General features: G+C 63.1%; 52 protein-coding genes and 1 riboswitch (1 of these 53 cut by a window edge). Of the genes, 17 read left to right on the top strand and 35 right to left on the bottom strand.

Annotated elements, in window-relative coordinates; all coding sequences use genetic code 11:
- On the bottom strand, positions 1–75 hold the beginning of the coding sequence (locus tag KHP60_RS14960) for a MarR family winged helix-turn-helix transcriptional regulator (RefSeq protein WP_249688803.1). The gene continues 360 nt to the left of window position 1, outside the view; 75 of the gene's 435 nt are visible here — the first part of the coding sequence; the start codon lies at positions 73–75; the stop codon falls past the left edge of the window.
- Between the two features lie 224 nt (positions 76–299).
- Between KHP60_RS14960 and KHP60_RS14955 the strand changes: the two genes are divergently transcribed.
- The 3 genes from KHP60_RS14955 to KHP60_RS14945 are packed head-to-tail and all read left to right on the top strand — an operon-like array spanning position 300 to position 3,168.
- The gene (locus KHP60_RS14955) at positions 300–1,469 is read left to right on the top strand and encodes an ABC transporter ATP-binding protein (RefSeq protein WP_249688802.1); all 1,170 of its coding nucleotides are present in this window, start codon (positions 300–302) and stop codon (positions 1,467–1,469) included.
- Between the two features lie 2 nt (positions 1,470–1,471).
- On the top strand, positions 1,472–2,377 hold the full coding sequence (locus tag KHP60_RS14950) for an ABC transporter permease subunit (RefSeq protein WP_249688801.1): 906 nt from the start codon (positions 1,472–1,474) through the stop codon (positions 2,375–2,377).
- On the top strand, positions 2,374–3,168 hold the full coding sequence (locus KHP60_RS14945; RefSeq protein ID WP_213565121.1) for an ABC transporter permease: 795 nt from the start codon (positions 2,374–2,376) through the stop codon (positions 3,166–3,168). Before KHP60_RS14950 ends, KHP60_RS14945 begins: the two co-directional genes overlap by 4 nt.
- Before the next feature lie 131 nt (positions 3,169–3,299).
- Here KHP60_RS14945 and KHP60_RS14940 read toward each other — a convergent pair whose 3' ends face one another.
- Positions 3,300–5,111, bottom strand: a complete 1,812-nt coding sequence (locus KHP60_RS14940; protein ID WP_213565120.1) for an AsmA family protein — start codon at positions 5,109–5,111, stop codon at positions 3,300–3,302.
- A gap of 357 nt (positions 5,112–5,468) precedes the next feature.
- On the opposite strand from KHP60_RS14940, the gene KHP60_RS14935 reads away from it, so the two are divergent.
- Together KHP60_RS14935 and KHP60_RS14930 are read left to right on the top strand one after the other, a co-directional pair.
- A complete protein-coding gene (locus KHP60_RS14935; RefSeq protein WP_213565119.1) occupies positions 5,469–6,203 on the top strand; it encodes a CoA transferase subunit A in 735 nt (244 codons plus the stop codon).
- Complete coding sequence (locus KHP60_RS14930; protein ID WP_213565118.1) at positions 6,203–6,883, top strand: 3-oxoacid CoA-transferase subunit B; 681 nt, start codon at positions 6,203–6,205, stop codon at positions 6,881–6,883. Before KHP60_RS14935 ends, KHP60_RS14930 begins: the two co-directional genes overlap by 1 nt.
- A 90-nt stretch (positions 6,884–6,973) precedes the next feature.
- On the opposite strand, the gene KHP60_RS14925 is transcribed toward KHP60_RS14930, so the two are convergent.
- The 5 genes from KHP60_RS14925 to KHP60_RS14905 all read right to left on the bottom strand — a co-directional run bounded on the left by KHP60_RS14925 (position 6,974) and on the right by KHP60_RS14905 (position 13,871).
- Complete coding sequence (locus KHP60_RS14925; protein ID WP_213565117.1) at positions 6,974–8,110, bottom strand: DJ-1/PfpI family protein; 1,137 nt, start codon at positions 8,108–8,110, stop codon at positions 6,974–6,976.
- Positions 8,111–8,322: 212 nt separating this feature from the next.
- Positions 8,323–10,023, bottom strand: a complete 1,701-nt coding sequence (locus KHP60_RS25675; protein ID WP_213565116.1) for a methyl-accepting chemotaxis protein — start codon at positions 10,021–10,023, stop codon at positions 8,323–8,325.
- A 196-nt stretch (positions 10,024–10,219) separates the two neighbouring features.
- A complete protein-coding gene (locus KHP60_RS14915) occupies positions 10,220–11,857 on the bottom strand; it encodes an iron ABC transporter permease (RefSeq protein ID WP_213565115.1) in 1,638 nt (545 codons plus the stop codon).
- A gap of 162 nt (positions 11,858–12,019) precedes the next feature.
- Entirely contained in the window at positions 12,020–13,057 is a 1,038-nt protein-coding gene (locus KHP60_RS14910; RefSeq protein WP_213565114.1) for a Fe(3+) ABC transporter substrate-binding protein, read from the bottom strand.
- A 151-nt stretch (positions 13,058–13,208) separates the two neighbouring features.
- The gene (locus KHP60_RS14905; RefSeq protein ID WP_213565113.1) at positions 13,209–13,871 is read right to left on the bottom strand and encodes a Crp/Fnr family transcriptional regulator; all 663 of its coding nucleotides are present in this window, start codon (positions 13,869–13,871) and stop codon (positions 13,209–13,211) included.
- A gap of 602 nt (positions 13,872–14,473) precedes the next feature.
- Here KHP60_RS14905 and KHP60_RS14900 point away from each other — a divergent pair.
- The 3 genes from KHP60_RS14900 to KHP60_RS14890 all read left to right on the top strand — a co-directional run bounded on the left by KHP60_RS14900 (position 14,474) and on the right by KHP60_RS14890 (position 17,035).
- A complete protein-coding gene (locus KHP60_RS14900) occupies positions 14,474–15,229 on the top strand; it encodes a pentapeptide repeat-containing protein (protein ID WP_213565112.1) in 756 nt (251 codons plus the stop codon).
- Between the two features lie 154 nt (positions 15,230–15,383).
- The gene (locus KHP60_RS14895; RefSeq protein ID WP_213565111.1) at positions 15,384–15,833 is read left to right on the top strand and encodes an RNA polymerase subunit sigma-70; all 450 of its coding nucleotides are present in this window, start codon (positions 15,384–15,386) and stop codon (positions 15,831–15,833) included.
- Between the two features lie 473 nt (positions 15,834–16,306).
- Entirely contained in the window at positions 16,307–17,035 is a 729-nt protein-coding gene (locus tag KHP60_RS14890) for an outer membrane beta-barrel protein (RefSeq protein ID WP_311925036.1), read from the top strand.
- Between the two features lie 532 nt (positions 17,036–17,567).
- On the opposite strand, the gene KHP60_RS14885 is transcribed toward KHP60_RS14890, so the two are convergent.
- From KHP60_RS14885 to cobA, 12 genes are all read right to left on the bottom strand, one after another.
- Positions 17,568–18,800: a phenylacetate--CoA ligase family protein gene (locus tag KHP60_RS14885; RefSeq protein WP_213565109.1), complete on the bottom strand. Its 1,233-nt coding sequence runs from the start codon at positions 18,798–18,800 to the stop codon at positions 17,568–17,570.
- Positions 18,801–18,900: 100 nt separating this feature from the next.
- Positions 18,901–19,290 carry a DUF805 domain-containing protein gene (locus tag KHP60_RS14880; protein ID WP_213565108.1) on the bottom strand — a complete coding sequence of 130 codons (390 nt, stop codon included), beginning with the start codon at positions 19,288–19,290 and terminating at the stop codon, positions 18,901–18,903.
- A 104-nt stretch (positions 19,291–19,394) separates the two neighbouring features.
- The gene (locus KHP60_RS14875) at positions 19,395–20,228 is read right to left on the bottom strand and encodes an ABC transporter ATP-binding protein (protein ID WP_213565107.1); all 834 of its coding nucleotides are present in this window, start codon (positions 20,226–20,228) and stop codon (positions 19,395–19,397) included.
- 143 nt (positions 20,229–20,371) lie between these two features.
- A complete protein-coding gene (locus tag KHP60_RS14870) occupies positions 20,372–21,694 on the bottom strand; it encodes an ABC transporter substrate-binding protein (protein WP_213565106.1) in 1,323 nt (440 codons plus the stop codon).
- A gap of 75 nt (positions 21,695–21,769) precedes the next feature.
- Entirely contained in the window at positions 21,770–22,855 is a 1,086-nt protein-coding gene (locus KHP60_RS14865; RefSeq protein WP_213565105.1) for a branched-chain amino acid ABC transporter permease, read from the bottom strand.
- A gap of 12 nt (positions 22,856–22,867) precedes the next feature.
- Positions 22,868–23,824 carry a branched-chain amino acid ABC transporter permease gene (locus KHP60_RS14860; RefSeq protein ID WP_213565104.1) on the bottom strand — a complete coding sequence of 319 codons (957 nt, stop codon included), beginning with the start codon at positions 23,822–23,824 and terminating at the stop codon, positions 22,868–22,870.
- An 11-nt stretch (positions 23,825–23,835) separates the two neighbouring features.
- Complete coding sequence (locus tag KHP60_RS14855) at positions 23,836–24,636, bottom strand: ABC transporter ATP-binding protein (protein WP_213565103.1); 801 nt, start codon at positions 24,634–24,636, stop codon at positions 23,836–23,838.
- Positions 24,633–26,684 (bottom strand): long-chain fatty acid--CoA ligase, encoded by a 2,052-nt coding sequence (locus KHP60_RS14850; RefSeq protein WP_249688799.1) that lies wholly within the window; start codon positions 26,682–26,684, stop codon positions 24,633–24,635. Before KHP60_RS14850 ends, KHP60_RS14855 begins: the two co-directional genes overlap by 4 nt.
- 183 nt (positions 26,685–26,867) lie before the next feature.
- Positions 26,868–27,071 carry a hypothetical protein gene (locus KHP60_RS14845; protein WP_213565102.1) on the bottom strand — a complete coding sequence of 68 codons (204 nt, stop codon included), beginning with the start codon at positions 27,069–27,071 and terminating at the stop codon, positions 26,868–26,870.
- A 325-nt stretch (positions 27,072–27,396) separates the two neighbouring features.
- A complete protein-coding gene (locus KHP60_RS14840; RefSeq protein ID WP_213565101.1) occupies positions 27,397–27,558 on the bottom strand; it encodes a hypothetical protein in 162 nt (53 codons plus the stop codon).
- Between the two features lie 87 nt (positions 27,559–27,645).
- A complete protein-coding gene (locus tag KHP60_RS14835; protein ID WP_213565100.1) occupies positions 27,646–28,968 on the bottom strand; it encodes a cobyrinate a,c-diamide synthase in 1,323 nt (440 codons plus the stop codon).
- On the bottom strand, positions 28,965–29,759 hold the full coding sequence (cobA, locus tag KHP60_RS14830) for a uroporphyrinogen-III C-methyltransferase (protein WP_213565099.1): 795 nt from the start codon (positions 29,757–29,759) through the stop codon (positions 28,965–28,967). Before cobA ends, KHP60_RS14835 begins: the two co-directional genes overlap by 4 nt.
- A 71-nt stretch (positions 29,760–29,830) precedes the next feature.
- On the opposite strand from cobA, the gene KHP60_RS14825 reads away from it, so the two are divergent.
- Positions 29,831–30,934 (top strand): cobalt-precorrin-5B (C(1))-methyltransferase, encoded by a 1,104-nt coding sequence (locus KHP60_RS14825; protein ID WP_213565098.1) that lies wholly within the window; start codon positions 29,831–29,833, stop codon positions 30,932–30,934.
- An 11-nt stretch (positions 30,935–30,945) separates the two neighbouring features.
- Here KHP60_RS14825 and cobM read toward each other — a convergent pair whose 3' ends face one another.
- The 3 genes from cobM to cbiE are packed head-to-tail and all read right to left on the bottom strand — an operon-like array spanning position 30,946 to position 33,313.
- Positions 30,946–31,719, bottom strand: coding sequence for a precorrin-4 C(11)-methyltransferase (cobM, locus tag KHP60_RS14820; protein WP_213565097.1), 774 nt, complete (start codon positions 31,717–31,719; stop codon positions 30,946–30,948).
- On the bottom strand, positions 31,716–32,102 hold the full coding sequence (locus KHP60_RS14815) for a cobalamin biosynthesis protein (protein WP_249688798.1): 387 nt from the start codon (positions 32,100–32,102) through the stop codon (positions 31,716–31,718). The genes cobM and KHP60_RS14815 overlap by 4 nt, the downstream gene beginning before the upstream one ends.
- Positions 32,099–33,313, bottom strand: a complete 1,215-nt coding sequence (gene cbiE, locus KHP60_RS14810) for a precorrin-6y C5,15-methyltransferase (decarboxylating) subunit CbiE (protein ID WP_213565095.1) — start codon at positions 33,311–33,313, stop codon at positions 32,099–32,101. The genes KHP60_RS14815 and cbiE overlap by 4 nt, the downstream gene beginning before the upstream one ends.
- A gap of 37 nt (positions 33,314–33,350) precedes the next feature.
- Between cbiE and KHP60_RS14805 the strand changes: the two genes are divergently transcribed.
- Positions 33,351–34,103 carry a cobalt-precorrin-6A reductase gene (locus tag KHP60_RS14805; protein WP_213565094.1) on the top strand — a complete coding sequence of 251 codons (753 nt, stop codon included), beginning with the start codon at positions 33,351–33,353 and terminating at the stop codon, positions 34,101–34,103.
- Here KHP60_RS14805 and cobJ read toward each other — a convergent pair.
- From cobJ to KHP60_RS14765, 8 genes are read right to left on the bottom strand one after another with little or no spacing between them, the layout of a single operon-like run.
- Entirely contained in the window at positions 34,085–34,849 is a 765-nt protein-coding gene (gene cobJ, locus KHP60_RS14800; protein ID WP_213565093.1) for a precorrin-3B C(17)-methyltransferase, read from the bottom strand. The two genes, KHP60_RS14805 and cobJ, sit on opposite strands and share 19 nt — an antisense overlap.
- On the bottom strand, positions 34,846–35,589 hold the full coding sequence (locus KHP60_RS14795) for a precorrin-2 C(20)-methyltransferase (RefSeq protein WP_213565092.1): 744 nt from the start codon (positions 35,587–35,589) through the stop codon (positions 34,846–34,848). Before KHP60_RS14795 ends, cobJ begins: the two co-directional genes overlap by 4 nt.
- Before the next feature lie 4 nt (positions 35,590–35,593).
- On the bottom strand, positions 35,594–36,226 hold the full coding sequence (locus tag KHP60_RS14790; RefSeq protein ID WP_213565091.1) for a precorrin-8X methylmutase: 633 nt from the start codon (positions 36,224–36,226) through the stop codon (positions 35,594–35,596).
- On the bottom strand, positions 36,223–37,521 hold the full coding sequence (gene cobG / locus KHP60_RS14785; protein WP_283770712.1) for a precorrin-3B synthase: 1,299 nt from the start codon (positions 37,519–37,521) through the stop codon (positions 36,223–36,225). Before cobG ends, KHP60_RS14790 begins: the two co-directional genes overlap by 4 nt.
- A complete protein-coding gene (gene cobN / locus KHP60_RS14780; RefSeq protein ID WP_213565089.1) occupies positions 37,518–41,057 on the bottom strand; it encodes a cobaltochelatase subunit CobN in 3,540 nt (1,179 codons plus the stop codon). The genes cobG and cobN overlap by 4 nt, the downstream gene beginning before the upstream one ends.
- 1 nt (position 41,058) lies before the next feature.
- Positions 41,059–42,096 carry a cobalamin biosynthesis protein CobW gene (cobW, locus tag KHP60_RS14775; protein ID WP_213565088.1) on the bottom strand — a complete coding sequence of 346 codons (1,038 nt, stop codon included), beginning with the start codon at positions 42,094–42,096 and terminating at the stop codon, positions 41,059–41,061.
- Between the two features lie 27 nt (positions 42,097–42,123).
- Positions 42,124–42,519: a DUF1636 domain-containing protein gene (locus tag KHP60_RS14770; protein WP_213565087.1), complete on the bottom strand. Its 396-nt coding sequence runs from the start codon at positions 42,517–42,519 to the stop codon at positions 42,124–42,126.
- Positions 42,520–42,537: 18 nt separating this feature from the next.
- Complete coding sequence (locus tag KHP60_RS14765; RefSeq protein WP_213565086.1) at positions 42,538–43,179, bottom strand: HupE/UreJ family protein; 642 nt, start codon at positions 43,177–43,179, stop codon at positions 42,538–42,540.
- A 118-nt stretch (positions 43,180–43,297) separates the two neighbouring features.
- A riboswitch (cobalamin riboswitch) is annotated at positions 43,298–43,488 on the bottom strand.
- A 105-nt stretch (positions 43,489–43,593) separates the two neighbouring features.
- Between KHP60_RS14765 and cobO the strand changes: the two genes are divergently transcribed.
- Entirely contained in the window at positions 43,594–44,199 is a 606-nt protein-coding gene (gene cobO, locus KHP60_RS14760; RefSeq protein ID WP_213565085.1) for a cob(I)yrinic acid a,c-diamide adenosyltransferase, read from the top strand.
- An 11-nt stretch (positions 44,200–44,210) separates the two neighbouring features.
- Positions 44,211–45,656 (top strand): cobyric acid synthase, encoded by a 1,446-nt coding sequence (locus KHP60_RS14755; protein ID WP_213565161.1) that lies wholly within the window; start codon positions 44,211–44,213, stop codon positions 45,654–45,656.
- Here the strand turns inward: KHP60_RS14755 and cbiB are convergent.
- Positions 45,643–46,629: an adenosylcobinamide-phosphate synthase CbiB gene (cbiB, locus tag KHP60_RS14750; RefSeq protein WP_213565084.1), complete on the bottom strand. Its 987-nt coding sequence runs from the start codon at positions 46,627–46,629 to the stop codon at positions 45,643–45,645. The two genes, KHP60_RS14755 and cbiB, sit on opposite strands and share 14 nt — an antisense overlap.
- A gap of 11 nt (positions 46,630–46,640) precedes the next feature.
- On the opposite strand from cbiB, the gene cobD reads away from it, so the two are divergent.
- Complete coding sequence (gene cobD, locus KHP60_RS14745; RefSeq protein ID WP_213565083.1) at positions 46,641–47,642, top strand: threonine-phosphate decarboxylase CobD; 1,002 nt, start codon at positions 46,641–46,643, stop codon at positions 47,640–47,642.
- Between the two features lie 449 nt (positions 47,643–48,091).
- On the top strand, positions 48,092–48,343 hold the full coding sequence (locus tag KHP60_RS14740; protein ID WP_213565082.1) for a hypothetical protein: 252 nt from the start codon (positions 48,092–48,094) through the stop codon (positions 48,341–48,343).
- Positions 48,344–48,552: 209 nt separating this feature from the next.
- On the opposite strand, the gene KHP60_RS14735 is transcribed toward KHP60_RS14740, so the two are convergent.
- Positions 48,553–48,807 carry a hypothetical protein gene (locus KHP60_RS14735; protein ID WP_213565081.1) on the bottom strand — a complete coding sequence of 85 codons (255 nt, stop codon included), beginning with the start codon at positions 48,805–48,807 and terminating at the stop codon, positions 48,553–48,555.
- Positions 48,808–49,052: 245 nt separating this feature from the next.
- On the opposite strand from KHP60_RS14735, the gene KHP60_RS14730 reads away from it, so the two are divergent.
- On the top strand, positions 49,053–49,280 hold the full coding sequence (locus KHP60_RS14730; RefSeq protein ID WP_213565080.1) for a DUF6894 family protein: 228 nt from the start codon (positions 49,053–49,055) through the stop codon (positions 49,278–49,280).
- A 771-nt stretch (positions 49,281–50,051) separates the two neighbouring features.
- Here KHP60_RS14730 and KHP60_RS14725 read toward each other — a convergent pair.
- The 3 genes from KHP60_RS14725 to KHP60_RS14715 form a co-directional block, all read right to left on the bottom strand.
- Positions 50,052–50,777, bottom strand: a complete 726-nt coding sequence (locus tag KHP60_RS14725) for a Crp/Fnr family transcriptional regulator (RefSeq protein WP_213565079.1) — start codon at positions 50,775–50,777, stop codon at positions 50,052–50,054.
- Positions 50,778–50,967: 190 nt separating this feature from the next.
- Positions 50,968–51,948: an ABC transporter substrate-binding protein gene (locus tag KHP60_RS14720; protein ID WP_213565078.1), complete on the bottom strand. Its 981-nt coding sequence runs from the start codon at positions 51,946–51,948 to the stop codon at positions 50,968–50,970.
- Positions 51,949–52,193: 245 nt separating this feature from the next.
- Positions 52,194–53,936, bottom strand: coding sequence for a cache domain-containing protein (locus KHP60_RS14715; RefSeq protein WP_213565077.1), 1,743 nt, complete (start codon positions 53,934–53,936; stop codon positions 52,194–52,196).
- 822 nt (positions 53,937–54,758) lie between these two features.
- Here KHP60_RS14715 and KHP60_RS14710 point away from each other — a divergent pair.
- Both KHP60_RS14710 and KHP60_RS14705 read left to right on the top strand, forming a co-directional pair.
- Entirely contained in the window at positions 54,759–55,490 is a 732-nt protein-coding gene (locus KHP60_RS14710; protein ID WP_213565076.1) for a LuxR family transcriptional regulator, read from the top strand.
- A gap of 72 nt (positions 55,491–55,562) precedes the next feature.
- Entirely contained in the window at positions 55,563–56,195 is a 633-nt protein-coding gene (locus KHP60_RS14705; RefSeq protein WP_213565075.1) for an acyl-homoserine-lactone synthase, read from the top strand.
- Positions 56,196–56,368: the final 173 nt, after the last annotated feature.

Genomic DNA, 56,368 nt, shown 5'->3' with positions numbered 1-56,368 from the left:
ATCGAACAGGGTGCGCATTTTCCGGCTGGTCTTCCAGAGTTCCTCGGAAAAGGCCGATTTGGAGGGAGTGGTCATGACCATCATAGGGGGCAAATTATTAGGGTCCTAACGATATGAGGGCCTGTTGCCGGGATTCCAAGGGAGCTTCAAGACCTGTGCGGCTCAAATCCGACAGGGCAGGGTTGCGTCAGATGCCGTTCTCAGGCCGGTGAACCGGGGCGTTTAAGTTGTTGTTCTTGGAGGCCGAACATCCTAGCTTGCCGGCTGGTTTTCTCATCCAAGGTCAAAGTCAAAACATCTTGCCTCCTCCGTTCCGCAAATCTGCCTCCGTTGGCGCCGTGCGCCGCGCCTTCGCGCCCTGGTCCGATCCCAATGCCAAGCCGCTCATCCGCTTCGATAACGTCACGAAGCGCTTCGGTGATGCGGTGGCGGTGGATCATCTCTCCCTGAACATCTTCGAAGGCGAGTTCTTCTGCCTGCTGGGCCCGTCCGGCTGCGGCAAGACCACCCTCATGCGCATGCTTGCGGGTTTCGAGACGCCGAGCGAGGGCAGCATCACCTTGGGCGACCAGAACCTCGCCGGCGTGCCGCCCTATCGCCGGCCGGTGAACATGATGTTCCAATCCTATGCGCTCTTCCCCCACATGAGCGTGGAGAAGAACATCGCCTTCGGCCTGAAGCAGGACGGCATGCCGAAGGACCAGATCGCGGAGCGCGTCGGCGAGATGCTGCGCCTCGTCCAGCTCGAAAAGCTCGCCCGCCGCTATCCGAGCCAGCTCTCCGGCGGCCAGCGCCAGCGCGTGGCGCTCGCCCGCGCGCTGGCCAAGAAGCCGAAGGTGCTGCTGCTCGACGAGCCTCTCGGGGCCCTCGACAAGAAGCTGCGCGAGGAGACCCAGTTCGAGCTGATGGACATTCAGCACGACCTCCACATGACCTTCGTGGTCGTCACCCATGACCAGGAGGAGGCCATGACCATGGCCGACAGGATCGCGGTGATGGACCATGGCCGGATTGTGCAGGTGGCGACGCCGGGCGAGATCTACGAGCAGCCCAGGACTCGCTTCATCGCCGAGTTCGTGGGCGACGTGAACATTCTGGAAGGCCATGTGCAGGGCCAGGAGAATGGCCTGTGGCGCGTGAAGACGCCGTCGGCGCAAGTGCCGCTCACCATCGACGATCCGGACGAGGTGCTGCATTCCGGACAGGCGGTGGCGATTGCGGTGCGGCCCGAGAAGATGGTGATCCAGCGTGACCCGCCGGGGCCCACCGCCATCAATGTGCTCACCGGCGAGGTGTGGGATATCGGCTATCTCGGCGACTGGACGGTCTATCGCGTCAGGCTCGCCACCGGCGAGATCCTGCGCGTCACCCGCGCCAACGCCTCGCGCTTCGTCGAGAACCCCATCGACTGGGACGAGCAGGTCTATGTCACCTTCGCGCCGGATGCGGCGGTGATCCTGGCGGAATAGCCATGATGGAACGCACCCTCACGCGACGCCTGACCGCGGGTCTCGTGCCCACCGTGCCTTATCTCTGGCTCGGCGTACTCTTCCTCGTGCCGTTCCTGATCGTTCTCAAGATCAGCCTGTCGGATCCCGCCGTGGCCCAGCCGCCCTACAAGCCGGTCTTCGAGTGGAGTGACATCGCCGGGTTCTTCAGCGGGCTCGATCTCGAGAATTTCGAACTCCTGACGCAGGACGACCTCTATTTCCGCGCGACGCTCTCGTCCGTCCGCATCGCGGCGATCTCCACATTGCTGCTGCTCCTTGTCGGGTTTCCCATTGCGTATGGAATGGCCCGCGCTCCGGAGCGCTCCCGCTCGCTGCTGGTCGCGCTCGTGATCCTGCCCTTCTGGACGAGCTTCCTCATCCGCATCTATGCCTGGGTGGCGATCCTGAAACCCGAAGGCCTGCTGACCCAGGCTCTCATGGAACTGGGCCTCATCTCCGAGCCGCTCGACATCCTCAACACCGAAACGGCAGTCTATATTGGCATCGTGTATGCCTATCTGCCCTTCATGGTGCTGCCGCTCTACGCCACGCTGGAAAAGATGGACGATACGTTGCTGGAAGCGGCCCTCGATCTCGGCTCCACGCCATGGCGCTCGTTCTGGACGATTACCGTGCCGCTCGCCATGCCGGGCATCATCGCCGGCTCGCTCCTGGGTTTCATTCCGGCGGTCGGCGAGTTCGTCATTCCCGACCTGCTCGGCGGTTCGGAGACGCTGATGATCGGCCGCCAGCTCTGGAGTGAGTTCTTCTCCAACCGCGACTGGCCGCTGGCCTCGGCAGTGGCGATCCTGCTGCTCATCGTCCTCGTCATGCCCATCGTGATCTATCGCGATGTCGAGGCGCGGCGCCTGGAGGCCCGGCCATGAACCGGCGCCTCAGCCTCTTCAACGTCACCTCGCTCGTGGTTGGCTTCGCCTTCCTCTACCTGCCGATCCTGCTGCTGGTGGTCTATTCCTTCAATGCGTCCCGCCTCGTCACCGTGTGGGGTGGCTTCTCTACGCAATGGTATGGCGCGCTCTTCCGCAACCAGGCGCTGATGGAGGCGGCCTGGGTGACACTGCGTATCGCGCTTCTGTCGGCCACGCTGGCGACGGTTCTCGGCACCCTCGCGGCGCTCGCGCTCACGCGCTACGGACGCTTCCCGGGCCGGACCCTTTTCACCGGCATGGTCTATGCGCCCATGGTCATGCCTGAGGTCATCACCGGACTGTCGCTGCTGCTCTTCTTCGTGGCCATTGATCTCGATCGCGGATTCTGGACGATCACGCTCGCGCATACGACGCTCACCATGTGCTTCGTGACGGTGGTGGTACAGTCGCGCCTCATGACCTTCGACCGGTCGCTCGAAGAGGCCGCGATGGATCTCGGTGCGCCGCCCCTGCGGACGTTCTTCTCCGTGACGCTGCCGCTGATCGCACCGTCCATCGTGGCGGGATTCTTGCTCGCCTTCACGCTGTCCATGGACGATCTGGTGATCGCGAGCTTCAATGCGGGCCCAGGCGCGACGACCCTGCCCATCAAGATCTACAGCCAGGTACGGCTCGGGCTTTCGCCGGAGGTGAATGCGGCCTCGGCGATCCTGATCGGAATCGTCACGCTGGGCGTGATCTCAGCGACCCTGCTCAGCAAGCACTCGGTGCTGCGCTCGCGCCGCTAGAGCATCGGTCCCAAAGGAGGAATGCATTTTTGGGCCCGATGCTCCTTGCCTGAATTGCGCATCGTTCTTCGCGGAAAACCGTGTCCACATTTCACTGGCCCGGCCCTTCGGGTCCGCACGATGCGCAAAGCTCACTGAGCGGTGACCTGGGGCCGCTGCTGGGTGCCGGGAGCCCGTTGGGAGGGAAAGAGGGGCTTGGCAGCGCCCGAGCGCTCGATAAGGGAGCGGACTTGCGGGGAGACCGCGACGTTGTCCCAATCGCCCGCGACGTTGAAGATAAGGGCGGGCGACTGATCCGCGGGAGCGTCAGCCGGCGAAATCTTCGCAGTCATGCTGAGGGTGCGGTCCACCAGAAGTACTTGGCCCTGAAGGTCGGCCTGAACGGCAGGCCCCCTGAGATGGGCCTCCGCGAACTCACCGACACCATTCTTCACAACCACCTGTGCCTGCGCCTTGTCGAAGGGTGTACGGCCACCCTTCCAGTTGAGCGAGGCGAGCAGCGGGCGCTTCTCCACACGGCGAAGAGCGTCATCGAGGGCGATGCCAACGATCTCCCCATCGGTGACCTCCACGGACGAGCGGCCTTGCGCCTGGCGGATCACGTCGGCTGGATTCTTGCCAAGTCCCTCGAAGCTGAACTGCCCATCGGCCCGGCCGGTAATCCAGCGCGGCTCCCCTATGGCGGCAAGGAAGGGGGCGATCTTCACCCCCGCAAAAGTGCCCTGGCTCTTGAATTCGACCTCGTCGTTCTGCCTCACCAGAGACAGGCGGCCTTTCAGGCTGCCGTCCTGAAAGCCGGCGCGTCCGATGGAGGCTTCGATCCGACCCGGCTGCACGAGCACGCTGGCAGCCATGTCGTCGAGGCTGAGGCGTCCGAGACTGGCACTCGCTGCGGAGAGACGGAGATCGAGGTCGGTGCCGGTGGTCTGCGTCAGGTCGATAGCCTCCTCGCTCCAGGAGCCGGAAGACGTCCGGGCCTGTGAGAAGGGGGCGAACAGGTCAGACAGGTTGAGCGTTTCTGCGGCGAGCGTGCCGGTGATGACGGGCCGGTCCGTATCGAAGCGGACGCCCATGGTGCCTTCAAGCTTGTCGTCTCCCAGCATCACCGAAACGGCGGGCCAGGACAGGCGGCGGCGATCCATGGAGAAATCACCTCCGATGGAGACCGCCCGCAGCAGCGATCCGAAGGGCAGTTCCACGCCGCTCCAGCGGGTGAAATCGCGCACGGACTTGGCCTGAACGGTGCTTTCCCCCGTGATCCGGGGGGGTTCGCCGAGCTGAGCCTCGCCTTCCGCCGTGATGCGTGCGGAATGGGTGGAGAGTGTCAGGGTAAAGGGGCTGATCCGGTCGGATACCAGAAGATCCGGGAAAACGGAGGCCTGTTCGAGGGAGACCACCTCATCCTGCCAGAGGGCGGATCCGGTCATAGACAAAGGCTCGGCGGCGTCGGCCCAGCGGACGACGAGGTTGAGCTGGTCCAGGTTGGCTTCCTTCAGATCGGTCCAGCGCAGGGTGGATTTGCTCACGATGAGACGCCGGGCATAGGTCTCGCTCGACCGGTTCTTGAGGATTTCCGTCCAATTCACTGATTGGAGTGCCTGGAGCGATCCCGTGATGCGCGTTTCGGTCAGGTCGAAATCGGAGAGCTCTATCCGGCCGAAGAGCAGCGGCAGGAGGCGCAGCTCGCCTCTCAAGGTGCCTCCCTCCGCCTTGAGGGCCTGATCCGGGAACTGAAGTACCACGTTCTCGAACTTGACCCGGGGGATAGGCAGGACGGCGAAGATGCTGCGGCCTTTAACTTTCAGGTCCAGCCCATATTTGTCCTTCACATGCTGCGTCAGCTCCGCCGACAGGCCGCCGCCCGGCAGCGTCCAGGGGGACGCCGCCGTTCCGAGAACGGCGAGCGAAATCAGCGCAATAAGAAGGACAACGCGGCGGGACATGGGATGAATGTTGTAAACCTTAAGCCCTGCCTCGCAAGCGGGGGTGAGGGGATATCCTCAGGCACGGCCGAGATCATGAATCGTTTCCATATATCCATATGAAGGGATTGTCTAAATTGAGGCCAAGTTGCAGGGTGGCCGCCATTGGTACCGAGCGGCATGTGGCCAAAACGTCGCAAGCTGCTCCCGAGGTTTTTCCGCGAATGCTCAAGCGCATCGCACGGACGAGGGGATCCGTTTTCCTCCCCGATCGGTGCGTCAGCCAGGATCAGGGCATCGGATCGAGTTCAAAAGTGCCTTCCACTTTTGGGCCCGATGCTCTAGCGAGCATGAATATGCCCATGGGGAGAGGATTTGATGGATAAGGTTTACAGCGACGCGCGGGCCGCGCTGGCCGGGGCGGTCAAGGACGGCATGACCATCATGGCCGGGGGCTTCGGCCTCTGCGGCATTCCGGAGACGCTGATCGAAGCAATCCGTGATTCGGGGGCGAATGACCTGACCTTCATCTCCAACAATGCCGGCGTGGACGGGGTCGGTCTCGGCCGCCTGCTCGAGACCCGCCAGATCCGCAAGATGATCTCCTCCTATGTGGGCGAGAACAAGCTCTTCGCCCAGCAGTACCTCTCCGGCGAACTGGAGCTGGAGTTCAACCCGCAGGGCACCCTGGCCGAGCGTATCCGCGCCGGCGGCGCCGGCATTCCGGCCTTCTACACCAAGACAGGCGTGGGCACCCTCATTGCGGAGGGCAAGGAGGTGCGCGAGTTCAACGGCGAGACCTACGTCATGGAAACCGGCCTTTTCGCGGACATCGCCATCGTCCACGCCTGGAAGGGCGACACGGAGGGCAACCTCGTCTACCGGAAGACCGCCCGCAACTTCAACCCAATGATGGCGACCGCCTCGCGGCTGACCATCGCCGAGGTGGAGCATCTGGTGGAAGCCGGCGAGATCGACCCGGATTGCATCCATACGCCGGGCATCTTCGTGAAGCGCATCGTGCATGTGCAAAACCCGGTCAAACACATCGAGCAACGCACGACCCGCAAGCGCGCCGAGGCCGCGCCTGCCGGAGCAGGGGAGGAAGTCTGATGGCCTGGACCCGTGACCAGATGGCCGAGCGCGCGGCCAAGGAGCTGCGCGACGGCTTCTACGTGAATCTCGGCATCGGCATCCCGACGCTGGTGTCGAACTACATCCCCAAGGGCATGCGCGTGCAGCTCCAGTCGGAGAACGGCATGCTCGGCATGGGGCCGTTTCCCTTCGAGGGCGAGGAGGACCCGGACCTGATCAATGCCGGCAAGCAGACGATCACCGAGCTGCCGACCACGAGCTATTTCTCCAGCTCCGATTCCTTCGGCATGATCCGCGGCGGCCATATCGACCTGTCGATCCTGGGCGCCATGCAGGTGGCCCAGAACGGCGATCTCGCCAACTGGATGATCCCCGGCAAGATGGTGAAGGGCATGGGCGGCGCCATGGATCTCGTGGCGGGCGTCAAGCGCGTGGTCGTGGTCATGGAGCACGTGGCCAAGGCCAAGGACGGCTCCGAGGATCCGAAGCTCCTTAAAAGCTGCAACCTGCCGCTCACCGGAACCGGCGTGGTGGATCTCGTGATCACCGATCTCGGCGTGTTTGCCATCGACAAGAAGGGCGGCACCGGCATGACCCTGATCGAGCTGGCCGACGGCGTCACCGTGGACGAGATTAAGGCCAAGACGGAAGCCGACTTCAAGGTCGCCCTGAACGGCAGCCAGTCCAGCGCCGCATAGCGATCAAGGCTTCGTCGCGCTGATCAAATGCTTCCACATAGGCCTCGGGTCCGCCCGGGGCCTTTTCTTTGCTCCTGAAAGTTGGAAACGCTACCTCGGGTATTCGAGCTGCATAGCGACCAGATCGGCCGTGGGCACTCCGTAGCGGGCTGCGATTCCCTGCAGGGCACGATCCAATGCTTCCGCCGGCCGTTGGCTCCCGATCGCCGGCAGCAGATGCTCCGCGGACCAGCTCGTCGCAACCTTGTCGGGGATGATGCGGATGTGGCTGCGAGTCTCAAGCGGATCTTCTGTCCGCGCGAACGTCACTGCGCGTGACCGGTAGGTCCTCGACCAGGCATCCGCCACGAGGGCAAGGGACACTTCGTCGGCGCCAGGTCGAAGATCGATTCCGAGCTGCTCGCGATTCCAGAAGGCGAGCGTATTGCCGATGGCCGTCAGTGCAAAAGGGCGCGTGAACGTGAACGCATCGCTCTCGTGGCGCGCGTCCCATTGGGGGAGGCCGAGATCTCGGGCGACTGCTTCGGCCCTGTTCCGACCTGCGATGGCTTCGATCAGGGTGAGCGCCATCGGCATGGAGGCCGTGATCCCCGTCGTCGTCGCAACCCCTTGGTCGACCACCAGCCGCCGGTCCGCGACATAGCGGATCGCGGGATGCTCCTTGCGGAGTTCATCGAGATAATACCAGTGCGTCGTCGCCTGCTTGCCGTCCAGCAGCCCGGCCGCGCCGACGACCTTAGCGCCTGCGCAAACCCCGATGACCGTTGCGCCCTTGATGGCCTGGTTCCTGATCCATTGCAGCGCGGCGGGGTCGTCGTCTCGGCTCATGGCGGGAACGATGACATAATCCGCGCCATCCGGATGCCGCGTGTCGAAATCCGCGACCGTCATATCCGGCACGACCTTGAATGCGGGATAGAGTTTCACTGGTCCCGGTTTCGTTGCCAGCGCCACCACATTGGCAACGTCCGCCCGCCGGAGGATGCCATAGGGCATGAGATAATCGGTTGTCTCGGTCGCATCATTGATGCCGACAATTGCGATGAGAGGGCGCCGGCGTTTGGGCGGCTTCAAGGCCGCGATCGTGGCATCGGTCTCTTCCTTTGCGATCGGCGGCGCGGCGCCGCCATCCTGCGTCGGAGGCAGGGAGATGATCCAAACTGTCCCGATTGTCGCGAGGAGTGCGGCGACGCCCAGACCGCTCCACAAGACACGCCGCTTCTTCATGCCACTCATGCTCCGATGAGCCTGCCGTGGGATATCTTAAGTCGTGTCCTCGAGGTGGTCCACTGTATCCCGCTTGGCGGGGTCGCCTCTTCACAGCTCCGTCAGAAACCCGGCCCGTCGCCCGCTACGCGAAAGAAAGGCCCGGTTCGTGAACCGGGCCTTCGTATCGGGATGACGTCTGCCGCCGATGCAGCGCTTTCATGCGCGTGGAACTACGCCGCACGCACCCGCTGGATAAAGTCGGAAACCTGTCGATGCAGAGCCTCCGACTGGTGCGTCAGGTCGTTGGCAGCCCGGACGATCTCGTCCGACGCAGACCTCGTTTCCGAGGCGGCGTACCTGAAGCCTTCCACGTTGGCCTTCACCGTATCGGTGCCGTGCGCCGCCTGAGTGATACTGCGCGCGATTTCGGAGGTCGCCGCCCCCTGCTGGTCGACGGAAAGGGCGATCGCGCTCGAGATGCTGTTGATCTCCTCGATGGTTGCCGTGATGGAGTTGATGGCGCCGACGACTTCCGAGGTCGCGCTCTGGACCTCCTGGATCTGCTTCGAGATATCGTCCGTCGCCTTGGCCGTCTGCGAGGCGAGGGTCTTCACTTCGGAAGCCACCACGGCAAAGCCCTTGCCGGCCTCGCCGGCACGGGCAGCCTCGATAGTCGCGTTGAGGGCAAGCAGGTTCGTCTGGGCGGCGATGTCGTTGATGAGGCTCACCACCTCGCCGATCCGCTGCGCGCTGGAAGCCAGTCCCGATGCGACGTTGGCCGTCAGGGTGGCTTGGCTCGAGGCCTGATTGGCAATTCTGGCGGCGGATTCCACGCGGGACGCGATCTCCTGGATGGAGGCGGACAGCTCCTCTGCAGCGCTTGCCACCGTTCCGACGTTCGAAGCGGCCGACTCGGAGACCACGGCGACCTCGTTCGACTTATGGCTGCTCTCCTCCGCCACCGAACTCATCCGCGATGCGTTCTGCTGCAGCTGAGTTGCGGCGGCGGAAACGACGTGGACGATACCCAGCACTCTGCTCTCGAACTCGTCGGCGAGGCGGCTCATGGTAGCCCGCTTTTCCGCCTCGGTGACGGCTTTCTGCGTCTCCTGCTCGCGTTCGAGATTCTGCATCGCGATCGTGTTCTGCTTGAACACCTCCACGGCGGCAGCCATCTCTCCAACCTCGTCCTTCTGGCCGATGGAAGGCACCTCGACCCGTATGTCTCCTTGTGCCAGCCTCAGCATCACGGATGTGAGCGAGCGGAGGGGCCTGAGGGAGCGCACGTTCCAATAGGCGAAGCCCGCGCCGACGATGACGGCGATCGTGCCGATGACGATCATTAGCAGGGCGAAGCGGCTCACGATGGCTTCGACTTCGGCTCCGATCGTCTTGTTCCGTGCTTCCTGGAAGTCGATGAAGCGGTTGATCGCCTTGAGCCAATCGACGAATGCAGGCCGCGCTTCGTTGAGAAGGATGCTGTGGGCCGTCGTTCCGTCGCCTTTCTGCCGAGCCTCGATGACGCGCGCGACGAGCGGCATCGTGCGTGCCTCGACGGCCTTGATGTCGGTGAGGAGCCGGAGATCCGCCGCACCTGGGTCCGAGCCGGCGAACATCGCATCCATGGGAATGGCGGCCTTGGCGTAGAACTCCTCAAGCTGTTTGATTTCGGCCAGTGTGGCCTCAAGCTCTGCCGGCTTGCTGACGAGGACCACGTCGCGCAGGCTGATTGCCCGGTCATGGACGCTGCCGCGGAAGTTGATGGCAAATCTCTGCTTGACGCTGTTGATCTCGTTCACTTCACGCAGATTTGCATTTACTGTCGATATCTCGTTGATCGCCAGGGACACCGTTCCGACCAACGATACCAAGACGATTGCAAATCCAACAACAAGCCTGCTTACGATTTTTGATTTTCCGGTATTCTTCACTTATTGCCCCCCAGACAGATAACAATGAATAATTCACGCTTCTGGTTAATGAATGAAGAACGATTAACGCAAAGGAATAGGTCTTATTTACCTAGATACTTGATCCGGTATGCTATCGAGGCCCATCCGGCCTGGCCGCGGTGCCGCTTGGAAGTCGGAACGGCACGCGGGTCTGCAGCCGAGCATCCTATGGGCTTCAGGAGCCCGATGCCGAACTGACTGGGCTCACTGCCACTCTCGGCCGGCCTTCGGCGCTACGCACGAGTTGGATCACCGGGAGGAGGCCTACCAGGACGATCACAAGGGCAGCGAGGGATCCGTCTTCGAAGCGGCCGCGGGAAGCATGGGTGTAGACAAGAGTCGAGAGCGTTTCCGTATTAAGGGGCCGCAGCAGCAGGGTCGCCGGCAGTTCCTTGATGCAATCGACGAAGATGAGCAGGGCGGCGCTGGCGAGCGCCGGGCGCATCAGCGGGATCTGGATCGCCCAGACCATTTCCCGCCGTGACGCGCCGAGGGCGCGAGCCGCATCCTCGAGGCTCGACGATACCCGGTCCAGCCCGGCCGACAGGGAGCCGGTCGCAATCGACAGGAAGCGGATCACGTAAGCAATGACGATGCCGCCCGCGGCTCCCATGAGCAGGAGGCCGAGGCGCTCCCCGGTGAGGCTGCGCCAGAGGGTGCCGATCAGATTGTCGATCCCGACCAGCGGCGTCATCAGTCCCAGAGCGAGCACCGTGCCTGGAAGTGCATAGCCTAGGCCCGCGACGAAGAGCGCTCCCTTGGTCAGAGAGTTTTTGGACAAGCGGGCTGCCGAGACCAGCACGACGGCGAGAATCAAGACTGCGCAAGTTGCCACGACCGAGAGGCCGATAGTCGTCATGAAATGAGCGAGGAAATCCGCATTGAACTGATCGAAGAGGCGGCCGCGGAATGTCTCACGCAGCAGGAAGGCCGTTGGCAGAACGAAACCGAGGACAACCGGCATGGTGCAGAGGACGGTCGCAATCCAGCCGCGTGCCCGGAGGAGAGGAACAGGATGCACATTGCGGTGTCGCTTGGGCGAAGCGGCATAGCGCCGGTCTCGCCGGCCGTAGCGCTCGATCAGGATCAGACTCATCACGAAAGCGAGCATGACGCAGGCGATCTGCGCCGCGCCAGGGAGACTGCCGCGGTTGAGCCACGTGTTGTAGACCGACACTGTCAGCGTGCGCACGCCCAGATACTCGCTTGCGCCGATGTCGTTCAACGCCTCGAGAAGCGCGAGCGACACGCCGACCGCAAGGGCAGGGCGGGCGAGGGGAAGTGCAATGATGCGGAAAAGCTTGATGCGGCTTGCGCCGAGGGTCCGCGCCACTTCCAGCAAGCTGGCGCTCTGCGTCAGGAACATCGCGCGTGCCGCGATATAGATGTAAGGGTAGAGGACGGCGGACATCACGAGGATGCAGCCGGGGAGCGAACGAACCTCCGGAAACCAGTAATCGCTTCGCGACTTCCAGCCCATGACGTCGCGCAGAGCCATCTGCAAAAGACCGGCGGAGTCGAAGATCTCCACGTAGATATAGGCGGTGATGTAGGTCGGCACGGCGAGCGGCAGAGGCAGCAGCCATACCAGAATGCCACGACCCGGAAAGAGATGCGCGGTGACGAGCCAGGCCGCCGTAATGCCCATCGAGCCCGCCACGATGCCGATCCCTGTCAGCAGCGCCAGGGTATCCATGGTGCTGGCCGGCAGAACGTTTGCGATGAGATGCGGCCAGATCTCCGCGTCGCCTTCGGCGGCGATGCCGATCAATGCGGCAAGCGGCAAAAGAACGAGTAAGCCGATAGCCGCCACGGCAGCCGAGAGCCACCAGGGAAGGCGCTTTGCCTTTCGTCGGGAAGGGAGGCCGAATGCAGTCTGGATTTTCGTGATCACGGTCAAATGGAAACGGCGCCGCCGTCGCCGGCGGCGCCTCTCGGGATGATGAGAGGGCGACTGGACAAGCCGCCCTCAGTCTTATTGGTCGAAGCCGACCTTGTCGACCAGCTCACTGGCTTTCTTGCGCAGCTTCGCGATCTCGGCGATCGGGATCTTGTCGGCCTTGAGTTCGCCGAAGGACGCGATGGTCGGATGGATCTTGATTCCGGCCTTGATCGGATATTCCGAATTGGCTTCCGCATGGATCTGCTGGGACGCATCCGAGACCATGTATTCCATGAACTTCACGGCATTGGCCTTGTTGGGCGCGTGCTTCGCCAAGGCAAGACCCGAAACGTTCACGTGCGTGCCGCCGCCCTCGAAAGCCGGCAGGATCACGTTGATCGCCTCGCCCCACTTCTTCTGCTCGGCGTCGTTGCCGTTGAGCATGAGTGAGACATAGTAGGTATTGCCGACGGCGATGTCGCACACGCCGGCGAGGATGTCCTTGGCCTGCTCGCGGTCGCCGCCGGAAGGCTTCTTGGCGAGGTTCGCCTTCACGCCCTTCAGCCACTCCTCCGCCTTCGCCTCGCCCTTGTGGGCGATCATGGCGGCAATCAGGCTGATGTTGTAGAGGTGCTGGCCCGAGCGGATGCAGACCTTGCCCTTCCACTTGGGATCGGCGAGCTCCTCATAGGTGATCTTGTCCTGCTTCACGCGCTCCTTGGAGGCATAGACGACGCGGCCGCGCAGGGCGATGCCGAACCAGTGGCCCTCCGGATCGCGGTAGGCTGCCGGGATGACCTTCTCGAGCGCCTCGGACTTCACCGGCTGCGTCACGCCGTAATCCTTCGCGGCTGCGAGGCGGCCGATATCGACGGTAATGATCAGATCGGCAGGGCTGTTCTGGCCCTCGGTGCGGATGCGCTCTTCAAGGCCGTTGGCGATGAAGATCGTGTTGACCTTGATGCCGGTCTCTTTGGTGAACTCGTCGAGGACGGGCTTGATCAGGCCGGGCTCGCGCGTCGTGTAGATGTTCAGCGCTTCCTCAGCGGAGGCCGAGAGGCTCGATCCCGCCAAGGCGCCAAGAGCCGCGGCACCGACAAGAAGCCTGCGTCCAAACGAAAGGTCCACCATTATGAAATCCTCCAGCAACCGTGCCGGGCAGGCGATTTTGCTCCGTCACGTTGTCGTTGGAGGAACCATGATCGGGACATTGCGTCAATTGAAAATCAAGTGATTTCAATACCTTATAAGATTTCTAAACTAGTTCTTTCTTGTAAGTATTCTAAGCTGAGGCGGCCTTCTGAACCGATTCGACCTCGGGAAGGGCGGCGCGAAGGCGGGCGATCTCCTCTTCCATTCTCTCCATGTTGGAGAAGAGCCGTTCACTGGCGAGGCGCAGGAAGTAGAAGCCGAATTCGGGGTTCTGGAAATAGAGCTGGCGCACCTCGTCATACGAGATGCTCAGCACCTCGCCCGCTTCAAGGCATTCGAGTGTCTGGGTGCGCGTGCTGGTCGGGGACATGAAGCCCATCTCGCCGACGACCTGCCCCTGAAGAAGCTCGATATCGATCTCCTTCAAGCGGTAACGTCCGGAAATCGTGAAGAACATGCAGTTGGCGATGTCTCCCTTTGCGAACAGCACCTCACCGGTGGTCGTTTTGTGGCGGGTCATGAAGGGCTTGAGCCATTCCATCGACAGGTCGCTCCTGGAGGCGTGTTTCACCCGCCTGATCAGGCCCAGCATCTGATACAGGCGCACGCTGTTCAGTGGCAGCAGGATCAGGTTGACGACGAGGCTCGGGTAATTGCCCGTAAAGGAAGAGAAGATCAGGGAGCAGATATTGGCCCCAATCCCAATGCAGCGCAGCGGGATGATAGTCTTCATCGCGCTGCCCGTGACGGTAAGGACTGCCCCAAACCAGCCGATCGCCTCAAACCAAGTCATGAATCTTCATCCCCGCATTCTGATTTATCGTTACGGCATATAGCACCAGGATAGGAATAGGCGCCAGCTACGCATTGGCGCAGTATGGGAACCTCTTAAGGAGGGTGCCCGTCAGGGGCTCAGGCATCGGCCGATCCGAAGCGGCCAATGCTTGATTCCGAGGTCAGGGGCGGGGGGTGGAGGTTTGGCCAGGCACGCTCAGACCCCTGCGCTGAGACGTGGCACCGGTCCGCGGCGTGACGGCTGGACGCCTTGCACTCTCACCCGAAACAGATGGCGGGGGAGGAACGGGATCGCGCGGCAGAACCCCGACGGGGGCGGTAGAGGCGACGCAGCCGCTCAAGGCAAGCCCGGCAAGCACAATGGCAGGAAACGTTACGGAAAGGCGCATGGTTTTACTCCACAAGGATTGCTGCAGAAGCTAGACCATAAGAAATGGAAGTCGAGTCTTGTATCGATATTCCGGTCTTTGACAGACACCTCGTTCCGTGTGCAGCGCCGAAGCCAATTTTCTGTGGCTTACGTTGGGAAAGATGCATCGAGAGGGCTCCTCCGGACGGATGGGATGCCTAATTATTGAAAGAGAAACCTGAGAGGACTTTATGGAGGATCGTTTCCGCGTGAAGATTGCAGGAGCTTTGATCGTCACCGTGATCTGTGCCGGTCCGGTCTGGGCCAAGTGTCAGGATGGCCCCGGCCCCGGGGTCGACTGGTCCGGATGCTCCAAGGCGCGCCTCATGCTGACCAATGAGGATCTGACGGGCACTGTCTTCCAGCGTTCCCTTCTGACCTTGAGCGACTTTGCGTCCTCCAAGATGGCCGGTGCCAATTTGAGCGAAACGGAGGTCAGCCGCACCCGCTTCGAGGGGGCCGACCTGACAAAGGCGGATTTCACCAAGGCGCTGGGCTGGCGAGCCAATTTCGGGCAGGCCACACTTACCGGTGCCGTCTTCAGCGGAGCGGATATGAACCGCTCGAACTTTGCCCAGGTCAAGGCTTCGGGAGCGAATTTCAGCAAGGCCGAACTCAACCGATCCGACTTCAGTGGGGCTGACCTCTCTGGCGCCAACATGTCGAAGGCGGAGCTTGCGCGGGTTCTCTTTCAGAGCGCAAGAGTGACCGGTGTCGACTTCAGTTTCTCCAACCTTTCTCGAGCCCGTCTGGATGGTCTGGATTTGCAGGGCGCGAACCTCACGGGCTCATATCTGTACCTGACACAACTCGGCGGCGCGAATTTGAGTGGGGTCACAGGGCTCACGCAAGCGCAGGTCGACATTGCCTGCGGGACGGCGCAGACGAAGCTCCCGGCTGGTCTCGCTTCACCGAAGGGCTGGCCCTGCAAGGAAGAAGAGGACTGAGGCATTGCCGTCTTCGGTGAAACCAAGCCGCAGCGTAGCCGTTGAGTTTGCAGAAGGTGTCGTTTCAAGAGGTTGAGTGCATCGGACTCGAAAGTGGTATCCACTTTTCCATACGATGTGCCAGGTTCCATTTCTTCGAAGGAGTGCGTTCGATTTGACCACGCTCAGAGAATTCGAGGATGCCCTGCGCGAGCAGGGAATGCACATGGCCCTCGCCATCCTGGAGAAGCTTCGCGAACGGGATCGCACCACGCGATCGGTGACGCCCGCTCGCCGCATCACCGGCCGGAAGATGACGCCCGAGCTCGCCCGTCGGATCCTGGACCTTCATGGAACGACGGAGATGACACAGCAGGAAATCGCCTTCCAGCTGGGCGTTAATCAGGGGCGGGTCAACGAGGTCATCAAGCGAGGCAAGTGGCTCCATGACGACCCAACCTCACCGGAGGCGATCGCAAGGGACAAGGCGAAGGCGCGAATGGCCGGCGAGAGCAACCGGAAACGGCCCGAACATCGCGCAATGAAGACAGTCTCTTCATCTCAGAAAAAGAGCTCGAAGCTGAAGCCGAACAACCAGACGCAGCTACTGCTGGGGGATCTCTGAGGAGCGGTACGGAACAGAGGCCGGCGTCAACGAGAAGTGGATCGGGTTCTCACGCGCGCTAAGATATGGGAGCCTTGGAAGGATCTTGGAAGTACAGATCCGCTCTTGCATCCGGTGCCCAAGCGTCCTCGTTTACCAGAAAAAACCCCGCCCAATGGGCAGGGTTGAGTGATCTCCTCGCCTTCGGTTGTCAAGCCGAAAACGCGATTATTAGGACATGCCTTACAAGTAATGTCAAACGACTTTAAATGTATTGTTAAGAGACTTATTTTCTGCAGTATTGGATAAAATTCTTTACATCGAAAGTAGTACTACTTTTGCACCCATTGAATACTGATCGAACATGTAGGTGTTGCTCCTTTGCAATAGCCAGTTGAAACGGAACAGGCGTAAGTTTTCACCGTGAGTCCTCACACCAAGGGGTTACGGTTATGAGAAAGTGCGTACTTAGCCTCCTCGCAGGGGTTGCAAGCGTGACGCTTGCTGCAGCCGCTGCCTCTGCCGCCGATCTTCCTAGTCAGGCACCTCCTCCTGCACCGATCATCTCGGCGCCGATCTTCACCTGGACCGGCTTCTACGCCGGTGTGAACGCCGGCTGGGGCTGGCGTGACAGCGATCGGGAAGCCGTTGTTATCGGTGGCGCCGTTCCGGGCACTCTGTTCTTCCCGGACAACGGTGACGGTGGTTTCACCGGTGGTGGTCAGATCGGTTACAACTACCAGATCGGCTCCTTCGTGATCGGTCTCGAGACCGACATTCAGTGGGCGGATACCGACTCGGATGAGAACGTCGCGTTCATTCCGGCGGGTGCCGGTACCTTCGTGCCCGGTACTTTCGACAATGATCTGTCGGATTGGTTCGGCACGGTCCGTGCCCGCGCCGGTGTCGCGTTTGATCGCGTGTTGATCTACGCCACAGGCGGTCTGGCCTATTCGGATGACACCACCGGCTGGGTTGCGGGTGGCGGTGTCGAGTGGGCTCTGCCGGTGAACTGGTTCGGCTCTTCGGCAGTGACCTTCGGTCTCGAAGGCCTGTGGCTCAGTTTCGACGAGGACGATGAGGACTTCGATCGGGTTGTCGGCACCTTCACGCCAGCCGGCACCACGACACCCTTCGAGGTGGTCTCGCCTGTCGGTCGCAGTGATGAGAACGACTTCTTCGTTGCTCGCGCCAAGCTGAACTTCAAGTTCGGCACGTACTGAGACATTCTACCTGACAACAGAAAGGCCCGGGGAATCTCCGGGCCTTTTTATATGCCTCGTACATCGTGCCGGAGATTGGATTTAGAGTCTTCGGCGATCATCGAGCGGCAATCTCTCGCGCGTGTCCGGCTCCCTAAATCCAAGCTCCGGAAAGAAAATGGCCGCGACCCTGTCCTTTGAAGGATCTGTGGTCGCGGCCCCGGCCCGCGTTTGCCCCCACGGGAAGCTCAGCCCTAGACTCCGAAAACGTGACCTCAATGAGGCACGGCTTGGCCATAAAATTTTTTGAAAAAGTTTGGAACCAAGTTCAGTGCTCGGCGTTTATTGGCATCTCCGGTCTTTTTTGCCCCTACGGCCGGACACCTTGAGAGCACCCCTAAGGGTGCTCTTTCTTTTTGTAATCCGTAATCTTTTCCAATTCGAATCACCTATAAGCTTGAGCCTATGAGGCACGAGTCCTGCGTTCAAGGCGTCTTGGCTCCGCTTCCCTTGCATTCCCGCAAAGCCGGATTGCTGATCGGAAAAGAGCCTTTCAATCGTATCTGCGCTCGTCCGCGATCACCTTGCCGTCGTTCGGAAGGCTGCCAGGCATCGCCAAGAGCACAGATCCTTTCAGCTTCGCGATCGTCTGAAGCGTCGCGCCCACGGCCGCCGAGAGATCCTCGCTTGGCTCAGCCGTTTCGGCATTGAGCGTCATGACGTCGGTCTCACCCTCGCGAGTGACGACGAGGCGCAAGCGGCCGAGTTCGGGATGGCGCCGGCCGATCTCAGCCACCTGCTCGGGCCGGACGAACATGCCTTTGACCTTGGCGGCCTGATCCGCGCGGCCCATCCAACCTTTGATGCGCATGTTGGTACGCCCGCAGGCGCTAGCCCCGCTCATGGCCGCCGTCAGGTCTCCCAGGGCGAGGCGGATGAACGGACGGTGTGGATCGAGCGTCGTCACGACGATCTCGCCGACATCGCCCTCCGGCACCGGATCGCCCGTGCCTGGCCGTACGATCTCGACGATGATGTCTTCGTTGACGACGAGCCCGTCGCGAGCTGAGGTCTCGTAGGCAATGAAACCGAGATCCGCCGTGGCATAGGCTTGATAGGCCTCGATGCCCTTCGCGGAGAACTCGTCCTGCAGCGACTTCGGAAAGGCCGCGCCTGAGACAAGCCCGCGCTTGATGGAGGAGAAGTCTCGTCCCGCGGCCGATGCGCCGTCGAGCAGGACCTTTAGGAAGTCCGGCGTGCCGCAGTAAGCGACGGGGCGATAAGCCTCAACCAGCTCGAATTGCTGCTCGGTGTTGCCGGGTCCCGCCGGGATGACGGCGCAGCCAAGAGCCCGCGCACCGGAATCCATGATGAAGCCACCAGGCGTCAGGTGGTAGCTGAAGGTGTTGAGCACCACATCGCCGCGCCGAAACCCGGCAGCAAACAGCCCACGCGCCGAGCGCCAAGGATCCGAAACGGTTCCCTCCGGCTCGAAGATCGGACCGGGCGACGTGAAGAGACGGCCGAACACGCTTGGCGCATCAGAGACGAAACCCCCGAAGGGGAGGGCTGCTCTCTGTAGCCCCGGCAACTCGGCCTTGCGCAGCACGGGAAGAGTGGCAAGAGCCTTGCGGCTCGTGATGCTGCGGAGGTCGATGCCTTTAAAGCGCTCCGCATAGGCCGGCGCCAGGGAAGCCCGCTTCAGGATCTCCGGCAGCCGAGCGAAGAGCGCGGCTTCGCGCTCGGCAGGGTCGCGGGTTTCGAGACTGTCGAAGTAATCTGACAAGAGCCTGCCCTTTATTCAAAAAGCTCTTCATTCTGAACATACCGTCGGCTTATCCGACGGTATGCGGGAAAATGGCTTATCCTTCCTTCGGGATAAGAGTTTACACGCGAGCCATGTGCGCGCTCGTGATCGATGCCTGCAAGGGATCGGGACCGAACTGGTTCGTGCCCACGGAGCCGCGCTGGCAGAAAAACACGATCAGAACAATGGTTCCTATCACCGGGATCAAGCCGACCAAGAGCCACCAACCCGCCCTGTCCGTGTCATGCAGACGCCGCACGCCGGCGGCGATGCTTGGTACGAGAAGAGCCAGCGTAGTGATCAGATAAAGAACCGGCATGTCGCCGAAGATTGTGGAGTCCAGAATGCTCGCCACTATGTTGACGATCACCAGGAACAGGAAGAAGTACCAGTATTCAGAACGTGTCGCGCGTCCTGAGAACGTCGCGTACTTGTTAAGACAGGTTTTGATTGCTGGTCCGAAGTTCATTGAATGCCCCAAAGACAGAAGATGTGAGTCGCTGACCGCTCACAGATCCCGACGGTAGGTATGCATACTAAATAACGTCAAGTGCGGCGCGGCACATCGCTACCTTACGCCAGCCAGCGTTTGCGGCGCTTGTAGCTCTTCACGGCGCGGAAGGATTTGCGGTCGCCCTCCGAGACACCGAGATAGAACTCCTTCACATCCTCGTTCTCGCGCAGCATCTGCGCAGGACCGTCCATCACGACGCGTCCGGTTTCCAGGATGTAGCCATAGGTGGCGTATTTCAGCGCCATGTTGGTGTTCTGCTCGGCGAGCAGGAAGGACACGCCCTCCGTGGCGTTGAGCTTGCGCACGATCTCGAAGATTTCTTCCACGATCTGCGGCGCAAGTCCCATGGAGGGCTCGTCGAGCAGGATCATGGAGGGCTTCGACATCATGGCCCGGCCTATGGCGCACATCTGCTGCTCCCCACCGGAAGTATAGCCCGCCATGGAGGAGCGCCGCTGCCTCAGGCGCGGGAAATAGTCGTAGATAGCTTCGAGATCTCGCCGGATGGCGGCGTTGCCGTCCTTGCGCGTAAAGGCGCCGGTGAGCAGGTTTTCCTCGATGGTGAGATGGCCGAAGCAGTGACGGCCTTCGAGAACCTGGATGCAGCCGCGCCGCACCAACTCATTGGGTGAGAGACGGTCGACCCGCTCGCCGTTGAACTCGATCGAGCCCTTCGTCACCTCGCCGCGCTCGGCGTGGAGCAGGTTCGAAATGGCTTTCAGCGTCGTGGTCTTGCCGGCCCCGTTCGCGCCGAGCAGGGCCACGATGCCGCCCTTGGGCACGTTCAGGGAAACGCCTTTCAGCACGAGAATCACATGGTCGTAGACGACCTCGATGTTGTTGACGTTGAGGACGGTTTTGGCAGGTACGGGCTGAAGGGCAGCGGCGGTCATCTGAACCTCCCGACCCTCTCGCCTATGCGGGAGAGGGTGGCGAACGGAATAAGCTGGGAGAGGGAAGTCACGGAACGAACTCGGCCCTCTCCCGACCTGCTTTGCAGGTCACCCTCTCCCGCATAGGGGAGAGGGTTCTGACCTCAGCTTGCCTTGTCGCAGGCTTCCGTGCGCTTGGGCCAGCCGGCATTCTTTTCGGCGTAGTCCTTCGCAGCCGCGTCGAGCTGACCTTTCACGCGGTCGGTCATCGGCTCGATGGGGTTGGAGATCTTCACCCATTTCGTGCCGTCCCATTCCTGCATGAAAGCAGCGCGGTGACCGTTATGATCGGCACAAGAGAGCACGAGCTGATCGGTGAAGCCCTCGAGCCCGAGTTCCTTGAGGCGGGCCGGGTCGAGTTTGATGTTCTCCATGCCGCGGCGCACGTCCTCGCCGGTCACTGCCTTCTTGCCCGTGAGCTTCTGCGCCGTGGCAATACCTTCGGCGATCAGCAGCGAGTTGTAGACGCCGCGGTTGTAGAGAAGCTCGCCGACCTTATCCTTCGGGGCTTTCGAGAAGCCCTTGTCGACGACGTGCTTCTGGATGTCCTGGATAGCGGGGAAGTTCGTCCCCACAGCATGCCAGTTGAGCATCTTGAAGCCTTTGGCGCCTGCGCCGCCGCTCTTCGCGTCGTCCTCACCCGGCCACCAGACCGAGTAGAATTTGTCCATCGGATAGCCGGAGCGGACTGCTTCCTTGACCGCGGCGCCGTTCATGGACCCCCAGCCCCACATGATCATGTAGTCGGGCCGGTCGCGGCGGGCGCTGAGCCATTGCGACGACTGGTTCTGCATATCCTGGGCGGCCACCGGATAGAGCGCGACCTCGAAGCCAAGCTCCTTGGACAATTCCTGCAGCAGCGGGATCGGCTCCTTGCCGAAGCTGGCATCGAGATGCAGGAAGCCGATCTTCTTGCCTTTCAGCTTGTCGAGGCCCCCTTCCTTCTCGCCGATATACTTGATGATCATCGACAAGCCGTCCCAATACGTGGCCGGCGGGTTGAATACCCAGGGGAAGATGTCGCCGCGGGCGGAGGCCGAGAGTCCATAGGCCATGGAGAGGATCGGGATCTTGTCCACGGATGCACGCGGGATCAGCGGCAGCGTGATGCCCGTCGACCACGGGTTGACCACGACCGGGCTCTTACCCTTCACCGACTCGTAGCACTCGACACCCTTCTTGGTGTCGTAGCCGGTCTCGCATTCCTCGAGCGCGAGTTTCACGCCGCCAATGCCGCCGTCACGCTCATTGAGCATGCGCAGGTAATCGTGCATGCCGTCGGCGATGGGCGTGCCAGACCCGGCGAAGGGGCCCGTGCGGTAGGTGAAGAGGGGGACATAGATGGAATCCTGCGCAAAAGCGGGCAGGGCTGTACCGCCGAGCATGGTTGCGACGGCTAGTCCAAGGCTCAATGTGCGAAACGACATGGTCGCGTTTCCTCCCGTTGTATCGGCTGATGGCCGAATTCTTGTTCCGTCTCTCGTCTCCATTTCAGTCTGCCGTCAGTAGGGAAACGGCCAGACCAGGAGCTTCTGTTTGCCGATCTGCCAGAGCCGCGCGAGGCCGTGCGGTTCGACGATCAGGAAGAAGATGATGAGCGCACCTACGATCATGAAGCGCAGGTGCTCGATGACGTCGGCGCCGACCGAAATGCCAAAGGGTGACAGGATGGCGGGCAGCACGATGCCGAGGATGATCGGCAGGATGAAGATGAGCGCCGCACCGAAGAATGAGCCGATCAGGCTGCCCAATCCGCCGATGATCACCATGAACAGGATGAAAAAGGACTGGTTGATGTTGAAGACGTCGTATTCCGCGCCGCCATACCAGAGGAAGACGAGGAGCGCACCGGCGACGCCGCAGTAGTAGGACGAGACGGCAAAGGCCAGGAGCTTGGTCTGGAGCGGACGGATGCCCATGAGCTCTGCCGCAAGATCCATGTCGCGGATGGCGATCCACATGCGCCCGATGCGCCCGTGAACGAGGTTGGACGCGAGCCACGTGAGCACGATGACGATAGTGAGCACCACGAGATACCGCGTCTGCGGCGTGGCGTTCGGCCCCATGATCGGAATGCCAAAAAGGGTGCGCAGCGGCGCATCGAGGGCGCCCGAAACGTTGTAGTTCACAAGCCACGGGATGCGGATGAAGCACCATTGCAGGAAAAACTGCGCGGCAAGCGTCGCGACCGCGAGATAGAAGCCCTTGATACGTAAGGAGGGCAGGCCGAACAGAGCTCCGATGGCTGCGGAGAAGAAGCCCGACGCGAAGATCCAGACAATCACGTTCACATCGGGAAAAGCCGTCATCAGCTTGTAGCAGGCATAGGCCCCCACGCCCATGAAGGCGCCGGTGCCGAGCGACAGAAGCCCCGTATAGCCCGTGAGAATGTTGAGACCGATTGCAGCGAGCGAGAACACCAGGAACGGGATCATCACCGCCTGCAGCAGAAAGCTGTTGCCGAGGAAAGCCAGTGCATAGGCAGCCAGGATGATGAGGGTGAGCCCGATCCGGTCTTCCCGCAGAGGAAAGATCGCGCTGTCCGCGACGTAGTTGGTCTTGAACTGGCCGGCCTCACGATAGAGCACTGAGATGCCTCCCTAAATCCGTTCGATGATCTTTTCGCCGAACAGACCCTGCGGCCTGTAGAGCAGGAAGAGGAGGGCGATGACATAGGCGAGCCACGTCTCCACGCCTCCGCCGACGAGCGGTCCCCAGTAAAACTCGCCGATCTTCTCTCCGACGCCGATGATGAGACCGCCGATAATGGCGCCGGGGATGGAGGTGAACCCGCCCAGAATGAGCACCGGCAGAGCCTTGAGTGCGATGATCTGAAGCGAGAACGACACGCCCGAGCGCGCGCCCCACATGATGCCCGCGACCAGCGCCACGATGCCGGCGGCAAACCACACGATCACCCATATCTGATTGAGCGAGATGCCGACGGAGAGCGCCGCCTTGTGGCTGTCGGCCACCGCCCGCAGGGCCCGGCCGATGCGGGTCTTGGAGAAGAATACGGCGAGCAGGCCGATCATGATCGAGGCGATCACGGCGGCGGCGATGTCGAGATGCTGCAGGCGGATGGAGCCGCCGAACGCATCGATCTCCGTCGTGCCCTGAGGCAGAAAGAGCTGTTCCGTGATCATTTCCCGCGGGCTGCCGCCAAAGATGAGCTCGCCGAAGCCGATGAGAAAATAGGTCAGTCCGAAGGTCGCCATGAAGAGGATGATGTCAGGCTGGTTGACCAGCGGCCGCAGCACCACCCGCTCCACTACGATGGCGAGGACCAGCATTGCGAGAGCCGCCAGGATCAGCGCCAGGAAGGCCGGAACGCCCTTCTCATAGAGGCCAACCAGGATCAGGGCCGAGAACACGACCATGATCCCTTGCGCGAAGTTGAACACGCCGGAGGCCTTGAAGATGAGAACGAAGCCGAGCGCGATCAGTGCATAGAGCACACCCGAGACGAGCCCTTCCCACAGTGTCTGGATCAGGAGATCCGGCGCCTCGCCCATGAAGGCGAAGGGTTCGATGAAGACCTTGTACAACATGTCCATCGTTCAGCCCTTCAATGCGCCACGCCGAGATAAGCGTCGATGACGCGCTGGTCGTTCTTGACCTCGGCCGGCGTGCCGTCGGCGATCTTGCGCCCGTACTCCAGCACCACGACTCGATCGGAGAGATCCATCACCACGCCCATGTCATGCTCGATGAGCGCGATAGTGGTGCCGTACTGCTGATTCACCTCCAGAATGAAGCGTGACATATCCTCCTTCTCTTCCAGGTTCATGCCGGCCATGGGCTCATCGAGCAGGAGAAGCTCCGGCTCCATAGCAAGCGCGCGCCCAAGTTCGACCCGCTTCTGCAAGCCGTAGGGCAGGCGCCCGACCGGGACCTTGCGGATGTGCTGGATTTCGAGGAAGTCAATGATCTCCTCGACGAAGCGGCGGTGCTCGACCTCCTCCTTCATGGCCGGGCCATGACGGAAGAGCTGCCAGAAGAAGTTCGAACGCATTTTGATCGAACGGCCGGCCATGATGTTGTCGAGGGTCGACATGCTCTTGAAGAGAGCGACGTTCTGGAAGGTGCGAGCGATGCCGCCGCGCGCCGCCACATAGGGGCGCATCTTCGGGCGCTTGACACCCTTGAAGGTGATGCGCCCCTCGGTCGGGTAATAAAAGCCGTTGATGCAGTTGAGCATGGAGGTCTTGCCTGCGCCATTCGGTCCGATGATGGCGCGGATCTCGCTCTTGCGGATGTCGAAGGATACGTCGGTGAGTGCCTTCACGCCGCCGAAACCCAGCGACACGTTCTCGACGGCGAGCAGAACGTCGCCCTTGCCCATAACCGGATGATCGGGCGCTCTCATTCCGCCGCCTCCAGCACCGATCCAGACTCCGAGGTCGGATAGAGCTTCATATCCCTGATCTTGACCCGCGCGGAAATCACACCCTTGCGTCCATCCTCGAAAGTGACCTCGGTCGAGATGTCGGCCTCGGACGAGCCGTCGTAGAGCGCCTCGATGAGTGGAGCGTAACGCTCGGCGATGAAGCCGCGGCGTACCTTCTGCGTTCGTGTGAGCTCGCCGTCGTCGGCATCGAGTTCCTTGTGCAGGATCAGGAAGCGCTTGATCTGCGCGCCGCCCATGCGCGGTTCGGAGGACAGCGAACGGTTCACCTCGTCCACGTGTTTTTCGATCATGTCATAGACCAGCGGGTGGCCGGCGAGTTCCTGGTAGGAGGCATAGGTGACGCCGTTTCTCTCGGCCCAGTTGCTCACCGCTACGAGGTCGATGTTGATGAAGGCGGCGACGTGGTCGCGCCCGTCGCCGAAGCAGACCACTTCCTTGATGTTGGGATAGAACTTCAGCTTGTTCTCGATGTATTTCGGCGGGAAGAGCGAGCCGTCGCGCATCTTGCCGACGTCCTTGGCCCGGTCGATGATCTTCAAATGTCCGTTCTGGTCGAAGAAGCCGGCATCGCCTGAATGAACGAAACCATCCGGTGTCTTCGTTTCTGCCGTCTTCTCATCATCCTTGTAGTAGCCCACGAACACGCCAGGTGAGCGATAGAGAACCTCGCCGTTCTCGGCGATGCGGATCTCCACCTGCGGAGCGGGGCGGCCCACGGTATCGGCGCGGATCTCGCCGTTCGGCTGCATGGTGATGTAGACGGAAGCTTCCGTCTGTCCGTAGAGCTGCTTCAGGTTCACGCCGATGGAGCGGTAGAAGCGGAAGATCTCGGGCCCGATAGCCTCGCCCGCCGTGTAGCCGACCTTGACCCGGGTCATGCCGAAGCGGTTGCGCAGGGGCGCATAGACGAGCACGTTGCCGATACTCCAGAGAAAGCGGTCCCAGGCTCTCACGCCGGGCTCTCTGTTCAGAATCTTCTCGCCCACCCTGTTGGCGTGATTGATGAAGTAGTGGAACATGCGCCGCTTGAGAGCACCCGCATCCTCGATGCGCACCATGGTCAGCGTGAGCATGCTCTCGAAGACGCGCGGCGGCGCGAAGACGTAGGTCGCACCGACCTCGCGGCGGTCTTCCGCAATGGTTTCCGGGCTCTCAGGGCAATTGACGCACAGCCCGGAGAGGATCGCCTGCGCATAGGAGAAGATGTGGTCGCCGACCCAGGCAATGGGGAGATAAGCGATGATCTCGTCCGTCTCGTCGAGCTTATCGAAGTCGCAGCCGATCTCGGCGGCCGCGATCACCGCATCGGAGGTGAGCATCACGCCCTTCGGCCGCCCGGTCGTGCCGGAGGTATAGAGGATGATGGCGAGGTCGGAGCCCTTGCCCTCCTGCAGGGCCCGCTCGATGGCGGCTGCCTCCTGCGCATCCGCAAGCCGCGCGCGGCCCTCCTGGACGACGGAATCGATGGAATGGAGGCGGCTATGATCGTAGTCCCTCAGGCCCTTCTGCTCGTCATAGAGCACATGCCCCAGTTGCGGCAGTTGTTCCGAGACCGAAAGGATCTTGTCGACCTGCTCCTGGTCCTGCACCGCCGCATGGGTCACTTCGGCGTGGGCGAGCACATAGGCCATCTCCTCAGCGACGGAATCCGCATAGACCGGGATCGGGATCGCGCCGAGCCACTGGGCGGCGCAGATGGTCCAGTAGAGGTAGGGGCGATTATAGCCGATGATGGCGATCTTCCCGCCCCGCTTTAGGCCGAGGGATTGCAGGCCGCAGGCATAGGCGCGGACGATCTCATGCACCTCGCTCCAGGTCCATGATTGCCAGATCCCGAGATCCTTGTGCCGAAACGCGGTGCGGTTCGGGCGCAGGCGCGCATTGCGCGTCAGCAGTTTCGGGAATGTATCCGCGCGCGCATCCGCAGCCGTCGTCAACGACGTCAACCTCCCTGGCAGCCCCGCGCCTTCAAAGCACGTGGTATGGTTTCGCTTCCTCTGGCGCATGGAGAGGCATCTCCACGCGTCCGCCGATCTGCGCCGGCTTGCCCTTCCGGGCGTTGTTGCAGGGTATTCTGTCGTGCCCGTCAGGGGACGGCAAGGTGCCTGCCACCGCTACCATGGGCTAATACACGGACAGGTGGCGCGGGCGGGTGAGAGGCTACGCCCCGACTTCGGAAGGCGGGATCCTCACGGCACGGCAGTCAGCGCGGCTGGCTCGATCTCGCTGGGTTTGACGAGGCGCTCGATCCCGGCGGTGTTCTTGATGCGGTAGACTCGGGAATCGTCATCGTTTGATACGAGGCAGACGATGCAATAGATGCGGCAATCCGAGTACCCGGAGGACGGCTTGGTAATCCGAACGAGTTGTCCGATATGGAATGCCTCTTTCATTGGCACCTCCAACACCATGAATGCAATGGTCAGAAGCTTGTCGGAGGCAGCACCGCGAGGTACGTCAGTCGCCCGTCTGTCAAGCTTGCATGCTCTCCGCGTTCCCTTTCAGGATTGGAGCCGAATCAAGACGGATGGCTGAGGCGAAACGATGGCGTTCTCCCATCTCTTCCCGGTGCCGCGGCATGATACCGCCTGTCGATCCGCAAGCGGCTCGAGAAAATCGCGAACAGGTCGTGAGCACCTTAACATGGGATAAGTGTCACAAAGGCCAAGCTTCAGGAGCTGGGGCCTTCCGCCGCAAATCACCCGGGAAGCGTGAGGTTTATTGCGCCGGAGGCGGCGGGTTGCTGCGAGGATCGGCAGGAGCCGCATTGTTGCCGGGCTGATTGGCATTGTCCGTGCTGCCGGTCTGGTCCGGCCCGTCATTGCCGCAGGCAGCGAGGGCTAGCAGAGCAGCCAGGGGCAAGATTATTCGAAGGCGCATGATGGTCTCCTTATCTGGTGCTGTTCAACTCTCTGTTCGTCGGGAGGTTCACTGACCAGCTTAGACCCAGAGGATGGAAGAGACCGACTATCCCTGGGCGATGGCATGGAAGAAACTGCCTGTAACCTGCCCCCGGCGATGACCCGCGGTTCCCAGGTCGTTGCCTTCCGCATCGGTAATCGTCGCGAAGGCGGCCTCCCGTGACATGTCGCTCTGGGTCACGCAGGCATAGTGGAACTCATGGCCGACGAGGCGCTGTCCGGCTGCGCCCGTTACACCGTCTTCGATGATATGCGCCACCCGATAGCCGAGATGCATCCTGCGCTTCGCATAGCTCGTCTCGACCGGCAGGAGGTCTGCCATAGGATGCTTCTGGCCTTCGCCGTCCTCCAGGGAGCGGCCCAGCACCATGTAGCCGCCACACTCGCCATGGACCGGCCTGACCTCGGCAAATCGGCGCAGTCCGTGGAGAAAGCGCTCCGCTCCGGCAATCCGTCCAGCATGAAGCTCGGGATATCCACCCGGCAGCCAACAGACGTCGCAATCGGGCGGCGGAAGCTCGTCGGCGAGGGGGGAGAAGGTCACGATTTCCGCACCGGCCGCGCGCCAGCCCAGCAGCACATGCGGGTAGACGAAGGAGAATGCCTGGTCCGAGGCCAGTGCGATGCGCTGCCCCGGCGGCGGTAGAGGCCTTGCGCCGCCGGCGGACCGAATCCGGGTCGGACGGGCCAGGGTGATGAGCCGGTCGACATCAAGCGCAGCCTCCGCCGCATCGGCAAGGCGTTCCAAGTGCCTGTCGAGCTCGATCGTCTCTCCTGCTTGGACGAGGCCGAGATGCCGCTCGGGCAGGGTCAGGTCGCCGTTGCGCATCAGAGCTCCGAGAACCGGCAAGCCTATGCGCGCCATGCCGTCCTCGACCTGCCTACGGTGGCGTTCGCTTGCGACCTTGTTCAGCACCACGCCGGCCACCTCGATCCGTGGGTCGAAGCGGGCGCAGCCGAGCGCGACAGCGGCTGCCGACTGCGCATGGCCCGAGACGTCGAGGACGAGGATCACCGGCCAGCCGAACAGGGCCGCAATGTCCGCGCTGGCGCCGGTGCGGCCGGTCTCCTGGCGTATGCCGTCGAAGAGGCCCATCGAGCCTTCCGCGATGACAAGCTCCGCATCGCCGGCCGCCTCCGATGCGAGCGCGTCCAGCAGTGGCGCGCTCATGGCGAAGCTGTCGAGATTGAAGCTCGGCGCGCCGGTAGCGGCGGTGTGGAAGGCGGGATCGATGTAATCCGGCCCGCATTTCATTCCGCGCACGTGCAGACCACGGCGGGCCAGCGCTCGCTGGAGCCCAAGCACGATTGTCGTCTTGCCCGATCCCGAGCGCGGCGCTGCAATGAGAATGCCTGGAGCGATGCTCATTGGGCCGCCTCGCTGCCGAATTCGAGCAGATGATTGGCGATGGCCGATCGGAAGGCTGCAATCGCCCCGATAGCTACGATAGCCGGGGAGCGGATGAGCCCTTCTGCCGCAAGTTTAGGCAGGGTTTCAAGCGTTCCTTCCACCACGCTTTCCTTAGCGGTCGTCGCCCCATGTACGGCCAGGGTGGGGGTGTCGCCCGCGAGCCCGCCCTCGAGGAGACCTTTCACGATGGAGGGGAGGCTGGATACCGCCATGTAGAGCACGATGGGGGCGCCGGTGCGAGCAAGCCTGCTCCATTCGATCTCCGAGTCGGGAGCGGCATGGCCCGTAGCAAGGATGACCGCATGGTTCGTCTTGCGTATGGTTGCCGGTACGCCGTGGATGGCGAGCGAGGCAAGACCGCTCGACACGCCGGGGATGATGCGGAACGGGATGCCAGCGTTCGAGAGAGCGAGTGCTTCCTCGCCACCGCGCCCGAAGATGAAGGGATCGCCCCCTTTCAGCCGCAGCACCCGCTTGCCTTCCCGGGCGAGCTGGATGATCCGCTCGCAGATATCCCGCTGAACGGCGGAGGGCTTGCCTCCGCGCTTCCCGGCGAATTCGAGCGTGGCGCCCTCGCGGGCAAACGACAGCACGGCCGGGTCGACGAGCGCGTCGTAGACAATGACATCGGCCGACGCGAGGGCATTCAGCGCATGGATGGTGAGCAGGCCCGGATCGCCTGGGCCGGCGCCGACGAGCCAGACCGTGCCCGGAGCAAAGGGCGGCGAGAGGCGGGACAGGGAGGTCATGCAGGCCTCCGGACCCGAGCGACATTCACGGGATGGCTGTTGGAATTCATGGGGACGATGTAAGAGAGCGTATGGACGAGAGTAAACCCGCCGGACCGTTGCGCCGGGGCTGGACCACGGGCGCCTGCGCCACGGCGGCGGCCAAGGCGGCGTATCTTGGTTGGCAGACAGGCGATTTTCCTGATCCCGTCGAGATCGCGCTTCCAGGTGGGGCGCGGCCTGCCTTCGCCCTTGCCAATAGTGAGCCTTGCGATGGCGGTGCCCGGGTGGGTGTGATCAAGGATGCGGGCGATGATCCGGACGTGACCCATGGCGCACTGGTGGTTGCAACCATCCGTGACGGCGCGCCGGGCTCGGGCATCAAGTTCCGCGCAGGCCCGGGCGTCGGCACAGTCACCCGGGCCGGCCTGCCGCTGCCGCCGGGTGAGCCTGCCATTAATCCGGTTCCGCGCCAGATGATCCGCGACAACCTGGAGGAGGCGGCACGCAGTGTCTGCGGAACCTTGGATATCGAGGTTGAGATCTCCATACCGGGTGGCGAGGCAATTGCGCAGAAGACCCTCAATCCGCGTCTCGGTATCCTGGGCGGGCTGTCGATCCTCGGCACGACCGGGGTAGTAGTCCCCTATTCCTGCTCGGCCTGGATCCACAGCATCTATCGCGGCATCGACGTGGCCCGCGCGGGTGGCCTCGACCATGTGGCAGGAGCGACCGGATCCACCTCCGAGAGGGCAGTGCAGATCCTGCACGACCTCCCGGACCATGCCCTCATCGACATGGGTGATTTCGCCGGCGGCATGCTGAAATACCTGCGTCGCAACCCGGTCCCGCGTGTCACGATAGCGGGCGGCATCGCCAAGATGACGAAGCTCGGACAAGGATTGCTCGACCTGCATTCGCGCTCCGGTGCAGTCGATCTCGTTTGGCTTGCCGAGCGCCTTGCGGAAACTGGTGCGGAGCCGAGCGTTGTGGAGGCTTCCCGAAGCGCCAATACGGCGCTTGAAGTGCTGGAGAACGCGAAAAGCCTTGCCCTTCCGTTGGGAGACATGGTGGCGCAGCATGCCTGGCGTACGGCGGCCAAGGCCCTGCGCGGTGCCGAGATCGCTCTCGAGATCGCCGTGTTCGACCGCGACGGACAACTCGTCGGCCGCATGCCGTTCCATCCGGTTGCCTGACGCTACGTAATTCATCGGTTGTCCTCGCGGACGCCGGGACGGAAGCGGCGGTCGTAATCGGTCGAATAGAGGGCGCTGTCGCGGAAGTCCTTGGCTGCCAGCGTCCGTCCGATCAGGATCAGCGCCGTGCGTTCCAGCTTCTCGGCGCGGACCATGGCGGCGATTGTCTCCAGCGTGCCCCTGATCACCCGCTCGTCTGGCCAGGACGCGCGCCAGACCACCGCTGCGGGACAATCGGCGCCGTAGAACGGCAGCACGTCCTCGACCACCTGCTCAATGACGTGGATCGATAGATGAATGGCGAGCGTCGCCCGGGTCTGCGCGAAGGTGGCAAGCCGCTCCGTCTCCGGCATGGCGGACGCCCGACCTGACGTGCGGGTGAGGACCACCGACTGTCCGACTTCCGGCACGGTCAATTCGCGCACCAATGCTGCGGCGGCGGCCGCGAAGGCTGGCACACCGGGCGTGATCGTGTAGGGGATGCCGAGCGCATCGAGCCGCCGGAGCTGCTCGCCCATGGCGCTCCAGATCGACAGGTCGCCGGAATGGAGCCGTGCCACATCCTCACCTTGCTCATGCGCCCGCACGTATTCCGCCGTGATGGCATCGAGATCGAGAGGGGCGGTGTCGACGAGCCGCGCGCCAAGCGGGCACCAAGTCAGGATCTCCGGCGGCACGATGGATCCGGCATAGAGGCAGACGGGACAGCGCTCGATGAGGCTGCGCCCGCGCACGGTGACGAGATCGGCCGCGCCAGGCCCGGCGCCGATGAAATGAACGGTCATGGCGCAGTCTCCGGACAGGCGAGGGCGCAGGTGGCGGATGCCGACGCGATGCGCTCAAGAACGAGCGTGGCTCCAGGTCCTGCGGCGGCAAGCGCCGCCGCTTCCGCAACCGATCCGACGCCATGAGCGGCGAGGGAGCGTACCGATTTCGTACGCACTTGAGGCGCCGCGGCGAATAGCGCTTGTTCCTCGACTGCTATCGCGGCAACGGCAAGTCGGCGGGCTGCCTTCGTGAAAGCCGGCAGATCGGCCAGAGCTTCAATGGTTGCGAGTTTTGCCAATGCACCATGCGTCAGCGCAGAACGCTCAAGCGCCTGCTCCACGAGCATCACGATCTCCTCGGCGGCGACGCTGCGCCTGAATCCGACACCGGCGATGATCATGACTTCGTCACCAACCATTGCGTGACGGGCATCGCTGCCCGCCATCCGTGCATGCCGCCAACGGGCTCCAGACGCGAGACCGCCAGACGACGCATCGCGCCGCCATACTGCCCATAGAGCGTGCCGAGCAGCGTCTCGGTTTCGAGCGTGACGCCGTTGATGACGAGCCGTCCGCCGGATTTCAGCGCCGCCCAGGCTTGGTCGAACACACCAACTTCCGAGGCTCCGCCGCCGATGAACACGGCATCCGGTGCGGGCAGATTGGCCAGGGCTTCCGGCGCACGCCCGATACGGATGTCAAGTTTGGTCGCGCCGAGTTCCAGCGCATTGCGGCGCGCTCGCTCGGCCCTCTCCGGCCGCTCCTCGATTCCGATGCCGCAGTTGCGTGGATGGCGCAGGCACCATTCGATGCCGATGGAGCCTGCACCTGCGCCGATGTCCCACAGCAATTCACCCACCTTGGGTGCGAGCGCGGCAAGGGTGAGAGCGCGGATCTCCGCCTTTGTGAGCTGGCCGTCGTTCTGGAAAAAGGCATCGGGCAGGCCCGGTGAGAGATTGATGACTCTGGCATTGCCCCCAGCCACGACCTCGACGGCGATCGTGTTGAGCGGATCAATGCCCGTCATGGCGAAATCGGCAGCAACCGCGCGGCTGATGCGCTCGCGCGTGCCGCCCATGGATTCGCATACGGTGATCATCGATCCTCCGAAGCCCCGCGCCTGCAGCAGGTTGGCGAGTTTGCGCGGCGTCGAGCCGTCCCAAGACAGAGCAAGGATGCGGGCGCCGGGCTGCAGATGAGGAATGATCCGCTCCAAGGCCCGGCCGTGCAAGCTCACGCAGTCGCAATCGGGCAGCGACCAGCCTAGGCGCGCGGCCGCAAGGCTGAAGGCGGATGCTTGCGGAAAGCAGGAGATTTCCTCGGCAGGGATGAGGCGCGCGAGTTCAGCGCCGACGCCGTAATGGAACGGGTCGCCCGTGGCGAGAAGGCAGGTCGGCTGGCCGCGGCGGGCCAGGATGATCGCATAGCCGTCCGCAAATGGGCTCGGCCAAGCGAGCGTTTGCGTGGCAAGAGGGGCCGCGAGATCAAGATGGCGCGCTCCGCCGATCACGAATTCGGCTTGGTCGAGTGCAGCCAGAGCCGCAGGCGAGAGACCCGCGCGCCCATCCTCGCCGATGCCGATGATGGTGAGCCAGGGACGGTTTGTCGCCATGCTCGACTCCTGCTCAGAATTCAGGGAAAAGGAGCGCATGCGCATCCTCATTCTGGGCGGCACGACAGAGGCCTCCGCACTTGCGGCGCGGCTTGCCGGTAAGCCTGATTTCAGTCCGCTCCTGTCCATGGCCGGTCGCACCAGCGATCCGCGTCCCATGCCGATCCCAACCCGCATCGGCGGCTTCGGCGGCGTGGCGGGGCTCGCCGACTTTCTGCGCATCGAGCGGATAGAGGCTGTGATCGACGCGACTCATCCCTTCGCCGCGGTGATGTCCCGCAACGCGGCAGAGGCCTGTGCGCAGGCTCAGGTGCCGCTGCTCGCCCTGCGCCGACCGGCCTGGGTTCCGCAGGAGGGGGATCGCTGGATCGAGGTGGCCTCGATGGGAGAGGCCGTTCAGGCTCTCGGGGAGGCGCCGCGTCGCGTCTTCCTCACGGTGGGCCGCCTCGAACTCGCACCCTTCGCGGCTGCGCCGCAGCACACTTATCTGGTGCGCACCATCGAGCCGATCGGCGATGCGCTGCCGATGCCGAACGTGATTGCCATCCGGGAGCGGGCGCCGTTCGATGAGGCGGCCGAGCGCGCGCTCATGGAGCGCGAGCGCATCGACATGGTGGTGACGAAGAATTCCGGCGGCGCGGCGACCTACCCGAAGATCGCAGCCGCGCGGTCTCTCGGCCTGCCGGTTGTCGTCGTGGCGCGGCCGGAAACGCCGCTCGGCGTCGAGGAGGTCACCAGTGCCGAGGCGGCGCTCGATTGGCTGGAGCGTCTTCACGGCCGCTCTCCGTAAAAGCGCGGTGTATAGACGTAAGGCTGTTCGCCCTCAGGCCGCTCGATCAGCCGTGTGGTGGTGGCGCCGATGATCACGATTGTCGACATGTCGGCTATGGACGCTTCCACCTCGGCGAGAGGCAGGATTCTGATCCGCTCGTCGGGCCGGCCCACGGCGCGGGCCAGAACGATCGGCGTGTCAGGGCCATGCGTCTCGGCAACGATTTCCAGCGCCGCCCCGAGCTGCCAGGGTCGGGCTGAGGATATCGGATTGTAGAGCGCCACGACGAAATCCGCAGCAACAGCGGCTCTCAGGCGTGCTGCAACGATCTCCCAGGGCTTCAGGTTATCCGACAGCGACATGGCGCAGAAATCGCCGCCGAGAGGCGCGCCGACGCGAGCCGCCGCGGCGAGCATCGCCGTGATGCCAGGCTCCACGCGGATGTCGAGGCTGCGCCAAGCCGGATCACCATTGTCGACGGCCTCGAACACGGCGGCCGCCATGGCAAAGACGCCGGGATCGCCGCCGGAGACGATGGCCACGTGCGCGCCTTTCGCCGCGAGATCGAGCGCGAAGCGTGCTCGGTCGAGCTCGACGCGATTGTCGGAGGCATGCCGCCGAAGGCCCAGCCTTTCCGGCACGAGGTCCACGTAAGGGCCGTAACCGACAATATCGGTCGCGGAGGCGAGCGCTTCGGAAGCGGAGGGCGTCAGATAGCGCGGATTGCCAGGTCCTAGGCCGACGACGGTGAGCAGCCCCGTCATACTCGCCTCCCTTGCCCGGGCACGATGATCAGGGAGAAGTAGGGAGCGTCGAAATCCTCAGGGAGGTCGGGCAGGGGGATGATCTTCTCATCCGCCATGGTTGCGCGCTCCACATAGATGGCGCGCTCGAAAAGTCCTGTCGATTTGAGCACCGCGCGGACTTTCGGAAGATGGCTTCCGAGCTTCATCACCACGGCGGCATCGGTGCCGGAAAGTCGGCGCGTGAGCTCGGTCTCGGGCAGCGTGCCGGGCACGACGGTCAGCACATCATCACCCCAGGTGATTGGTGCCCCGGCCCGGGTCCACGCCCCTGACATGGCTGTGACAGCCGGTACCACTTCGATTGGAACGCGGTCTTTCAGGCGCCACCAGAGATGCATGAAGGAGCCGTAGAAGAAGGGATCGCCTTCGCAGAGAACTGCGATGGTGCGTCCCGTCTCGACCTCGGCGAGAAGGCGCGCTGCCGCCTCCTCGTAGAACGGGTTGAGGGCTGCCGCATAATCCGGATGATCGGCCGGGATCTCGGTCGTCACCGGGTAGGCAAGGACGATTTCCCGCTCCGGATTCCGGCCGACGATGACATCCGCGATGGTGCGCGCATTGCCGCGCCGTCCGCGCTTGCAGAAATGGACGAGCCGGTCCGCCGTCTCCAGCACCTTGCGGGCGCGGACGGTCATGTAATCCGGATTGCCCGGGCCGAGGCCCAGGCCGAAGAGGCGGATGGGATCCTGGGTGGTCATCGGCTCACTCGATCGGGTTCGCGAGGGCATTGACGGCCGCGGCCGCCATGGCGCTGCCGCCGCGGCGTCCATGAACGACGAGGTACGGCACGCGCCCGTCCCGGGCGAGCGCCTCCTTGGATTCCGCCGCGCCGATGAAGCCGACCGGAATGCCGATGACGGCGGCAGGCTTGGGCACTCCGGCATCAAGCATTTCGAGAAGGTGGAAGAGGGCCGTGGGTGCATTGCCGAACACCACGAGCGCGCCCTCCAGCCGTTCGCGCCACAGTTCCATGGCGGCGGCCGAGCGGGTGTTGCCGAGGTCAGCGGCGAGTGCCGGAACGCCGGGGTCGTCGAGGGTGCAGATCACTTCGTTGCCCGCCGGCAGCCGCGCGCGGGTGATGCCGTTCGCTACCATCTTGGCGTCGCATAGGATCGGCGCGCCGCGCTTCAAGGCTGCTTCCGCCACTTCCGCGAAATCAGGCGAGAGATCGACATCGCGCGGCAGGTCGGTCATGCCGCAGGCATGAATCATGCGCACGACGACGCGTTCCGCCGTGCCGGAAAAGCGCGAGAGATCGGCCTCCGTCCGGATGACGGCGAAGGAACGGCGATAGATCTCCGCGCCTTCGCGGATGTAATCGCGGGATCCGCTCATCGGACGCGCTCCGGAAAGGCGCGATGCAGGCTGTCGCGGGTCTTTGCAGGCAATAAACAGGTCATAATCTCGTCGATGGAAAGGTGAAGAGTGGAAATATCGCGGGTGGAGCCATGGGGCACGACGTCATAGCGTCCATCGGTGCGGCCCACCAGTGTTAGATCGGCCCTGCCCGCATGAGCACAGCCTTTCGGGCAGCCTGAGACGTGAACGGTTGTGCCATCGGCCAGCAGGTCGCTGCAGGACCCGGCAATCCGCAAGGCGTCCGCAGGCGCCGGGGTCGAAGCGCTGGCGCAGTCCGGTCGGCCAGGGCAGGCGATGAGCGACAGGCGGGGATCGTCGGCGTCGGTGACGAAGCCGGCCCTCCCGGCTTCGTCGAGGAGCATCGGAACATCCTTTCCCGGCACTCCCGCCAACAGGATGCCCCGCGTAAAGGACAGGCGGATCTCCGCCGTGCCGAAGCGCTCGCACCACGCCGCTGCCTGCGCCAGTTGCTCGGTCCCAGAACGGCCGAACGGCAGGGCGAGAAGAACGGCATATCCCTTGTCGACCGGGATTACGCCTGCACGCGGCGCCGGAGGGCGCGACGGCAGGGCAGCTGCAGGTTCCAGAGCCGCCGACGCGGCCAATTCCTGAACGAGGTACGGCTCGAGATCACGAAGACGCCGCGCCTCCGTTCGTCCCGAGCGCCTCAGGGATGCGAAGTTCGAGAGAACCGCATGGGCTGCATCAAGGGCGTCGGCGAAGGATGCCACACCGATCCTGTCCAGGCCCCCGGAGGAGGGAAGGCCAAAAACAACCGATCCGTCCTTGCCCGCCACCAGATGAAGATCGGCCCCGACGGAATCGAGCGGCATGGACCCGCCGCCATCGATGGCGACGAAGAACTTTGCAGGCAGGCCGTCCAGGGCGGCCGTCTTGCTCTCGATCGCCTGGGCCAGGGTATAGGGGTCAAAGCGGTCGTTCGGGTCGAGACGGGCCAGGGGCGAGAGAACGGTGAGCCGGTTCGGGCCGTCGCCCTCGGGTTCGGCCAAGCCTTCTCGGTCGAGGAGAGCAAGCAGGTCGGGATAGGTCCCGTCGCTCACGCCGCGGATCTGCAGGTTGCCGCGGGCAGTGATGTCGAGATGGCCGTTGCCGTGTTCGCGTGCAGCATCGGCGATGAGGCGCGCCTGGTCGGCGCTGAGTCTGCCGCCGAATGGACTCAGGCGCACGAGCAGGCCGTCGCCTGTTGCCATGGGGCGACGGACGCCTGGACACCACCCGCGGCGTCTTCCGCTGACAGGCTGCGCGCTCATTCGGCGGCCTCCTTCCGCCCATCGTCGAAGAAGGCTGCAACCGAATTGACGCGCGTCTGCCACAGGCCACGACGGCGCGCGTCCGCAAGACGCTCGCTTATGGCTCGCGCGGCGGCGGGGTTGGCAGCTTCAATCCGTTCCCGGGTCGACCCGTCAGCCATCAGGGCCGTGAACACGAGATCGAGGGTTGCCGATGGAACCGCATCCGTCGTCGCGGCGAAGGCGAAGAGCGCATCGACGCCCTGCGCGATTTCCGCTGCTCCGCGCCAGCCATGACGTAGCTGGCCTTCGATCCAGCGCGGGTTCGTCAGGCGACCGCGCACGAGACGATCAATATCTTCAATCAAGGAGCGGGCTTTCGGCTGCTGCGGGCGGCTCGCGTCGAGGCTGTAGACGGCCGGAGCAGCACCGAGCACCTGGGCGGCTGCCGCGAAACCGCCGATCGCATCGGCGGCGGAGTCGCCATCGAGAATATCGCGCTCGGCCACGTCGCTCACGTGCACGAAGGCTTCGGCCTGTCCGACACGGCGCGGGAAGCTCCCATCAGCGCGGGCTTCGCCCGCGGCTCCGAAAGCATGGGAGGTGCCGTCGAGATAGGTACGTCCGAGATCGTTTTTCGTCACCCACGCGCCATCGAGCGCCTGGGCCGACACGCCCGCACCAAAGGTGCCCGGCGCGGAGCCGAACACGCGCGACAGCGCTTCTCCGCGCCGGCGCGCGGCGGCGAGTTCGTTCCACTCGTCGTCCTCGTTGAGCGCTGCGACCGTGCGGGCCGCCTGATCGAGCAGCGCGATCTGGTCCGGGAACGTATCGCGGAACGCGCCGGAGACGCGAAGGGTCACGTCTGCGCGCGGTCGGTCGAGGAGCGGCTGCGGGACGATCTCAAAGCCGGTCACGCGGGTGGAGACATGGTCCCAGGTCGGGCGCACGCCCATGAGCGCAAGGGCGTGGGCGATGTCCTCGCCGCCGGAGCGCAGCGTCGGGGAGGCCCACAGGTCCATCACGATCCGACGCGGCCAGTCGCCTTCGTCCTGCAGGTGACGACGCACCACCTCCGCGGCCGCACGCCAGCCGAGTTCCGTGGCGGCGCGGGTGGGGATGGAGCGCGGATCGAGGGTCGCCAGGTTGCGTCCGGTGGGCAGCACGTTGATCTGACCGCGCGACGGCGACCCGGATGGCCCGGGCCGGACGAAGCGGCCATCCAGCGCCCTCAGCAATCCCTCACGCTCCCCGGTGGCGCAGGCCTCCAGCCTGGCAGGAGCGCTGCCGAAGACGTGGAGTCCGTCGCGGATCGTGACCTCGCCGAGATCGCAGAGATGCGCGTCCAGGCGCGTCAACGCCTCATCCATGGGCATGCCGTCATCGACGCCGCAGGCCGATGCGAGCCCGCTTGCCCTGGCACGCCCCAGGATCTCGCTTGCGACAAGTTCCGCCCGACCGGGATGAAGCACCTGGGCGGACGAGAATTCCTCGACCAGGTCACGCAACGCCGCCGCCTCGCCGTGCAGGCCGGCCTCCGCCGTCTGCGGCGTGAGATGGCCGATCGTCACCGCACCGATGCGGCGCTTGGCAGGCGCGGCTTCACCCGGATCGTCGACGATGAACGGATAGATCACCGGAACGGCGCCGATGGCGAGACGGGGCCAGCAGGTGGAGGACAGCGCCACCGCCTTGCCGGGCAGCCATTCGGTGGTGCCATGGGTGCCGAGATGCACGAGCGCATGGATGTTCTCCAAAACGCGCAGGCCGAAATAGAAGGCGAGATAGCCGTGGCTCGGTGGGCATTCCGGATCGTGGTAAGAGCCCTTGCGGTCGAGGCCGTGGCCGCGATCGGGTTGAAGCGCGACCAGAATATTTCCGGCGCGGATCGCGTGGAAGCGGAAGGCTCCCGCTTCGAACGTCGGATCGTTCTCGGGTCGGCCCCAGCGCCCATCGATGATGTTCCGCCATTCTGCCGGCAGCGTGTCGAGCCACGTGCGATATCTGGATAGCGAGACCTTGATCGAAGTCCGGCCTTCGGTGAGACGCGGCATCAGGTCGGAGGTCGTGAAATCCCGTTCGGCCGCGTAACCGGCTTCCTTGAGAACATCGAGGATGGCGCAGGCACTGGCCGGAGTATCGAGCCCGACCGCAAAGCCAGCGCGTCCGCCGCGTGCCGGATAATCGGAGAGAACCAGGGCGAGCCGCCGCTCGTGACGCGATGCGCGGGCAAGACCTATCCATGCGGCGGCCATATCCGCAACGGCATCGATGCCGGTGGCATCCGGTGCCTGCACCCGGCGCGAGAAGGCAAGCGCATTGTCGGCAGGCTCCTCGGACTTGAACGAGATGGGGCCAGCGGCGACGCGCCCGTCGAATTCGGGCAGGGCGATCTGCATGGCGAGATCGGCGGCGGACAGACCCCGCGGAGACGCCTCCCAGGCTTCCCGTGAACTCCCGACTGGAATTGCCTGCAGGATCGGGCAATCGGCTTCATCGAGCACGAAGCTTTCATCGTCGCGCGATGAGAAGGCCGTGGTCGTGACGATGATGTCGGGGCGGCGCGTCCAGATCGCGCGCCGAACGACGGCGACCGCTTCCGGGTCCTTCAGGCTCGACACCGCGAGCACGAGCGAGTCGATGCTTCGCTCGGCGAGAGCCGCCGCCAAGGCTTCGACAGCCTGCGTGTCGCCTGAGAGAACGGCGGAGCGATAGACGAGGAGATAGGCGAGGGGGCGCTCGTTGGAATGGCCGGCAAGGACGGCCTCGGGTTCTGTAACGATGCGGGCTTCAACCCCGCGGACCCTATCCTCCGTGACAAGCACATCATGCGCTTCTCTCGCCGTCATGGCCGGGCTTGTCCTGGCCATCCCGATTGTTGGTGGCGCAACGCTTTTCGGATCGGGACCACCGGCACAAGGCCGGTGATGACGTGAGGAAGGTGCTGGCCCTCGGTGAACCAGCCTCCCAGAATGAGGGCCGTTGCTGGAAGACCCGTCTATGGGTGGTCTTCCAGGTACCCACACGAAAGCGCGCGGAACTGCACGCGGCGGCTGGATCGCCTGATCCACTTCACCGATCTCAACGCCGATGCGCGCAAGCAGTCGGCTCATATTGTTTACGCCCCCGCCCTGGAAATAGGCTTCCAGTTCGTCGCAGAGCGGCTGCGCCACGGTGGCATAGGCCGACAGGCGCGGATCGGGCCGGTCGTCGCCGGGGAGAACCGCTAGCTTCACCCCATGGGCGCGGCAGGCCTGGGTGAGGTGCTCGATGCCATAGCGCCAGTATTCTAGGCCGCCGAGGCAGCGCACGAGGACGAAGCGTGCCTTTGCGGCGGTCTTCTCGATGTAAAGGTCGACGGAGAGAGGATGGCGCAGGCGGCGAAGCGAGGCGAGGCGGAGGGACGCTCCTCCTGCCGCGAGCCGATGGGCGGCCGCCAGCGCGCCGAGGTCACTGTCCGCGAAGGAGAGGACGACGATATCCCCCGGCGGTTGCTGGAGGTCTGTGGCCTCCCCGCCCTCGTCGAGGGAAATCGCTGTGACCGGAAGGAGGTGCATGTCATCCGTTGCGCAAAGCGGCCTCGACGGCCTTGATGTCGAACCCTTTCAGACCGATCACCACCATGCGTCCGTCGCGGGCCTCGCCGGCCTTCCACGGCCGGTCGAAATGATGGGCGACGCGCTGGCCGACGCCCTGGACCACAAGGCGCATGGGCTTGCCGTCGACGGGTGCGAAGCCCTTGATTCGCAGCACGCCGGCCGCTTCCGCCGCACGCTCGACGCGGGCGACAAGAGCCTCCGGCGTGGCAACGGGCGCGACCCGAATCGCGACGCTGTCGAAATCGTCGTGATCATGATCTTCGGCAGTCTCGTGGTGCGAGGGGCGGGATTCGAGATCGGCCTCCGCCGCAGCCCCGAGGCCGAGCAGAACGGTCGGATCAACCTTGCCGTGAGTGGTCTCGATGACCTTCACGGCGCGGGGCAGGTGCTCGTTGATCTCCGCGAGAACCTTTGATCTGTCGCCGGCCGCCATCTGGTCGGTCTTGTTGAGGATGATGAGATCGGCGCAGAGGAGCTGGTCCTCGAACACTTCCTCAAGCGGGTTTTCATGGTCGATGGAGGAATCGGTTGCGCGCTGCGCTTCGAGCGCTTCCGGATCTTGCGCGAAAGCGCCGGAGGCGACGGCGGGTCCGTCGACCACGGCGATCACGCCATCCACCGTGACGCGGGAGCGAATGTCCGGCCAGTTGAAGGCGCGCACCAGCGGCTTCGGCAGGGCGAGGCCCGAGGTCTCGATCAAGATGTGCTCGGGCGGGTTGGGCCGGTTGAGCAGCGTGTTCAGGGCCGGAACGAAATCGTCGGCCACCGTGCAGCACAGACAGCCGTTAGGGAGCTCGACGATGTCTTCCTGGGTGCAGCCCTCGATGCCGCAGCCTTCGATGAAGGAGCCGTCGAAGCCGAGATCGCCGAACTCGTTGACGAGAACGGCGAGGCGGCGTCCGCCTGCATTCTCCAGGAGGTGGCGCACCAGGGTTGTTTTGCCGGCGCCGAGGAATCCGGTGACGATGGTGCAGGGGATCTTTGCGAGATCGCTCATGAAGTGAGCCTTTCGGCGGCTCTTTGATTAAGCCGCGTTATTGGTCTTGAATGGGGGAATGCGGGCGACGACGCCTTTGCGGAAGGCCTCGGGCCGCTCGCGCCAGGGCACGAGGCCGTCGGAGGTCGCTGCGTAGCGCCGCAATCCGTCGAGAATTGTCTCGACCGAGGTCTCGGCGTTCAGGTCGCCGTAGATGTAGGTCCAGCGCCCGGGGCCGGAGACTGCAATCGTGCACGGGCGCTTGCACACGGACAGGCACTCGACGGCCTCCACGCGCACCCTCGGCGCGTCGGGGTGTTCAAGTGCCTCCGCGAGGGCCTGGTGAAGAATGGCACCGGGCCGGAGCGCCTTGTCGTCCGGGCCACCCGCCTGACGGCAGGTGACGCAGACGTGCAGGCAGATCTCCTCATGGGATGAGGTCATGGCTTCAGGTCGCTGAGCTTACGCGGATGCTGAAAAGGCCAGGGCCAGGGTTGCCGCTCCCATCACCGTGACCGCGAGCCCGGCAAGGCGCAACTGCGGCGAAGGCGCCTGGAGGGAAGCCTTCGTGAAGCGGCGCGCCGCGAAGGCGATGCCGATCGTGAGCGCCGTCTGAACCACGACGAGGCCGATGAGATAAGCCACGAGAGGGGTGGATTCGGCGCCGACGATGGACTCGCCCAGGGCATAGCCGTGCACCGCTCCGCCGATGGCGAAGAGAGCGGCGATCGCCGCATAGGGAAGGGTGGTGCGCACGGTCGCCGCGATGCCGATGATGACGACGCTCAGCGCTACGAGCAGTTCCGCATGGAGCAGGTCGGCGCTCGCCAGGTGCAGGCCGACGCCGGCCGCCATGGCCACGAGCCAGAAGGCCGGCAGGGCGAGGCCGCGTGCGAAGCGGGACGAGACGAGGCCGACGCCGATGAGCGCGGCGAGGTGGTCGAGGCCGATGACTGGGTGGCCGAGGCCCGAAAGCAAGCCTTGCATGAAGGTGGCAGGCGTCATGCCGCCCATCGGATGGTGGGCGAGGGCTGGCGTCGCGGCGAGAGTGGCGGCGAGCGCCAGGGCAAGGAGGCTGGTCTTGGGCAGAAAGCGTGCGGTCATCGTTCTCTCCGTCGGGAGACTCTGGATCTTGAGTCTGTTGCGCTTCCACGGACGGAACCGAACGACGAAGAGTCATTCGACTACGGTCACCGTCGGCACACCCCGTCCGACAGACCCGATAGAAGCAAAGGCTGACGGCAGGTCTCCTGGCTCGCGGGTCGATGCTTTTCGCCGCCGCCTTCCCGGGCGTCATGACCCAGTGGCATTTGGAGCGAAGGCTCGCCGCTTACAGTTGCGGGGGCAGCCGCGGCGTCTCACCGCATTCCCTTTTCACCCCGTTGCCGGGGCACCGTCCGTTACTTGCTTACCGGGGCCAGGGGCATCTTTCAAGCCTGAGTATTGAAAAGGCCCGGCCTTGAAATCGGGCCTGAGCCTGTTCATGGTGCTGCCCACTCATGCTGAAAGCAGGTTGGGATGACCCAGGACGACGAGGCGCGCCACCGCGCCAAGATGATCAAACGCAAGGAAGTCCAGGACCGGGAGGTCGCCTCGAAGACGGTCGAGAAGGGGCTCCTCATCGTCCATACGGGTCCCGGCAAGGGCAAGTCGACGGCCGCTTTCGGCCTCATGCTGCGGGCGCTCGGGCGCGGATTTCATGTGGGCGTCGTGCAGTTCATCAAGGGCGCGTGGGAAACCGGCGAACGCCTCGCCCTCGACCGGTTCTCCGATCAGGTCGAGTGGCACACCATGGGCGAGGGCTTCACCTGGGAGACGCAGGATCGCTCCCGCGACGTGGCGGCGGCGGAACGCGCATGGGAGAAGGCGAAGGGCCTGATGGCCCGCGAGGACATCCGTCTCCTGGTGCTCGACGAACTCAACATCGCGCTTCGCTACGACTACCTGGACCTGTCGCAGGTCGTGGAAACCCTGCGGCAGCGCCGGCCCGATCTCCACGTGGTCGTCACCGGCCGAAACGCGAAGCCGGAACTCATCGAGGCCGCCGATCTCGTGACCGAGATGACGCTGGTGAAGCATCACTTCGCGGCCGGCGTGAAGGCGCAGGAAGGCGTCGAGTTCTGATGCGCGCGCTCATGGTGCAGGGCACCGGCTCCAACGTGGGCAAGTCGCTCCTTGTGGCTGGCCTGTGCCGGGTCTTCGCACGAAAGGGGCTGACGGTCCGGCCCTTCAAGCCGCAGAACATGTCGAACAATGCCGCCGTCACGGCCGATGGCGGCGAAATCGGCCGCGCCCAGGCGCTCCAGGCGCGGGCGGCGGGCGTGGCGCCGAGCGTCCACATGAACCCCGTGCTGCTCAAGCCCCAGAGCGAGATCGGCTCGCAGGTGGTGGTGCAGGGCCGCGTGGCCGGCACCGCCAAGGCGCGCGAATACCAATCCTGGAAGCCGCGCCTCATGGAGGCGGTGCTCGACAGCTTCGGCCGGCTCTCGGAAGAGGCCGATCTCGTGCTCGTCGAGGGTGCGGGCTCGGCATCCGAGGTCAACCTCCGGGCCGGCGACATCGCCAATATGGGCTTTGCCCGCGCGGCCGGTGTGCCCGTGGTACTCGTCGGCGATATCGACCGGGGCGGCGTGATCGCGAGCCTCGTCGGCACGAAGGAGGTGCTCGATGAGGCGGATGCCGCAATGATCCGTGGCTTCATCGTCAATCGCTTTCGGGGCGATCCGACCCTGTTTGACAGCGGCATGCGTTTTGTGTCGGAGCGCACCGGCTGGCCGGCTCTCGGCCTCGTGCCGCATTTCACGGACGCCGCGCGCCTTCCAGCCGAGGACGGTTTGGGGCTCAGACGGGAGGGGCACAAGGGCGCGGTTGTCGTTGCCGTCCCGGTGACGCCCTGGATCTCCAATTTCGATGATCTCGACCCCCTGCGCGAGGAGCCCGGCGTGGAGGTTGTGCTGGTGGAGCCCGGCCGGCCGCTGCCGGTGGAGGCCGCGCTCGTCCTGCTTCCCGGGTCCAAGACCGCCATCGACGATCTCAAGTTCATTCGGGCACAGGGCTGGGACATCGATCTCAAGGCGCATGTGCGCCGGGGAGGGCGGGTTCTCGGTCTCTGCGGCGGCTACCAGATGCTCGGGCAGCGCATCGACGATCCGTTCGGCATCGAGGGCGAGGCGGGCCGCTCCATCGAGGGACTGGGGCTGCTCGATGTCACGACGACGCTCACGGCCAGGAAACGGCTGGAGGCGGTCACCGGAACCACGTTCGCGGATGACACGCCGCTCTCAGGCTACGAGATGCATATCGGCGAGACGGCGGGACCGGACGCCTGTTCGCGTCCCTTCGCGCAACTGGCGAACGGGCAGCCCGACGGTGCCGTTTCGGCAGATGCACGAGTCTTCGGCACCTATCTCCACGGTCTGTTCTCGGACGACCGCCAAAGGGCTCGGTGGCTCGACCTGCTCGGGGCCGAGACGAGCGATCTCGCCTACGAGGCGCTCGTCGACGATATCCTCGACCGCTTTGCCGATCATCTGGAAGTGCATCTCGATTGCGAACGGCTCCTCGCCATCAGCGCGCGATAATCCAGGTCAGCAGCGTCAATCCAGCCGCGAGTGCAAAGAGCAGCGCACAGGCTGTTCGGTAAAGGGTGAGGGCGCGTGCGATGTCATCCGCCGTCGCGTCGGCGCGCCCGTCGCCCATCCAGCGGTCCTCGACGCGCACATCGTCATAGATCCGCGGTCCGGCCAATCGCAGACCCAGCGCGCCGGCCATTGCGGCCTCAGGCCAACCGGCATTGGGCGAGCGGTGATGGGAGGCGTCGCGCCGGACGGCTTGCCATGCACCGCGAGGCGAGGCTCCCGGGTTCAGGGCGGCCGCTGCGAGAATGAGAAGGGCCGACAGACGCGAGGCGGGCAGGTTCACGAGATCGTCGAACCGTGCGGCGGCCCAGCCGAAGGCCTCGTGCCGGGGGGTGCGATGGCCGATCATGCTGTCGGCGGTGTTCGTGGCCTTGTAAAGAGCCGCTCCAGTGAGGCCACCGAGCCCGAGCCAGAAGGCAGGCGCCACGATCCCGTCGGAAAAGTTCTCCGCCAGACTTTCGATGGCGGCGCGGGAGACACCGGCCTCGTCCAGGCTTTGCGGGTTGCGCCCGACGATCATCGAAACGGCAGAACGTCCACCGTCGAGTCCGCCCTCATGTAACCCTTTCGACACGGCTGCCACATGCTCATAGAGGCTGCGCTGGGCCATGAGAGTGCCGGCGAGGAAAGCAAGGATCACGGTGCCTGTGAGACCGAGCGACCGGAAGGCCGTCTGCAGCGTCCACGCTGCCGTTCCCGTCACGGCCAGGAGGATCAGCAAAGCCAGAATGCCGGCGGCGCGGCGCCTGCTGAAGGATCGGTTCTCACGGTTCAAGCTCCGGTCGAGCCCTTTGATCAGCCGTCCGATCCAGGTGACGGGATGCCCGATCCACGTGTAAAGGCGGTGGGGATAGCCGAACGCCGCCTCGGCCGCGAGGGCGAGGCTTAAGGTGAATAGGCTATCGGAGAGGACCATGGGTGAATCGGATGAGTGAGGCGCGGATCTGGCACGGAGGCGATCTGGATGAGGCCCGCCGGCTCTTTCCGGACGCGCCCGAACCGTGGATCGACCTGTCGACCGGGATCAACCCCATAGCCTATCCCATGCCTCCCTTGCCAGCCTCCCTGTTCGAGCGACTGCCGTCGCCCGCCGACCACAAGGATCTTGAGATAGCTGCGGCCGAGGCATATGGCGCGTCGGATGCCGCCATGGTGGTCGCCGCGCCGGGAACCCAGATTCTCATCAGCCTGCTGCCGGCCTTGTGGGCCCAGTCGCGCGTCGCGATCCTGGGTCCGACCTATGCCGAGCATGCGCGTGCCTGGCGCGGAGCGGGGCACGAGGTCGTTGAGGTCGGCTCGACAGGCGGGGCAGAGGGCGCGGAGATCGTCGTCATGGTGAACCCCAACAACCCTGACGGACGCACGCTCCAGCGGGACGCATTACTCGATCATGCAGCACGTCTGCGGCGGCGCGGCGGCTGGCTCGTGGTCGATGAAGCCTTCGCCGATTTCGACGGCGGCGGGACGCTTGTCCCGGCTCTTCCGGCGAACGCCATTGTCCTGCGCTCCTTCGGCAAGACCTATGGGCTCGCCGGCGTGAGGCTCGGCTTTGCCGTAGCGGCCAACGGCTTTGCCGATAAACTGAGAAGAGCGCTCGGACCCTGGTCCGTCTCGGGACCGGCCATGGAAGTCGGACGCCGGGCGCTGCGCGATCGCGCATGGAGACAGGCGGCGCAGGAGGCGCGGACCGAGGACGCCCGTCGCCTGGATGCGCTGCTTGCGCCTCATTCGGACGGGGCGCTGAGAGGCACGATCCTCTACCGTCTCATGGACGGTGACTGCGCTTCGGCGCTATTCTCTCATCTGGGGCGTCACGGCATCTGGGTCCGCCGCTTCCAATACGATCCGCGTCTCCTCCGGTTTGGTCTGCCGGGTTCGGAAGAGAATTGGGGGCGCCTCGAGCGCGCTTGTGCACGCTTTTCCCGGTGAACTCAGTTGAATCCGAGCAAAAGAAAAAGCCGCGCCCGATCTTTCGATCAGAACCGCGGCTTACATCCGTGCGAAGCCCCCCAAGCACGGTAGTTTTTTGAAAATATCTTTGGTGACTGTTGTTTTGAATTGCCCCGCATCAATGGGTTCAGTCTATAACCCAGCGCCCCTGAAAATAGAAATAGTGGAAAGTACGTACTCCAAATGGTCAAGCTTGGCCACATGATGCGTATAGCCAAGTTTATGGATGGGTATTTCATCTGGCGTTAAGCTTTTTGAAGAGGATTGATGCCAGCTTAGGCTCGGCTTGAGTGATCCTTCTTCTGGTTGTGCCATGTTTGACGCTCTCGCTTTACCACGCCATTTGTCTGTTCTCGAAGCATTGGAACAGATCCGAGGGAGTTCGAGTCTGAACGAGACCGATGAACATCGCCAGGAGACAAGGTTGAATGCCGTCCGGTCACATTGAGAAGAAGACTGCCAAGCCCTGGAACTCCCCAGGGCTGGCCTATCTTGGAGCCTTTCTCGGTATCGCGCTCGCAACCGCCCATCACACCCATCATCTGAGCGTCGGCGATCTTCCTGAAAACGATGCCGTTGTTCACATCTTCGGCGAACTCTTTGCTGCCATGATCGGCGGCGCTTCATTGCTGGGGATCGTGTCCGAAATTCGAAACCGTCTCGTGAAACGTGAAACATGAGCGGAAATCCGCTCACAGGCCGATCTCAGGCCTCGATCCGATTCTCTCGGCTGGAGTCCGAGATATTCGGTAAGGTGCTGGCGGGAGGAAAGGGGATCTAGCGCTTCGTGCGCAACGGTGGATCCAGTTCTCCGCCCCGCACGATGCGCCTTGCGAAGAGTGGCGCATCGACGGGCCCCAAAAGTGGCGGGCACTTTTGGGGCGATACTTTAGCATTTCAGGCGCTTCACATTGGCGCGGACCTTCTTGCGGTATGCTTTCACAACCTTATGAGCCGATCCGCCCGTTGCAAGCGTCGCCGCGGCCTCGGCAAAGGCGGTGACCTTTTCCGTCACCATCAGCAGATTTTCCGCCGTGGAGCCTTGGCCCATGGCGGCTCGGGACAGACGGGTCCAGATCACCGTCTGAGCCTCGAAGGCCAGCATCGTCGTGTCTGTCGCAAGTTTCATCCAGGGCAATAGCATCGGAACTCCTGAAAAGGGGACGGTAGACTGGCTGCCTCGGATTTCGGCAACCGATCCGCTAACGCGAGAAAAGGGGAAATTGTACCATCAAAGTAATGGCATGATGTTTCACGAAGGGCCGGCTTGCCCGGAATAGTGAGCGGGGATTCAGAGTGAATTACAAGACTCCCCATTATAAATTAACATAGGTGAATAGCATAATGGGATCACTCCATCCAATTCCGAGTTGCCGAAGGGATGTGCCCGTGCCCCGCTATTACATCGATATCAGGAGCCATTTCGGCATTGATGAGGATCCAAGTGGCATCGAACTGCCCGATATAGCAGCCGCCAAGACCGAGGCCTTGAAGGTGGCAGAGAAGCTCTTGAAGAGCTGGGCCGGGATGCCGCCGGATTACAGCAGCGACATCATGATCGAGATCGTAGGGGAGGATCTTCGCCCCGTCCTGATCATCCCATGCTCGGATATCTGACTGCCAATCCCGGAAAAAGGCCAGGGCATTGCCGTCGGCCCGGTTCGAGAGGACGCAAAGCCTCGTCGCGCGTTCCTCCCATAGGAAGACTTGACTCGTTGCTGTCGCCCGGAATGGTGGTTGAACACCAACCCCGGAACTTAAGGCATCAATTTAGTCCCGAGCGGCTGGGGTAACGCCGCGTCTCGAAATTCGATCCTGGCTGGAAGCGGGAACCGGCTGCTCTTTTGATCCTAGGGGCTGCTCGCCCAGCTCGCGGGGTTTTGGCCCAGGGGAGTTGCTATATTTACCGGAGCCGGCGGGTTGGCTCTCCACGTCGGGAGTATAACTCACTCGTCGAGTATAACCACTTACGACCAAGTCTGCCTCAGGAACGAGGCCAGAGCAAAAGTGGATCCACTTTGCGCCATCGCGCTGTGGGCGAGTGCTGGATACGCCTTTGAAGTGCAACTAAAGTCGTGAAGAGTCTTTCCGATCTCATGAAGTTCTCATGAGCCTTGCGCCTTCCATAGGCGCGGCATCGTCGCCGCGTGAGCAGGATCGCTGAAATGGCCTGATCCCAGCTGTGTCATGGCAGCTGGCAGCACAAGAGGAAGGCCGCCAGGGCTGCCGTCACGGCCGTAGCGATCAACCCGTTGTCGATGACATAGTCGGACAGGGCAGCGCGATTTGGTGTTCGCTTGATCACGTCACGGCTCGCTTGCAGGGGCACCACAGGCTGTCTTACCTGTGTCGCGGGATCGGCAAGTCAACAATTCCATCCGCCGGCTTCTATGTCGTGGACCGAGGCAGGAGCTGTGAAAACTTCTCACGGATGACCGAGTAGCACTCGCAGGCTGTGTCTTCGAGCCCGCGGCGATTGGTGATCGTGATGGCGCCTCTGCTCTGGTTGATGAGGCCGGCTTCGTGAAGTGTGCGCGTGACCGCGCTGACCGTCGAGCGCTGGACGCCCAGCATCTCCGAGAGGAATTCATGCGTCAGGGGCAGCTCGTCCGAGCCCCAGCGATCGCGCGTACTGAGGATCCAGCGGCAGCAACGTGCCTCGACGCTGTGCGTAGCATTGCAGGCCACACTTTGAAGCGTCTGCGCCAGCAGAGCCTCGGTGAAGCGCAGAACGAGCTGCTGGATCTTGGGGCGCGTCGTGAATGCATCGTGCATCCAATCGAGCTCGATCCGGGAAGCCGTGCCGGATATTTGGACGATGTAGCGCCCGAACGAGTTGCGTGAGACGAAGGCGCTGACGAGGCCGAAAAGGGATTCGCACCCGAATGTGGCCATCTCGGCCGATTTCCCGTCCCGCATCATGGTCACGAGAGACACCATCGCGCTGTGAGGGAAATAGGTATACTGAATCGTCTCTCCGGCTTCGTAGACAACCTGACCTCGCTGGAGGTCGACGAGGTTCAGATGCGGTTCCAGACAGGCAAAATCCTCATCGTCCAGAGCGGCCAGGAGCCGGTTCGAGCGGTGAGGGCTGTCCATCTGAACCTGTGCCATGGCGAAAGGTCCTGCTCTGAACAGGCATCATTCTACCACGAAAGGCGGTCCAAGGATGCTGAAAACGGTTCCAGCCGGGACGCGAGAACCTCCAGCCGAGGTATCATAACCGCGCCTTTGAGGAGAGCAGCTCGAGCGTGGATCCGTTAGGTCAGGCGCAAATGGACATCCCGCCGCGTCGTCGAACTTTTCATTCGATCACCACATCGGCGCTGCTGATCAGTGAGGGCGGCAGCGTGACGCCCAGGGTGCCGGCGGCCTTCAGATTCACGAACATCTCCACCTTCGTGACGAGCTGGACCGGAAGATCTGCAGGCTTCTCGCCGCTGAGGATTCGCCCGGTATAGAGGCCGGCGCGACGATGCGACTGGGTAAAATCGCCTCCGTAGCTCATCAAGCCGCCGGCAATCGGGAAGTCGCGCGATTGCGTGATGGCAGGCACACGATAGCGGGTCGCCAGTGCAGCGAGCCGCTGGCTGCGGAATGCGAAGTAAGGGTCGGAGGTGAACACGAGCCCTCCTGCCCGGAGCTGGGAGACGGACGAGAACATGGCCTCGAACTCTCGTTCGTCGCTGGTGCTCAGAACATGAAGGCGCACCCCGAGTGCATCGGCTGCCGCATGGAGGTTCTTCAATTGTGAATCGACGGTCGGACTGGTCGGGTTGGCGAGGACGGCGAACTCGGTCGCGGATGGGAGCAGCTCATGCATGAATTCCAGCCGCTTTCGCGAGACTTCCACGCTCAAGCTCGATACGCCCGTGAGGTTGCCGCCTGGTCGTGACAGGCTGTCCACGACGCCGAGTGCGACGGGATCGCCGCCCATCTCGAAGACGATCGTTATCCTGCTGGTTGCCGCTTTCGCCGCGAGAGCTGCGGGTGCGCCCCCTGCCGCGACGATGACGGCGGGCTTCCGACTGGCCAGATCTGCCGCGAGTGACGGTAATCGATCGTACTGGCCTTGTGCCCATCGATACTCGATCGCCACATTGCGACTCTCGGTAAATCCGCTCTCGCCCAGGCCTTCGCGGAAGGCCTTGAGGCGACTGGTGAAGGGCTCGGGCGATTCAGGTCCGATATACCCGATCAGCGGCACCGCCAGTGGTTGGGCGCGCAAGGGGAGCGTCGATGCTGCCGCGCCGCCGATCGCCGTGAGGATGTCGCGCCGCCTCATGCGATCAGCGTCCTCACGCGAGAGAGGACTCGGAGCTTCAAGTGGGCTTTACTTCCGGCTGCCATCAAGAGGTCACCTAAAAGTGCTCATGTGAACCCGACGACTTCGCCGGCATGATAACCGCAATTGTTCTGATTGTAATATGCCTAATTCATCTTCGGCAACTCGCTTCAGATCAGGCTTTTATTTGCCGTTTCAACAATGGCAATTTGTTTGCGGGCGCCATCCCCGTTCCTTTGACCGGTTCATGCGGTATGGCGCCTCTCTTCGAAGGGTATGCCGTACACGGGCAATTCCTCGTCATAGCCCTTGATCGATCTCATCCCCAGCGGGATCATGGCACGCTTGCCGTTCACGGCCTCGGCAATGGCCACGTCGGCCAGGATTTCCCGGTCGGCCGCCGAGGCGCACAAACGGGCCGCGAGGTTCACCACGGTCCCGATGGCGGTGTAGTCGAACCGGCTCTCGTATCCGATCGGCCCGACGGTCGCCAACCCGATCGCCAGGCCCACGCCGAAGCCGATCCGATGGCCTCGCGCCCTCCAGCCGACGACGAGCTCCTGCACGCATTGCTGCATCTCCATCGCCAGGTCGACCGCGTGGACGGCCGGGTCCTCGACCGGAACGGGCGCGTTCACGAGCACCATCATGCCATCTCCTGAAAAGCTCGTCAGCGTGGCGGCATACTTGGTGATGATCCGGCCAAGAGCCTCGTAGTATTCCGAAAGTACGCTCATCACCTCATCGGGCGTTGCTCTCGCGGAGAAGGCGGTGAAGCCCCGCAGATCGCAGAACACAGCCACCACCTCGGTGCGGCGGCCCTCGAGCACACCGTCGCCTTTTCGGTCCACAAGCTCGGCGACCTGGGGCGCCAAGAAGCGTTTGAGTTTGGCAATGCGCTCCTGACGCTCCTGGGAGATGGCGAGTTCGGCCGCCATGGTGTTGAAGCTGTCGGCCAGGCGCTGGAGCTCATCGCCCGTTGCGATATGAATGCGATGATCGAACTGTCCGGCGCCGATGCGTTCGGTACCCTCCTCGAGCCGCCGGATCGGCTCGGTCATCCGGCTGGCCAGGACATAGGCCAATAGACCCGCTAAGGCGGCACCGGCGAGGAGGAGGCCTGCCGTCCGCCACAGGGCGGCATAGATGGGCCCATAGGCCTCCGAAAGGGGTTGCTCGACGACGACCGTCCAGTCGGGGCCGGCGACGGGTGACGCGGCAGCCGCAACCGCTTCTCCCTGCCCATCCCAGCTCGTGGCGACATCCTCCCCCGCGCGCCTGATCACCTCCCGGATTGCCCGAAAAGGAGCGAGGGTGGCCTCATCCGCCCCTCGGAGGACGAGGCTGATGTCAGGATGGGCGACGAGTCGTCCGGGAGCGTCGAGTACGAATGCGTGGCCGGTCTCCCCGACCTTGATGGCCGAGATCACATCCCAAATCAGCTTCAGGTTCACCTCGGCGAGAACCACGCCGACGGATGGTCGATTGCCGGCGATCGCAATCGTCAGGTACGGCTCCGAATCGCGATAATAACGGACCTCGCCATACCAGAGCCGGCTCGAACGGGCTCCGGCGACGGCCTCATTCTCAGAGCGGTTCGCGCGGCTCTCGGTTCGGTTCAGGCCGATGCGCGAGACATAGAGCCGCTCGCGCCCGGCGCCATCGACCAGGGTGAGGCTGACGATCGCAGGCAGCTGTCGCAGCAGGCGCAGGGCTTCGATCCGCCGCTGCTCGTCCGGTTCCTCGGTCCACGGGAGTTGAACGAGCGAGCCGAGCTGATTGGTGATGCCGTCGAGAAAGCCCTGGATCTTGGCGGCCGCGGATCTCGCCTCGACACCCAGCAACTGGTCGAGCGTCGTCCGCTGATCGCGATAGCCGAACCAGGCCTCACTGACACCATTCGTCGCCAGTGGAATGACGACAGCCAGAAAAAGCACGAGGAAGTACTTCTGGAAGAGGCCACTGAAGCGGAGACGGCGCCTGGTCATGACCGCATGCGCTTCAACCCATCCCGGCGGAAGCCGGTTGGAAAGATGCGGACAGGAATCGTGCGGAGCATCAATACGGAAGGCAAGGCTGTCATCGAAAGCCCTCGACCCGTAACGGTCACGTTTCATTGATTATGAGGCCGGGCGCGGCGCCTCGCCAGTGGTTTGTTCGGAGCCTGCATCTGTCCCTTGCCCGAGCTCCCGCACCTGGCGCTGGTGAGTACCCATGGATCCGATGAGTTCATCGGGCTGCGCGGATGCCGTCTCCGGCTCGGGAATCGATCGCCGCTCGCGGACGATCACGCCTCAAACAATCGCTCGGGGCGATCCGGCGGTGCCTCTCGATCATGAGCGCGCGGATCCAAGTGTGTCGAATTGGATACAGAAAAAGAGAAAGGCAGCGATGCTGCCCTTTTGTACTTGCCGGTTTTTGATGCACAAAGTACTTTATTGCAATGCAGCGCAGTAATTGGCGTTACCGCACTGCTCGCCCTTCTTGGGCGTTTCCTCCCTAAACTTCGGGCCGCTTCGTTGCGGCCCTTTTTCTGATCGGGGGAGCCTATTCACGGTCTTCCTGTCGGGCAAGTTAATTCTGCAGCTTCTTCGTACATCAAAAGTCTTAGCGCGTGTGCCGCGGGATGCTCCCTACACTTTCAGCCTGCAATCAACTCCTGCTTACGGTTGCATTGAAGAGCGTCGCATAACGCGTCGCCGACCAGAGGAACTGCCGGTCGAACCCTCCCGGCCGGATCCGGTCTTCGATCGGTCGAGTTGACGGCCCCGACAATATCGCAACAATGTTCCAAAAACGGGGACGGGAACATGTCGCGCAGGGATTTCGAGCAGACAATCGAGTTTATTCAGGACCTTGATCGGGCGAGAACGCCGACTGAGGTATGCGGGATGCTGCTGTCAAAGGTCCGCAGGTTTGGGGCCGAGTATGTCCTGGCAGGAACCATGCCATCGCCTGGGACAAATCGTGAGCAGCAGATCTCGAACATCATCCTTGATCATTGGCCCGTTGAGTGGTCTCGCCGTTACTTCGCTCATGGCTATGTCTTCCACGATCCCGCCATTCGGGGCGTTACGTCGAATATGAGGCCGTTCCTGTGGGATGAACTTGAGCCTCTGTATCGAGATGACGAAACGGCATGGCGAGTTATGGATGAGGCTGGTGAGTTCAGGCTGAAGCGAGGGTTCACAATTCCATTGGTAACCCTGGAAGGCGATATAGCAGGCTTCTCCTTGGCCGGCGAGAAGTTGGAGGTTTCGCCTGCAGATAGAGGAATGCTGACCCTGGTGGCAACATACGCCCTCGGCAGATCATTCCTGCTGCGCGAGGACGACGGGAAGCCGCTGCTTTCACTGAGCAGAAGGGAGCAAGAAGCGCTTCAATGGGCGGCCGAAGGAAAATCGGAATGGGAAACCGGCGCGATCATGGGGATCTCGGAGCATGGCGTGGACAAGCACATGCGTGCGGCTCGGCTTAAGCTCGGTGCCACGAGCCGAACGCATGCTGTTGCTGAAGCCATCCGCCGAGGCCTCATCAAATAGACAGTACGCTTTTGCGTACTTATGTTCCTAACATCCGATCATATGATGGTGTCCTCAATCTCAGGAGGACCTATGATCCATACCGTTACGCCCGAAAATCAGCACCTGTTTCAGGATGAAATGGAGCAGGCGTATCGACTGCGGCATCGCGTGTTTGTCGATGAAATGAAATGGACCGATCTGGCGAGGCCCGATGGCAGAGAGATCGATCAGTTCGACAATGAACATGCCGTCCATATGCTCTACATCAATGATGGCAAAGTGCATGGTTACCAGCGCATGCTGCCGTCCACGAGGCCTCATCTTCTCTCCGACGTGATGCCTCAACTCTGCGAGGACGAACGCCCTGTCGGGACGCATATCTGGGAATGGACCCGGTATTGCGTCGAGCCGGCTTACCGGGAGCGGGGGAGGGCCCTCAGTCCGGTAGCCAATGCGCTTCTCTCCGGCATCGTCGAATGGGGCCTTGAGAGCGGAATCTCCACCATCATCATCGAGATGAATCCGCTGTGGTTGCTACGTCTTGTCCAACTGCACTTCCGCACGGTCCCGCTCGGTTTGCCGCAGCGGATTGGGGATCAGGACGTTGTCGCCGTCACGGCTACCTTCGACTGTCGGACATTGTCGCGTCTCAGGGAGATGCGCGGCGACAATAGGCGTGTTCTTGCCGCGTCAGAAACAGTGACGCACCGTCTTGTGGGGTGAATCATGGCACAGAATGAAAAGGAGTTGAGCCTAAAGCGCTTTTGGTCTCAGTGTAGAGCATAGCCGGCATGCCTGATCCAGCCTTGAGCATCCTTTGCGCTGATGGTGTCGAGGGCTGGTTTGAGCTCTGCCTCCAAGGCTTCAAGGCTACGTGGGGCTTTTGCCTTGAGCCG

The organism is Microvirga sp. 3-52 (assembly GCF_018383585.1).
Taxonomy (GTDB): Bacteria; Pseudomonadota; Alphaproteobacteria; order Rhizobiales; family Beijerinckiaceae; genus Microvirga.
Note: the sequence above shows the minus strand (reverse complement) of the source record. Positions and strands in the feature narration are given on the sequence as shown.

What these genes read in the sequence shown, in the direction of transcription:
- cobM (WP_213565097.1), bottom strand. Translation starts at nt 31,719, where the DNA reads ATGACCGTTCATTTCATCGGCGCCGGGCCTGGCGCGGCCGATCTCGTC.
- cobA (WP_213565099.1), bottom strand. Translation starts at nt 29,759, where the DNA reads ATGACCTCCCTGTCCCGCCTCTCGCCGCCCTTTGCTCCGGGCACGGTC.
- KHP60_RS14870 (WP_213565106.1), bottom strand. Translation starts at nt 21,694, where the DNA reads ATGTCGTTTCGCACATTGAGCCTTGGACTAGCCGTCGCAACCATGCTC.
- KHP60_RS14790 (WP_213565091.1), bottom strand. Translation starts at nt 36,226, where the DNA reads ATGAGCGGATCCCGCGATTACATCCGCGAAGGCGCGGAGATCTATCGC.
- KHP60_RS14940 (WP_213565120.1), bottom strand. Translation starts at nt 5,111, where the DNA reads ATGTCCCGCCGCGTTGTCCTTCTTATTGCGCTGATTTCGCTCGCCGTT.
- KHP60_RS14860 (WP_213565104.1), bottom strand. Translation starts at nt 23,824, where the DNA reads ATGGACATGTTGTACAAGGTCTTCATCGAACCCTTCGCCTTCATGGGC.
- KHP60_RS14935 (WP_213565119.1), top strand. Translation starts at nt 5,469, where the DNA reads ATGGATAAGGTTTACAGCGACGCGCGGGCCGCGCTGGCCGGGGCGGTC.
- KHP60_RS14840 (WP_213565101.1), bottom strand. Translation starts at nt 27,558, where the DNA reads ATGCGCCTTCGAATAATCTTGCCCCTGGCTGCTCTGCTAGCCCTCGCT.
- KHP60_RS14755 (WP_213565161.1), top strand. Translation starts at nt 44,211, where the DNA reads ATGGTGCAGGGCACCGGCTCCAACGTGGGCAAGTCGCTCCTTGTGGCT.
- KHP60_RS14765 (WP_213565086.1), bottom strand. Translation starts at nt 43,179, where the DNA reads ATGACCGCACGCTTTCTGCCCAAGACCAGCCTCCTTGCCCTGGCGCTC.
- KHP60_RS14740 (WP_213565082.1), top strand. Translation starts at nt 48,092, where the DNA reads ATGCCGTCCGGTCACATTGAGAAGAAGACTGCCAAGCCCTGGAACTCC.
- cobO (WP_213565085.1), top strand. Translation starts at nt 43,594, where the DNA reads ATGACCCAGGACGACGAGGCGCGCCACCGCGCCAAGATGATCAAACGC.
- KHP60_RS14905 (WP_213565113.1), bottom strand. Translation starts at nt 13,871, where the DNA reads ATGACTTGGTTTGAGGCGATCGGCTGGTTTGGGGCAGTCCTTACCGTC.
- KHP60_RS14910 (WP_213565114.1), bottom strand. Translation starts at nt 13,057, where the DNA reads ATGGTGGACCTTTCGTTTGGACGCAGGCTTCTTGTCGGTGCCGCGGCT.
- KHP60_RS14925 (WP_213565117.1), bottom strand. Translation starts at nt 8,110, where the DNA reads ATGAAGAAGCGGCGTGTCTTGTGGAGCGGTCTGGGCGTCGCCGCACTC.
- cobW (WP_213565088.1), bottom strand. Translation starts at nt 42,096, where the DNA reads ATGAGCGATCTCGCAAAGATCCCCTGCACCATCGTCACCGGATTCCTC.
- KHP60_RS14710 (WP_213565076.1), top strand. Translation starts at nt 54,759, where the DNA reads ATGTCGCGCAGGGATTTCGAGCAGACAATCGAGTTTATTCAGGACCTT.
- cobJ (WP_213565093.1), bottom strand. Translation starts at nt 34,849, where the DNA reads ATGACGGGGCTGCTCACCGTCGTCGGCCTAGGACCTGGCAATCCGCGC.
- cobG (WP_283770712.1), bottom strand. Translation starts at nt 37,521, where the DNA reads ATGAGCGCGCAGCCTGTCAGCGGAAGACGCCGCGGGTGGTGTCCAGGC.
- KHP60_RS14945 (WP_213565121.1), top strand. Translation starts at nt 2,374, where the DNA reads ATGAACCGGCGCCTCAGCCTCTTCAACGTCACCTCGCTCGTGGTTGGC.
- KHP60_RS14715 (WP_213565077.1), bottom strand. Translation starts at nt 53,936, where the DNA reads ATGACCAGGCGCCGTCTCCGCTTCAGTGGCCTCTTCCAGAAGTACTTC.
- KHP60_RS14875 (WP_213565107.1), bottom strand. Translation starts at nt 20,228, where the DNA reads ATGACCGCCGCTGCCCTTCAGCCCGTACCTGCCAAAACCGTCCTCAAC.
- KHP60_RS14825 (WP_213565098.1), top strand. Translation starts at nt 29,831, where the DNA reads ATGGACGAGAGTAAACCCGCCGGACCGTTGCGCCGGGGCTGGACCACG.
- KHP60_RS14930 (WP_213565118.1), top strand. Translation starts at nt 6,203, where the DNA reads ATGGCCTGGACCCGTGACCAGATGGCCGAGCGCGCGGCCAAGGAGCTG.
- cobN (WP_213565089.1), bottom strand. Translation starts at nt 41,057, where the DNA reads ATGCACCTCCTTCCGGTCACAGCGATTTCCCTCGACGAGGGCGGGGAG.
- KHP60_RS14770 (WP_213565087.1), bottom strand. Translation starts at nt 42,519, where the DNA reads ATGACCTCATCCCATGAGGAGATCTGCCTGCACGTCTGCGTCACCTGC.
- KHP60_RS14850 (WP_249688799.1), bottom strand. Translation starts at nt 26,684, where the DNA reads ATGCGCCAGAGGAAGCGAAACCATACCACGTGCTTTGAAGGCGCGGGG.
- cbiB (WP_213565084.1), bottom strand. Translation starts at nt 46,629, where the DNA reads ATGGTCCTCTCCGATAGCCTATTCACCTTAAGCCTCGCCCTCGCGGCC.
- KHP60_RS14815 (WP_249688798.1), bottom strand. Translation starts at nt 32,102, where the DNA reads ATGATCATCGCCGGTGTCGGATTCAGGCGCAGCGTCGCCGCCGAGGAG.
- KHP60_RS14705 (WP_213565075.1), top strand. Translation starts at nt 55,563, where the DNA reads ATGATCCATACCGTTACGCCCGAAAATCAGCACCTGTTTCAGGATGAA.
- KHP60_RS14795 (WP_213565092.1), bottom strand. Translation starts at nt 35,589, where the DNA reads ATGACCACCCAGGATCCCATCCGCCTCTTCGGCCTGGGCCTCGGCCCG.
- KHP60_RS14880 (WP_213565108.1), bottom strand. Translation starts at nt 19,290, where the DNA reads ATGAACTTCGGACCAGCAATCAAAACCTGTCTTAACAAGTACGCGACG.
- KHP60_RS14805 (WP_213565094.1), top strand. Translation starts at nt 33,351, where the DNA reads ATGCGCATCCTCATTCTGGGCGGCACGACAGAGGCCTCCGCACTTGCG.
- KHP60_RS14725 (WP_213565079.1), bottom strand. Translation starts at nt 50,777, where the DNA reads ATGGCACAGGTTCAGATGGACAGCCCTCACCGCTCGAACCGGCTCCTG.
- KHP60_RS14735 (WP_213565081.1), bottom strand. Translation starts at nt 48,807, where the DNA reads ATGCTATTGCCCTGGATGAAACTTGCGACAGACACGACGATGCTGGCC.
- KHP60_RS14855 (WP_213565103.1), bottom strand. Translation starts at nt 24,636, where the DNA reads ATGAGAGCGCCCGATCATCCGGTTATGGGCAAGGGCGACGTTCTGCTC.
- KHP60_RS14900 (WP_213565112.1), top strand. Translation starts at nt 14,474, where the DNA reads ATGGAGGATCGTTTCCGCGTGAAGATTGCAGGAGCTTTGATCGTCACC.
- KHP60_RS14720 (WP_213565078.1), bottom strand. Translation starts at nt 51,948, where the DNA reads ATGAGGCGGCGCGACATCCTCACGGCGATCGGCGGCGCGGCAGCATCG.
- KHP60_RS14845 (WP_213565102.1), bottom strand. Translation starts at nt 27,071, where the DNA reads ATGAAAGAGGCATTCCATATCGGACAACTCGTTCGGATTACCAAGCCG.
- cobD (WP_213565083.1), top strand. Translation starts at nt 46,641, where the DNA reads ATGAGTGAGGCGCGGATCTGGCACGGAGGCGATCTGGATGAGGCCCGC.
- KHP60_RS14950 (WP_249688801.1), top strand. Translation starts at nt 1,472, where the DNA reads ATGATGGAACGCACCCTCACGCGACGCCTGACCGCGGGTCTCGTGCCC.
- cbiE (WP_213565095.1), bottom strand. Translation starts at nt 33,313, where the DNA reads ATGGCGACAAACCGTCCCTGGCTCACCATCATCGGCATCGGCGAGGAT.
- KHP60_RS14835 (WP_213565100.1), bottom strand. Translation starts at nt 28,968, where the DNA reads ATGAGCATCGCTCCAGGCATTCTCATTGCAGCGCCGCGCTCGGGATCG.